The following is a 56,405-nucleotide window of genomic DNA, read 5'->3' on the forward strand; positions in this document are numbered from 1 at the left end:
TCCCCCCCTCCCCCCCCCCCCCCCCCCCGCCTCCCCCCCCCCCCCCCCCCCCCCCCCCCCCCCCCCCCCCCCCCCCCCCCCCCCCCCCCCCCCCCCCCCCCCCCCCCCCCCCCCCCCCCCGGGTCGGTCAGTCGCTCAGGCCGTCAGGTTCGTGATGATCCGCCGCGCCTGGGGGACCACCCACTCCGGAGCCATGCCCTCGGGCAGGGTCTCGACCTCCTCCAGCAGCGCCGACATCCTGGCGGCGCCCGCCTCCGGGCGGCCCAGCTCGTGATCGGTCCACGCGGCGTTGTTCAGGCACTGGAAGCGGTCCTGGAGCGACTCCAGCCCGAGCCTCGCGTACAGCTCGGCCGCGCGCTCCCACAAATCGATCTCCTCCAGCCGCAGGGCCCGGGCGGCGTCCGGGCTCAGGACGCCCCCGACCGGGGACTCCCCTTCCCCGTCCTGGCCGGGGCCCCGGGAGCTCACCAGCCGGTCCAGCACCTGCGCCAGCTGGTGCCAGGTCTGCGCCAGTTCGGAGAGCAGTTCCGTGACCTCGGCGCCGCCGGCCGCCAGGGCCGCCTCCAGGACTTCGGCAGCCTCGTCCATCAGGGCCCGGGCGGCTGCCACGGTCTCCTCGGTGACCTCCTCGCGCATCCCCAGCCAGGCCAGCGAGCGCAGGATCCGGACCTCGGAGACCACCGCGTCACCGGTCAGCCGGCGCAGTTCCAGAGCCCGCCGGTACGCGGCGACGGCCTCATCGGCCAGACCGGCGTCGGAGAGGCTGTCGGCGGCCGCCTGGGCGAAGCCCGCATGCGGCCGGGGGTCCTCCCAGTCCTTGACCAGTTCGGCGGCGAGCAGGAACTGCTCCGCGGCGGCCCGGGACTCGCGCAGCTCACGCAGCAGGTTCCCCAGGAGGTCCCGCGCCGAGACGGCCTGTCCCTCGCCGTGCTCCAGGAGGTCCGGCAGCGCCGACTGCAGCACCTCCGCCGCGTCGGCGGTCCGGCCGTCCCGGGCGTAGGCCTGGGCCAGCATCCGCCGGGCCTGGGCCCCGCCGTCGGCGGCCAGCCCCGCCTGGTCGAACCAGTGCGCCGCCGCGAGGGCGTGCTCGGCGGCCTCCGCAGCCGTGCCCTGCCCGCGCAGCAGGACGTCCGCGAGGGTGAGGCGTACGAGGCCCTGCTCCTCGGGGTCGGTCACCTCGGCGGAGTGCTCCAGGCCGGACCGCGCGGCCGCCTCGGCCTCCTCGGGACGTCCCAGCGAGAGCAGCACCCCGGCCCGCAGTACGAGAGGGTCCGCCGCCTGCCAGGGCCGGCCCGCCTCGACGGCCCGGTCCGCGGAGGAGGCCAGCAGCTCCAGGGCCCGTTCGGTGTCGCCCTGGGAGAGGGCCAGTCGGCCGAGCATCTCCTCAGCCTCGGAGGCCAGGTCCGGGAGGGCCTGCTCGTAGGAGGAGACGAAGGAGGCGAGTCCGGCCATCAGCAGCCCGTGGTCGTGCTCGTGGCCGTCCCCGTGCTCGCGGGCGTGTTCCTGCGCGGCCTCAGCCGAGCGCAGGTACGGCTCCAGCCGGAGCGCCGACAGCTCCGCGACCGCGATGCGGCGGGCCCGCAGCGGCTCCGTCGCGTCCAGTGCCTCGGCGGCGCGCAGGCCCGCTGCCAGCAGCGCGCGGACCTCTCCCGGCGCGGCCCCGGCCTGCGCGGCCGCGCTCGCCAGCCGCAGTTCGGCCAGGGCGGCGCGCTCGGCCTGCCCCAGCGTCCGGTAGCCGTCGCGTACGGCCGCCAGCAGCTCCGCCGCGTCCGGTGCTCCGGCCCGCGCGGCCGTCAGGGCCCGATGGTCGGCGACCTCGGCGCGCAGCAGCGGGTGCACGTCCGGCTCCGGCAGCGCGGAGACCCGTACGGTGACCTCCGCCCAGAGCCGGTCCGAGTCCGGGTGCCCCGTGTCGCGGGCGCCACGGGCCTGCTCCACGAGCACGCTGAACTCGACGGCGCTGACGGGCACGGGCACGGGCGCCGGCGCCGGCGCGGGCGCGGGGGCCGGCGCCGGGGCCGCCCCGGCCGGCTGCGGCAGCGCGGCGCTGCGCACGCCCAGGGGCAGCGCGTCGGCCAGCGGGGCCCGGGAGATCCGTTCCGTGAGCCGCTCGGATACCCGGGTGGTGCCGTTGCGCACGTCGAACCGCCCGGCGATGCCCAAGGCCTCCGCGCGCAGGATGCCGTGCAGTTCCTCGACGGTGTGCGCGGAGCCCTCGTACGGCACGGCCGGGTCGGCGCCGTGGCCGAGTTCGACGAGCCGCCGGAGCAGGACGATCACCCCGGCGTAGAAGTCCAGCTGCGTCTTGACGTCCACGAGCGGCCGCAGGTGCGCCGCGTGTTCGGCGAGGATCTCCACGCCGCGGGCCTCGTTGCCGGTGAGCGCGCAGAACTCGATGTGCTGGCCGATCGCGCGCAGCAGGCTCTCCTTGCCCCGGGCCATCCGGTAGCCGCGCAGGTGGTGCGAGCGGGCCTCGTCGGTGCGGCCGAGGCGCAACAGGGGGAGCAGCGACCGGGCGAGCACCCGGTGCGGTTCCTCCATGCAGGTCTGCTCGCCCGTCAGCACGGGCTCCCAGACCTCGATGGCCTTGGCGTGCTCGTCCTTGGCCGCCCAGAACACACCCTGGGAGTTGGTCTCGCAGGCGTGGCAGTCGCTCATCGCGTCGCGGTCGGCCACGCGCCACTGCGCCATCGCCCGCTCGGCGCGCTCGTCGTCGCCGATGGCGTCGGCGAGGAAGTACTCGGACTGGCGTACCGCCCGCTCGCTGTAGCCGGCGATCCGGTAGCGCTTCTCCATGTCGTCGAGGTAGCCGGTGACGGAGGAGATCGGCACGTCGGGGGAGCTGATGATCTGGCCGGAGACCCACTTGAAGCGCCAGAAGAGGGAATGGGCGTCGCCGGAGTCGAAGGCCGACGGGTCGCGGTCGTACTCCTGGAGCAGGCGGGCGAAGGGGACCACCATGCGGCTCCGCTCGGCGCTGTACTTGTACGCGTCGATCTGGTTGAGCAGCGCCATTCGGAACACCCCGGTGTCACCGCAGACCTCGGCGGCGGCGGCAAGCGCCTCGGCCTGGGTGTTGCGCGCGGCACCGTGGGGCAGGCCGCGGTTCTCGTGGAGGGCGCGCCGGATCTCGTCGGCCGTCAGGGTGCTCACTTCTCGTCCTCCTCGAACGTGGCGGTCGGGGTGTCGACGGGATGGGTCGCCCATTCCAGGAGCCCGAGGAAGGCCCGGTTGAGCAGGGCCGAATCGGCGGGGCGGAGCGGCCGCTGGGACATCAGCAGCGCCTGCCCGTACAGCGATTCGACGGCGGTGCCGGCGAGCGTCGGGTCGGGAAGACCCGCGATCCGCCGGATCAGCGGGTTGTTGTGGTTGAGGACGAGGCGGGCGCGCGGGCCCGAGCCGCGCAGTGAGCCGAGGATGCCGCTCCACAGCGAGTCGGCTGATTCGAGCGCGGCGGTCCGGTCCCGCTCCTGGCGGGCCTGGCGGTCGTCGAGGTAGAGCGCGGGGACGGCCACGGGCTGGAAGGCGCGCAGCACGACGTCGCAGCTCTGGGGCTCCAGCCGGGTGCGGGCGGTGGAGAGGAACGCGGCGAGGGAGAGTTCGACGGCGGTGGGGACCGGGTCGAGGCGGTCGGTGACCGCTCCCGCGTCCAGCTCGGTGACCTTCAGGTCGGGGCGTACGGAGGGCAGCAGGGCCAGCAGGTCGGCGTCGTAGGTGTAGCCGGCGTTGACGACGCCGAGGCCGTGGGCCGCCGCGATCGGGGCGATCTGCCGGAATTCCTCGACGGTGCGCGTGAAGTGGATCTCGGAGTGGGCCGCCGTGAACTCCTCCAGGTTCATCGAGCCGTCGCTGGTCTCGAACGGCAGCCACGGCAGCATCAGGCCGAGCAGCTCGGCGTCGTGCCGGGCGAGGGACTTCACTCCGAGGTGGTGGACGCTCAGGAAGGCGGCCAGACGGTCCGGTTCGCTCGCGGCGAGCTCGGCCAGCCAGGACCGGATGCGGGCGCCGAGGGCTTCGCGTACGGCGGCGAGCGTCTCGTCGTCGTAGAGGTTCTCGCGGGAGGCCGTGGGCCGCAGGGTGTCGGTGTCGAGGACGGCGCGGACGAAGAAGGCCCAGTCGGGCAGCAGGTTGTCGGCCTGGTCGGTCAGCAGCATGCCCTTGAGATGGACGCGGTGGCCGGCCCGGTGGGCGGGGCTGGTCGGTTCGGGCAGTACGTACGCGACTCCGCGCACCCCGGCCACCGGCAGGTCGAGCTCGATGCTGTCCAGCGGGGTGAAGCCGAAGAGCTGCGCGCAGTGCCCGGCGAGCGCGACGCGCCGGGCTGCCGGGGTGGGGAAGGCGCGGTCCCACACGGCGGGCCGGTCGGTGACGGGACGGGGGGCGCCGCCGAGGCCGTCGTCGAAGGTGATCGGGTAGGGGAGCAGGGAGCCGTAGTCGTGCGCGAGGCGTTCGACCCGGGCGGGCTCGGTCCACTCCTCGGCGCCCGGGCGGGCTTCCAGGTGGACGGTGGTGCCGGGGTCGGGGCGGGCGTCGTGGGGCAGTTCGCGCACGGTGTACGAGCCGTCGTCCGTGGCGAGCCACTCGACGGGCGCGGCCTGGGGGTCGCGGGCGGACCGGGTGACGACCCGGATCTGCCGGGCGACGACGAAGCAGGCGAGCAGGCCGATGCCGAACTGGCCCAGGAACTGCTGACGGGTGGTCTCCAGGCCCTGCAGTTCGGCTGCGGAGGCGCCTTCGCCGCGGCGCTTGGAGCTGCGGCCGATGGTGGCGAGGAGGGAGTGGGCCTCGGCGGCGGTCAGGCCGATGCCGGAGTCCTCGATGGTGATGCGGCCGGCTGCCGCGGACAGGCGGATGCGGACCTCGGCGCCGGGCTCGTGCGCATGACGGGCGGTCACGGCGTCCACGGCGTTCTGGAGGAGTTCGCGCACGTAGACGCGGGGGCTCGAATAGAGGTGGTGGGAGAGCAGGTCGACCAGGCCGCGCAGGTCGACCTGGAAGTTGTTGACGGCGCCCTCGGCCGGGGAATCGGCGGGGAATTCGGACGGGGACGGGGACACGGATGTCATCAGGCATCAGCTCGCTTGCTCGCGTGGTCGGTCGGCGATCGCGAGGTACCCCCCTCACTGATCCCGGAACGAGGAACAGAGTAGGTGGACGATCCGACAATCACTCCGTGAATTCCGCCCCGGCCGACAGCCCCCGGCGGGCTACTGGAAGCGGAGAAATTCCGGCGGTACGGCGTCCGCCAGCCACACCCCGTTGGCGCTGACCCGGAACACGTGCCCGGCGGCGCGCATCGCCCCGGCGTCAACGGCGAGGACCACCGGCCGGCCCCGGCGGGCGCCGACCCGGGTGGCCGTCTCGCGGTCGGGCGACAGGTGCACGTGGTGGCGGGCCATGGGGCGAAGGCCCTCGGCGCGGATCGCGTCCAGGGCGGCGGCCACGGTGCCGTGGTACAGGTACGCGGGCGGTTCGGCCTCCGGCAGGTCCAGGTCCACCGCGACGGTGTGCCCCTGGCTGGCCCGGATGCGGGTGCCGTCGACGGCGAACCGCTGCTTGTCGTTGGAGGCGACCACGTGGTCGAGCTCGGCCCTGCCGAACGGGAATCCGTGTTCCGCGGCGGCCCGCAGGAGATCGTCGATCTCCACCCAGCCCTGGGGGTCGAGCACCAGACCGATCCGTTCCGGCTGGTGCCGCAGGTGTTTCGAGACGTATTTGGACACCTTCACGGTGCGTCGGTCATCCATGTCCCCAGCTTGACGGCTCGCAGGGGCCTGGGGCAGTGATTTTCCGCCCCTCGGACGGGCGGGACACCCCTCTATCGCTTTTCCAAGATACGGAATACATTTTCCGCATCACGACTTGTCCAGTGGGAGAAACTATGACAAATAAGGCTTCACTGCTTCGGCGTGTGGCTGCCGAGCTCATCGGCACCGCAGGCCTGCTCGTGGTGGTGATCGGCTCGGGCATTCAGGCCGCGAACCTCAGCCGCGACACCGGTGTCGCCCTCGTCGCCAACTCGCTCGCCTCCGCGATCGGCCTCGGCCTGATCATCACCCTGTTCGGCCCCCTGTCCGGAGCCCACCTCAACCCGGTCGTCACCCTCACCGCCTGGTGGGCCCGGCGCACCGGCGGTGGGGGACTCGACGCGCGTGAGGCCTTCGCGTACGCCGCCGCCCAGACCGCCGGCGCCATCGGCGGCGCCGTACTGGCGGAGACGATGTTCGGCCGCACCCCGGGAACCTTCTCCACCCAGGTCCGCGACGGGGGCCACCTGCTGATCGGCGAGATCGTCGCCACCGCCGGACTGGTCCTGGTCATCCAGGGGCTCGGCCGCATCGGCCGGCCCAGGCTGATCCCGGCCGCGGTCGCCGCGTACATCGCCGCCGCGATCTGGTTCACCTCGTCGGGGTCCTTCGCCAATCCCGCCGGCACCATCGGGCGGGCCTTCAGTGACTCCTTCACCGGCATCGCCCCGCAGTCACTGCCCGGGTTCGTCGCGGCGCAGCTGCTCGGCGGCGTCCTCGGACTCGCCCTGGCCGCGCTCCTCTACGGCCGCGAGCGCCGTGACGGTGGCGCCGTGGCGCCGCGCTCCGGGCAGCCGGAGAGGGAGGCCGCAGTGGCCGATATCCCCCGTACGGGCTCGGCGTTCGAGGCCATCGTCTAAGCGATCACCCATGTTGCCCACAGGCGGACGGGAGTTGTCCACAGCCGTTTCGGCGGGTTTCGGCGACATCTGAGCGATTCGCCCCGGGGGTCCCTGTGGACTACCGATCGAGCATTACCGGCCGCCCCGGCTGGCCAGATCGTTCATCGTCCGGGCCTGGAGCTCCCGCTCCGTCGCGGCCCGGACGAACTCCGCCACGTGCTCCGGCCCCACCAGTTCCTGTACCGCCCGTACCGTCCCGGCGGGCAGGGCCACCGGGGCGGGGCCCGTCGGCTGCGCCGCACCGGGCGCACCCAGATGGCGCTGGAGGTGCCGGGTCGCGAACAGCCGCATCGCCCGCGCCAGCTCGGCGTCGACCGTCTGCTGGGCCAGGGGCCGCAGCCTGCGCACCATCGTCGCCGCCTCGGCCGCGTCCGCGTCGGTCGGCGGCACCTGTCCGAGGTAGCGGGCGAAGACGTGCTCCGTGGTGAACTCCAGGAAGCGCGAGGCGATGTGCTCCACCTGCCCGCGCAGCTCGCGCAGGTGCCCCGTGATCGCCCCGAGGGGCACACCCGCCGCGTACAGCTCGGCCGCGACGGTCAGCTCCTGCGGCGAGGGCACGAGGAACTCGTCCGGGCGGCCGGGGATCCGTTCCAGCACCCCCAGCTCGCAGGCCTCGTCCACCGCGTCGTCGTCGGGCAGGCCGCCGAACCGCGCGTTGAGGTCCTCCCGGCTGATCCGGTCGGCCTCCTCGTCGGTCCAGGGCCCGTGCACCTCGGCGACCAGGCCGAGCACGCCGCCCAGTCCGCGTCCCGCGTCCCAGGCCTCCAGCAGCTCCTTGATGGAGGCCAGGGTGTAGCCGCGGTCCAGCAGGTCCGCGATCTGGCGCAGCCGTGCCAGGTGCGTGTCCCGGTAGACGTTGGACCGGCCCCGCCGCTCCGGCTTCGGCAGCAGGCCGCGGTCCTGGTACGCACGGATCGTGCGCACCGTCGCCCCGCTGTGATGGGCCAGATCCTCGATCCTGTACTCGGCTACCGCCTGATCGGACAATCCCGGCTCCCTACGACATGGCGGCTCGGCCGACCGCGCCCGCCGCGGTCCGGGCGGCAGGAGACGCCGCCAGGTACTCGACCGCCGTGAGCAGCGAGCCCTCCTGCGAGGGATGGTACGACCGCGGGCAGGAGCGGGGTATGGCCGTGCCGCGCATGCCGTCGCACCGCTTCACAGCCGGGGCTCCAGCCGCGCGATCCGGCGCAGGGCGTTCGGCGTGAAGCGGGACATCCACAGGGCGGCCTTGGACTCGGGCGTCACCGGGACCACTGCCCGGTTCTTCACCACGGCCAGCAGGATCGCGTCCGCGACCTTCTCCGGGGGGAAGTTGCGCAGTCCGTACAGCCGCGAGGAGCGCTCCTGGCGGCGCTTCTCCTCGGCGGCGTCCACCCCGGCGAACCGGGAGGTGGCGGTGATGTTGGTGTTGACGATGCCCGGGCAGATCGCCGAGACCCCGATCGACCTGGACGCCAGCTCCGCGCGCAGGCACTCGCTCAGCATCAGGACCGCGGCCTTGGACGTGCTGTACGCGGGCAGTGTCCGGGAGGGCAGGTAGGCGGCCGCGGAGGCGGTGTTGACGATGTGGCCGCCCTGCCCGCGCTCGGCCATCTGCTTCCCGAAGATCCGGCAGCCGTGGACGACCCCCCACAGGTTGACGTCCAGGACCTTCTTCCAGTCCTCGGAGCCGGTCTCCAGGAAGGGGCCCGACAAGCCGATCCCCGCGTTGTTGACCAGTACGTCGACGATCCCGTACTCGGCGGCGACCTTCACCGCGAGCTTCTCCATCGCCTGCTCGTCACTGACGTCGACGCACTCGCCCCAGGCCTCCGGGGCGCCGACGAGCCGTGCCATCTCGGCCGTGCGGGCCGCACCCTCGCCGTCCCGGTCCACCGCCACGACCCGGGCCCCGGCCTCGGCGAACGCGAACGCGGTGGCCCGCCCGATCCCGCTGGCGGCGCCGGTGACCAGCACCAGCTGCCCCCCGAACCGGTCCGCGTACTTGCCCGGAGCCCGCTGCTCCGGGGCCCGCGCGGCAGGCTCCTCGCGTGCCGTGACGAAGTCGGCGATCCACGCCGCCACCTGGTCCGGCCGGGTCCTGGGGATCCAGTGCTTCGCGGGCAGGGTCCGCCGCACCAGCCCCGGCGCCCAGCGCTCCACGTCGTCGTAGAGCCGCTCGGACAGGAAGGCGTCCCCGGTCGGGACGATCAGCTGCACCGGTACGTGCGCGTACGCGTCGGAGCGGGGCCGGCTCATCCGGGCCCGCACGTTGTCCCGGTAGAGCCAGGCGCCGTGCGCCGCGTCGGAGGACAGCGAGGCCGTCGGATACCCGCCGGCCGGGATCCCCTCGCTGCGCTCGATGAGCTTCGGCCAGTGCTTGCCGAGCGGTCCGCGCCAGGCCAGCTCCGGCAGCACCGGAGTGTGCAGCATGCCCACGTACCAGGAACGGACGCCCTGGCCCAGGAGCTGGGCGGTCCGGCGCGGGGAGGGCCGCCTCATCCGCTGCTTGATCCAGTGTCCGAAGTGGTCGAGGGAGGGCCCCGACATGGAGGTGAAGGAGGCGATCCGCCCCTCGGTACGGGCGACCGTCGCGAACTCCCAGCCCTGCACGGAGCCCCAGTCGTGGCCGACCAGGTGCACCGGACGGTCCGGACTGACCGCGTCCGCCACGGCCAGGAAGTCGTCGGTCAGCTTCTCCAGGGTGAAGCCCCCGCGCAGCGGCACCGGAGCCGAGGAGCGCCCGTGGCCGCGTACGTCGTAGAGCACCACGTGGAAGCGGTCCGCGAGCCGCTCGGCGACCTCCGACCAGACCTCCTTGCTGTCCGGGTACCCGTGCACCAGCAGCACGGTCGGCCGGTCCGTCTCACCGAGCTCGACGACGCACAGCTCGATCCCGCCGGTGCTCACCCAGCGCTCGCGCGCACCCTCCAGAGCCGTCCCGCTCATCCCGCTCATGCCGCCTTCTCCTCAGCCCAGCGCCGCACGTGCGGCAGGTCGTCGTCCAGCCAGAACGCGCTCTCCTCGGGGTCCCCGGAGTCGGTGACGACGAGGATCTCCTCGAACTTCGCGCCGGTGCCCCGGAAGCCCAGGTGCGGCTCCACCGCCCACAGGCCGGGCTGCGGCGGGTGGTCGGAGAAGTGGTACGGACTCCACAGCGGCGACCAGCCCTCCCGGTGCCCGTGCAGTGCGTCGGAGGCCAGCCCCTTGAGGGACTGGGTGCCGAAGCCGAACGCGGTCGGGGACCAGCGGCGCTCCTTGACCCGGTCTATCTTGTGCGCGATGACGCCGAAGGGGTAGGCCCGGTGCCGGTTGGCGTACCCCTGCCGGGTCATCAGCCGCTCGACGTTCTCGTAGATCTCCCGCAGCGGCCGGCGCTCGCGCACCTGCTCCAGGATCAGCTCCCGGTGCGGCCGCAGATCCGACATCAGCCGGTCCTGCACCGGATTGAGGCCGAGGCTGCCGGAGTAGCCGATGTCGGCCGCGTAGCCCCGGTACACCGGCGCCATGTCGAGGATGAACGGCATCCCCGGCTCCAGCCGCCGCGAGGTCGGGAAGAACTGGAGGGGGATCTTGAAGTTCGCGAAGGCGGTACGGTCCCCGAACCAGGCGAAGGGCAGGTGGAACCAGTCCCGCACCCCGCGCTCGCGCAGCCAGTCGCGCTGCATCCGCGCAGCCTCGCGCTCGGTCACTCCCGGGCGCAGCTGCGCCGCCACGGTCTCCGCGCACTCGTACGCGAGCCGCTGGACCTCCCTGAAGCCGCGCAGCCCGGCGGAAAGCTGCCCGGAGTCGTGCGCGGTGCGCTGCTTGGTGTCCCCAGTCATGCCGGCCGTCCGTCCCTGTCGCCCAACGCTCCCGAAACCTGCCACTGATGAATGTGACAATGGGCGGAGATCGCGTCAAGGCCCCTGCACGGACCTGTGGACAAACTTCGGCGGCATCAGCCTTCCGTCAGGGTCCGTAGTCCTCAAGGCGGATACGCGATCCCGCTCCAGGTCTGACGATCCGCGGCCCCCGCGCCACTAACGTCGAACCCGTGACTGTCATCGCGACCGAAAGCCTGAGCAAGCGGTACCCCCGAGTGACCGCCCTCGACCGGCTCTCCCTGGACATCGGGCCCGGCGTGACCGGCCTCGTGGGTGCCAACGGAGCCGGCAAGTCCACGCTGATCAAGATCTTGCTCGGACTGTCCCCCGCCACCGAGGGCCGCGCCGCCGTGCTCGGACTGGACGTCGCCACGCATGGCAGCGCCATCCGCGAACGGGTCGGCTACATGCCCGAACACGACGCCCTGCCGCCCGACGTCTCGGCCACCGAGTTCGTCGTCCACATGGCGCGGATGTCCGGCCTCCCGCCGACCGCCGCCCGTGAGCGCACCGCCGACACCCTGCGCCACGTCGGGCTGTACGAGGAGCGCTACCGCCCCATCGGCGGCTACTCGACCGGCATGAAGCAGCGGGTCAAGCTCGCCCAGGCGCTGGTCCACGACCCGCAGCTGGTCCTCCTCGACGAGCCGACCAACGGCCTCGACCCGGTCGGCCGCGACGAGATGCTCGGCCTGATCCGCCGCGTCTACACCGACTTCGGCATCTCGGTCCTGGTCACCTCCCACCTCCTCGGCGAGCTGGAGCGGACCTGCGACCACGTGGTCGTCGTCGACGGCGGCAAGCTGCTGCGCTCCAGCTCCACCAGCGACTTCACCCAGACGACGGCCACCCTCGCGGTCGAGGTCACCGACTCCGACGCGTACCCGGACGGCACCGCCGCCCTGCGCAAGGCACTCACCGCTGCGGGCGTCACCCTGCACGCGGGCGAGGAGCAGGGCCTGCCCGGCGCCGGCCACATCCTCCTCGTCGAGGCCACCGGCGAGGAGACGTACGACACCGTCCGCGACACCGTCGCCGACCTCGGTCTCGGCCTGGTCCGCATGGAGCAGCGCCGCCACCACATCGCCGAGGTCTTCCGCGACAGCGACCGGCCCTCGTCCCACGCCCACCCGAAGGGAGCCGGCCCCGATGGCGCCTGAGACCTCGACCCAGATCCACAACATCGGCTACCGGTCCTACGACGGACCCCGGCTCGGCCGCGGCTACGCCCGTACCTCGCTGTTCTCGCAGTCCCTGCGGGGCGCGTACGGGCTCGGCCGCTCCGCCAAGTCCAAGGTGCTGCCGATGATCCTCTTCGCGGTGATGTGCATCCCCGCACTGATCATCGTCGCGGTGGCCATCGCCGTCCCCGGCTCCAGCGACCTGCCGATCAAGTACACGACGTACGCCCTGACCACGCAGGTGGTCATCGGCCTCTACCTCGCCTCGCAGGCGCCCCAGTCGGTCTCGCGCGACCTGCGCTTCAAGACGGTGCCGCTGTACTTCTCGCGGCCCATCGAGCGGGTCGACTACGTGCTGGCCAAGTACGCCGCCATGGCCTCCGCCCTCTTCATCCTCACCGCCACCCCGCTGCTGATCATGTGGATCGGCTCGCTGCTGGCGAAGTTCGACTTCGGTCACCAGACCAAGGGATTCGGGCAGGGGCTGGTGTCGGTACTGCTGCTTTCGCTCCTCTTCGCCGGCCTCGGCCTCGTCATGGCCGCACTCACCCCGCGCCGCGGCTTCGGCGTGGCCGCCGTCATCGCCCTGCTGCTCATCCCCTACGGAGCCGTCTCCACCGTCCAGGCCGTCGCCTACTCCACCGGGAACACCGGGGCCATCGAGTGGATGGGCCTGTTCTCCCCGATCTCGCTGATCGACGGGGTGCAGACCGCCTTCCTCGGCGCCACCTCCGCCTTCCCGGGCGGCGAGGGCCCCTCCGCCGCCACCGGAGTGGTGTACCTGCTCGTCGTACTCGGCCTCATCGTCGGCTCCTACGCCGCCCTGATGGCCCGCTACCGGAAGGCCGGGCTGTGACCATCATCGACATCGACCACACCTCCCGCTGGTTCGGGAACGTCGTCGCCGTCAACGACGTGACCATGCGCATCGGTCCGGGCGTCACCGGACTCCTCGGCCCCAACGGCGCGGGCAAGTCCACCCTCATCAACATGATGGGCGGCTTCCTCGCCCCCTCCACGGGCACCGTCACCCTCGACGGAGCGCCGATCTGGCGCAACGAGCAGGTCTACAAGCAGATCGGGGTCGTGCCCGAGCGCGAGGCGATGTACGACTTCCTGACCGGCCGGGAGTTCGTCGTCGCGAACGCCGAGCTCCACGGGCTCGACGACGCCGCGGCCCAGCGGGCGCTCGCCACGGTCGAGATGGAGTACGCCCAGGACCGCAAGATCGCCACGTACTCCAAGGGCATGCGCCAGCGCGTGAAGATGGCCTCCGCCCTCGTCCACGAGCCGTCCGTGCTGCTCCTCGACGAGCCGTTCAACGGCATGGACCCGCGCCAGCGCATGCAGCTCATGGACCTGTTGCGGCGGATGGGCGACGAGGGCCGCACCGTCCTGTTCTCCTCCCACATCCTGGAGGAGGTCGAACAGCTCGCCTCCCACATCGAGGTGGTCGTCGCCGGCCGGCACGCCGCCTCCGGCGACTTCCGCAAGATCCGCCGCCTGATGACGGACCGCCCGCACCGCTACCTCGTCCGTTCCTCCGACGACCGGGCCCTCGCCGCGGCCCTGATCGCCGACCCGTCCACGGCCGGCATCGAGGTCGACCTCCAGGAAGGCGCGCTGCGCATCCAGGCCGTCGACTTCGGGCGCTTCACCGAGCTGCTGCCGCGCGTCGCCCGCGAACAGGGCATCCGGCTGCTGACGGTCTCGCCCTCCGACGAGTCCCTCGAGTCGGTCTTCTCCTACCTCGTCGCGGCCTGAAGGAGCTGGCACCCATGTACAACCCCACCGTCGCCCGGCTCACCTACCGGGCCCTGCTCGGCAGGCGCCGCGCGCTGATCCTCTTCGCGCTCCCCGCGCTGCTGATCGTCATCTCCCTCGCCGTCCGCTTCTTCACCGGTGTGGACGACAAGGTGGCGGCCGACCTCCTCGGCGGCTTCGCCCTCGCGACGATGGTCCCGCTGATCGGCGTCATCGCCGGCACCGGCGCCATCGGCCCCGAGATCGACGACGGCTCGATCGTCTACCTGCTCTCCAAGCCGGTGAAGCGGCCGACGATCATCATGACCAAGCTGATCGTCGCGATCGCGGTCACGATGGCCTTCTCCGCGATCCCCACCCTGATCGCGGGCTTCATCCTCAACGGCAACGGCCAGCAGATCGCCATCGCCTACACCGTGGCCGCCCTCGTCGCCTCGATCGCCTACAGCGCCCTGTTCCTGCTGCTGGGCACCGTCAGCAGGCACGCGGTCGTCTTCGGCCTGGTCTACGCCCTCATCTGGGAGTCCCTCTTCGGCAGCCTGGTCTCCGGAGCCAAGACGCTCAGCGTCCAGCAGTGGGCCCTGGCCCTGGCCGAGAAGGTCGCCGGACAGGGGTACGTCGACGCCAGCGTCGGCCTGCCCACCGCGGTGGTCCTGCTCCTCGCGGTCACCGTCGGCGCCACCCTGTACGCGGGCCAGAAGCTGCGCCGGCTCACCCTCGCCGGCGAGGAGTAGGAACCCGCCGGCAGCGTCCACGAACGTGCCCCGCCCGGCCCACCGGCCAGGCGGGGCACAGCTTCGCGGGGCATCATCGGGTGCATGATCCAGCATCCCGAGCCTGAGCCGTCCAGGCCCTTGCGGTCCTGGATACGCTCCTCGCCCGGTACGCACATATGGCTGCTGATCGTCGCCGTCACCAGCCTCGTCGTCGCGATCGCCCCGGACCGGCTCGACCACGTGCTGCTCCACCGCAGCAGCAGCAATATCCACCAGCTGGTCAAGTACCCCGTCCGGGCACTGCTCAGCAGCGCCTTCTGGATCGAGAACCCGGCCTCGCTCGCCCTCTACGCGGTGCTCTTCGAGTTCTTCCACGCCCCCGTGGAACGCTGGCTCGGCACCCTGCGCTGGCTCCTGATCGTCGCGACCGCGCATGTCGTCGCCACCCTCGTCAGTCAGAAGGTGCTCCTGATGGCCATCCAGGACCACCGTGCGCCGCACAGCATGACCCACGTCGTCGACATCGGCGTCAGCTACGGGCTGGCGGCCTCCATCGGCGTGCTGACCTACCGGCTCCCGAACCCCTGGAGATGGTTCTACCTCCTCGGCGTGGTCGCCTTCTTCGGACTGCCCCTGCTCACCGGGGGCACCATCACCGACCTCGGCCACGCCATCTCGCTGGCCGTCGGGCTCCTCGCCTGGCCGCTGACCCTGCACCGCGATCCGCACGGGCACGGGCCGACGGCCGATGTTTCACGTGAAACACGAGCCTGACCCCTTGTTTCACGTGAAACACGAGCCCGGCCCCTCGCCGGCACCTACTCGGGGCCGACCACTCCGTGCTCCCAGGCCCACGCGGCGATCCCCACCCGGTTCCGGGCCCCCAGCTTGGCCTGCACGTTCGCGATGTGCGTCTTCGCGGTACCGGCGCTGATGAACAGCTCCGCCCCGATCTCCGCGTTCGTACGCCCCCGTGCCACCAGCCGTACGATCTCCAGCTCGCGCCCCGTCAGTACCTGTTCGGCCCGCACGGGAGCCGCCGAGGTCCCGGGGGCCGACAGCCGGCTCAGCAGCCGTACGGTGATCTGAGGGCTGATCAGGGTGTCACCGGCCATCGCCGCCCGCACCCCCTCGATCAGCAGCGTCGGGCCGGACCGCTTCAGCAGGAAGCCGCAGGCCCCGTTGCGCAGCGCGGTGTGGACGTAGTCGTCCTGGTCGAAGGTGGTCACCACCACGACCCGGGTCTGCGGGGACAGCAGCCGGGTCACCTCCAGCCCGTCCAGGCGCGGCATGCGGATGTCTGCGAGCACCACGTCGGGGCGCAGGCGCCGGGCCAGCTCCACGGCGCTCTCCCCGTCGGCGGCCTCCCCCACCACGGTCATGTCCGGCTGGGAGTCGAGGACCAGCCGGAATCCGCTCCGGATGTCCTCTTGGTCGTCGGCTATCAGGATGCTCGTGGTCACGCTGCCATGATCACCCCTGAAGGGCGCCGGCCGGCGGGAAGACCGCCGAAACCCGCCATCCGCCGTCCTCGTCAGGCCCCGCTCCAAAGGTGCCGTCCGCCGCCTCCACCCGCTCCCGCAGGCCCGCGAGCCCCGTCCCGCCGCGTCGGCGGCCGAGGAGGGTCCGGGGTCCGCGTGGCGGCGCGGTGTTCGCCACGCTCAGCTCTATCCCCGCCGGGGCCCGGCGGACGCTCACCCGTACCGAGTCCGCTCCGGGCGCGTGGCGGCGTACGTTCGTCAGCGCCTCCACCGCGACCCGGTACGCCGTGGTGTCCGCCTCACGCGAGAGAGCGGCCAGGGTCTGCTCCTCGGCCTCCAGCACCCCGCCCTCGAACCGGGCCACCAGCTGCGGCAGTTCGGCGAGCCCGGGTGCCGGGGTGGCGGGGCCGCCGCCCGCCGCGCGCAGCGCGTGCACCGTCCGGTCCATCGAGGCCAGCGCGCTCAGACCGGCCGCCTCGATGCGCTCCAGGGCGAGGACCGCCTGGCGGGGGTCGTTCCCGGCGACGAACCGGGCCGCCTGGGCCTGCACCACGATGGCGCTCACGTCGTGCGCGACGAAGTCGTGCAGATCGCGGGCCAGTTCGAGCTGCTGGCCGCGCCGGGCGTCCCGTACGGCACGCCGCGTCCTGCCCTCCTGCCGGCGCAGGTGGCCGCCGAGGGCCAGCGCCGCGAGAGCGGGCGCCGACCAGAACGCCGCCGCCCCGCTGCACTCCAGCCACGACGCCCCGTCCGCCCACAGCAGCGGTACCGGCCAGAGCGAGACCGCCGCGACGCCCAGGCTGCCGGCCACGGCCCGGGGCCGCACCGGTGACCACCGGGCCACGAGCGCCAGCAGGGGCAGCAGCAGTGCCATCCCCGCCAGGGTCCACGCCCCGGGCGCCCGGGCGAAGGACCCGGCGAGGGACAGCCCGGAGGCGCAGGCCAGCGCCGGGGCGTACAGGGCACGCGGATTGACGGTCATGCCGCCGACCCTACGAGCCGGGGCGGGGGCGTTCCATCTGCCGTTCGGCAGAGGCGGGTCCGGGTCCCGGCGGTCCTGAACCTGCTGATCGGGCGATGGTTCCGCGGCCCCCGCCGGACGAGGCTTGGAGCACCACCAGCCGCCTCCGCAAAAGGACTTGAGCCATGACCCTCACCGCCCCCGCCCCCGCCCCCGCCGCCTCCGCGGTCTCCGTGGTCCCCGGTGTCTCCCGCCCGGTCCGCTGGGCCGCGAAGGCCGCGGCACTGACCCTGCTCCCGAGCGGGCTGTGGCGCGTACTGATCGCCGTCGGTATCCCCGTCGGCTGGAAGGCCGGCGACGCGCTGCACGCCGACAACTTCCCGGGCGTCGGATCGCTCTACCTCATCGCGCTCAGCACCCTCGCCGAATGCCTGGGCCTGCTCACCCTGGGCCTCGTGCAGCGGTGGGGCGAGGAGGTGCCGCGCTGGATCCCCTGGCTGGGCGGCCGCCGCGTTCCGCCGCTGGTCGCGGTGGTTCCCGCGGCCCTCGGCGCCGCCACCGTCACCGCGGTCACGGTGCTCTCCTCGTTCGGATGGAACACCAACTTCACCCAGAGCCCCACGGCGCCCAGCGGGGCCGCGTACTGGTTCATGACCCTCTGCTACGCCCCCCTGCTGCTGTGGGGGCCGCTCCTGGCGTTCGTGACGGCGGCCTACTGGCGGCGCCGCGGGCTGCACGGCTGACGGGCGGAAATTCGCTGGTACGGCCCGTGCGGCCGGGGCACAGTGAGTGGTGCGGGGAGTAACAAAAGGTCCGGGACGGCCACTTCGAGCGCGCCTTGCGGCGCGGGCCGTCCCGGACCTCTCGTACGTCCGGTCCCGGGTGCTGCGTCCCGGGTACGCCGCGTCCCGCTCTGCTACGCGGCGCCGAGCAGGCGCTCCAGCACCACCGCGATGCCGTCCTCCTGGTTGGAGGTCGTCACCTCGTCGGCCACCGCCTTCAGCTCCGCGTGGGCGTTGGCCATGGCGACGCCGTGCGCGGCCCAGCCGAACATGGGGATGTCGTTGGGCATGTCGCCGAAGGCGATCGTCTCCGCGGCCTTCACCTTCAGCCGGCGCGCGGCGAGGGACAGGCCGGTGGCCTTGCTCAGGCCCAGCGGAAGGATCTCCACTATGCCCGGGCCCGCCATGACGATGTCGACCAGGTTGCCGACGAGCTCCCGGGCCACCCTGACGAGCTCGTCCTCGCCCATCCCCGGGTGCTGGATGTAGAGCTTGTTCAGCGGGGCGGTCCAGACCTCGGCCGTGTCCTCCAGGTAGAGCGCCGGCAGGCCCTCCTGCACCTGGTAGCCGGGGCCGAAGAGGACCTCGCCCTCCACCCCGTCACGGCTGGCGGCCAGCGCCAGCGGACCCACCTCGGCCTCGATCTTCGACAGGGCCAGACCGGCGAGCTGCCGGTCCAGAGTCACCGAGGTCAGCAGCCGGTGCGCTCCCGCGTCGTAGACCTGGGCGCCCTGCCCGCACACCGCGATCCCCCGGTAGCCGAGGTCGTCCAGCACGTGCCGGGTCCAGGGCACGGCGCGGCCGGTGACGACGATGTGCGCCGCGCCCGCCGCGGTGGCCGCGGCGAGCGCTTCACGGGTGCGCTCCGAGACGGTGTCGTCGTCACGCAGCAGCGTGCCGTCGAGGTCCGTCGCGACGAGCTTGTACGGGAACGGAGCGGGGCTCACTTGGTGATCGGCTCCAGGACCTCGCGGCCGCCCAGGTAGGGGCGGAGCACCGGGGGAACCCGCACGGAGCCGTCGGCCTGCTGGTGGTTCTCCAGGATCGCGACGATGGTGCGCGGGACGGCGCACAGGGTGCCGTTCAGCGTGGAGAGCGGAGCGGTCTTCTTGCCGTCGCGGTAGCGGATCGCCAGGCGGCGGGCCTGGAAGCCGTCACAGTTCGAGGCGGAGGTCAGCTCGCGGTACTTGCCCTGGGTCGGGATCCAGGCCTCGCAGTCGAACTTGCGGGAGGCGGAGGCGCCCAGGTCGCCGGTCGCGACGTCGATGACCTGGAACGGCAGCTCCAGGCTGGTCAGCCACTGCTTCTCCCACTCCAGGAGCCGCTTGTGCTCGGCCTCGGCGTCCTCCGGTGCGACGTACGAGAACATCTCGACCTTGTCGAACTGGTGGACGCGGAAGATGCCGCGGGTGTCCTTGCCGTACGTACCGGCCTCGCGGCGGAAGCACGGGGAGAAGCCGGCGTACCGCAGGGGCAGCTTCTCGGCGTCGATGATCTCGTCCATGTGGTACGCGGCGAGCGGGACCTCGGAGGTGCCGACCAGGTAGTAGTCGTCCTTCTCCAGGTGGTAGACGTTCTCCGCGGCCTGGCCGAGGAAGCCGGTGCCCTCCATGGCGCGCGGGCGGACCAGGGCGGGGGTCAGCATGGGGATGAAGCCGGCCTCGGTGGCCTGCGCGATCGCCGCGTTCACCAGGGCGAGCTCCAGCAGGGCGCCGACACCGGTGAGGTAGTAGAACCGCGAGCCCGACACCTTGGCGCCGCGCTCCATGTCGATGGCGCCCAGCGACTCGCCGAGCTCCAGGTGGTCCTTGGGCTCGAAGCCCTCGGCACCGAAGTCGCGGATCGTGCCGTGCGTCTCCAGGACGGTGAAGTCCTCTTCGCCGCCGACGGGGACGTCCTCGTGGACGATGTTGCCGAGCTTGAGCAGGAGCTGCTTGGCAGCCTCGTCCGCCTCGTTCTGCTCGGCCTCGGCGGCCTTGACGTCCTGCTTGAGCTGCTCGGCCTTGGTCAGCAGCTCGGCCCGCTCCTCCGGGGAGGCCTTGGGGATGAGCTTGCCGAGCGACTTCTGCTCATTGCGCAGTTCGTCGAAGCGCATGCCGGAGGACCTGCGGCGCTCGTCGGCGGAGAGCAGTGCGTCGACGAGTTCGACGTCCTCCCCACGGGCGCGCTGCGAGGCGCGGACACGGTCAGGGTCTTCACGGAGCAGCCGGAGGTCAATCACCCCTCCAGGCTACCGGGCTGGGCTTCCGGGACTCACACCGATATCACGCTGCGTGTCGCTATGTCCCAATTGGGGCGAATGGAAATGGCTCGACCCGGACTTGTCCCGCACTCGCCCGACGGCTGGATCCAGCCCCTCAGGACCGGACGATAAAATCGTCCCCTTTCACCGAAAAGGGGCACAACGGCGATCGGTGCGCGGGGCCTGAGCAGGGCCGGAGGGCCGGGAGGCGGCGGCCCTTGTCCACAGGAATTCCTCCCGGGCCACTCTTATCCACAGGCTGTGTGCCGCATCTGTGGACATCGAATTAGATCAATAGGCACCCCGGACCGGTCCGGGCCGATCAGGGTTCAAACCGCCCTCACACACTCATTCGGGTGGGAATGGCTCGCTCCAAAGAGTTGATCGGCGATACGGGGGTGACGCCGTTCACCTGGCGCTCCCCAGCGCGAAACCTGGGCCACCCGGCCGATATGTCGACCTTGTCGTGCCGCTCTGTCGACTTGTCCCCAGGTCGCCATCTCGGCCTGTGGATAACTCTGTGGACAGTGGACGGAGGACTACGCCCGGCCGTCGAGGCAGCGCGTCAGCCAGTCGGCGGCCTCGGTGAAGTCGCCATCGGAGGTTCCCGGCCGTGCGGCCCGCACCTCACTCAGCGCGACACCGGCACGCGGATAGGAGCCGAGGAAACGCACCTGGGGGCAGGTCCGCTTCAGGCCCATCAGGGCCTCGCTGACCCGGCGGTCGGAGATGTGCCCCTCGGCGTCGACGGCGAAGCAGTAGTTGCCGATGCCCTCGCCGGTCGGGCGGGACTGGATCAGCATCAGGTTCACCCCGCGGACGGCGAACTCCTGGAGAAGCTCCAGCAGCGCGCCGGGGTGGTCGTCGCCCAGCCACAGTACGACGGAGGTCTTGTCCGCGCCGGTGGGCGCGGCCGGCCGGGCGGGCCGCCCGACGAGCACGAAGCGGGTCTCGGCGTTCTGGGCGTCGTGGATCTCGGTGACCAGCGCCTCCAGCCCGTAGGTGGCGGCGGCGAACTCGCCCGCGAAGGCCGCGTCGAAGCGGCCCTCCTGCACCAGCCGGGCACCGTCGGCGTTGGAGGCCGCCGACTCCCACACCGCGTCGGGCAGGTGCGTCCGCAGCCAGTTGCGCACCTGCGGCTGGGCGACGGGATGACCGGTGACCGTCTTGATGTCCGACAGCGCGGTCCCGGGCCGCACCAGCAGCGCGAACGCGATGGGCAGCAGGACCTCGCGGTAGATCATCAGCGGCTCGCCGGAGGCCAGCTCGTCGAGCGTGGCGGTGACCCCGCCCTCCACCGAGTTCTCGATCGGCACCAGTGCCGCCGCGGCCTCACCGTTGCGCACGGCGTCCAGCGCGGCCGGGACCGACACCATCGGGACGAGCTCCCGGGTGGCTGCTTCCGGCAGCGTGCGCAGGGCGGCTTCGGTGAAAGTGCCCTCGGGACCGAGATACGTGAAGCGGGTGGCCGACATGCGGTCAGCCTAATGCCGGGCCACCCGCCGGTGCGGTGCTGTTCACCCTTCGAGCAGGCGCTGCCCGACGTACTCCCCGTCGCGCGGCCCGGGCGGGACGGCGTACAGCCCGCTGGACTCGTGGCGGATGAACTCCGACAGGGCGTCGCCGCGGTCGAGCTTGCGCTGGACCGGGACGAACCCGCGCAGCGGGTCGGCCTGCCAGCAGATGAAGAGCAGGCCGGCGTCGGGGGTGCCGTCGGGGCTGATGCCGTCGTGGTACGAGAAGGGCCGCCGGAGCATGGCGGCGCCGCCGTTCTGGGCCGGGGCGGAGATCCGCGCGTGGGCGTTGGACGGGATGACCGGCTTGCCGTCGGGGCCGAGCTTGTCCAGGGCCATCGCGGTCTTCTCGTCGCCGCCGGTCAGCGGCGCACCGGTGGCCTTGGTCCGGCCGATGACCTGCTCCTGCTGGGCGGGGGACTGCTTGTCCCAGTCGTCGAGCAGCATCCGGATCCGGCGGACGACGGCGTACGAGCCCCCGGCCATCCAGGAGTGTTCGGCGGGGCCCGGGCCGGCGCCCGGCACGAAGATCCGCTTGTCGAAGTCGGGGTCCTTGGGCCGGGGGTTCGCGGTGCCGTCCACCTGGCCCATCAGGTTCCGGGCGGTCATGGGCGAGGCCGTCGCGCCGGGGGACCGGTTGAAGCCGTTCATCTGCCAGCGCACGCGGGCTGCCTCCCCGGCGTCCTTCTGCACGGCGCGCAGGGCGTGGAAGGCGACCAGCGCGTCGTCGGCGCCGATCTGGACCCACAGGTCGCCGTTGCTGCGCTGGGGGTCGAGCCGGTCCGAGGAGAAGTCGGGGAGCGGGTCGAGGGCCACCGGACGCCGGGCGGTGAGGCCGGTGCGGTCGAAGAAGGAGTGGCCGAAGCCGAAGGTGAGGGTGAGGGAGGACGGTCCCGCGTCCAGGGCGATCCCGCTGTCGGCGGTCGGCGCCGTCTCGCCCGCCATGAGCCGCCTGGCCGTGTCGGACCAGCGGCGCAGCAGCGCGGCGGCCTCCTTGCGCCCGGCGCCCGGCGCCAGGTCGAAGGCGAGGACGTGGCCCTTGGCCTGGAGCGGGTCGGTGATTCCGGCCTGGTGGTCCCCGTGGAAGGCGAGGCGGGTGGCGCCGAGGGAGGCGAGGGACCCGGCGGCTCCGGGGGAGCCGGCCGGGGAGTCGGAGACCGCTGACTGCACGAGCGCGCCGCCCGTGGCGCCGAGTGCGAGCCCCGCGGCGCCCGCGGCGCCGACGGTGCCCAGCAGTCGGCGCCGGGAGATCTCGATGTCGGGGGTGCTACCGGTGCTGTCGGTCACGCTGTTCAGCCGATCTTCACGTTCTTCTGGACGGTCGTCTGGTCGATGTCGGAGGTGCGTACGGTCACGTCGATGCGCCATTCGCCCGCGAGCGGCAGCTGGACCCCGGACGCGGTCCAGTGTCCGGCAGCGGCCCGGTCAGGGGCGAGCGGCAGCGGGCCGATCTCCTTGGCCGGCAGGGTGAAGGAGATCTTGACCTCGGGGAGGTCGAGGGGCTTGCCGTCGGGGCCGTCCGCCCACAGGTGGAGGGTGTTGGCGCCGACCCGGCCGGGGTCGAGCTCCAGCCGCACGTTGCCCTTGCCGTTCTGGCCGCCGGTGTCGAAGGGCAGGGTGATCTTGACCGGGCGGTTGGGGACGGCGGGGGCGGACACCCCGCCCCGGCCGGCCTCCTGCTCCACGGCGCGCCCCGGTTCGGTGCTGGTCAGGACGGTGGTGACGGCCAGCAGTACGACGGCCACGCCGGCTTCGGCGAGTACGGAACGGCGCAGGCCGGCACGGCCCGGATCGGCATCGCGGACGCGGGTCTCGCGGGCCTTCTCACGGGCCGCGCGCTGCCGGGCGAGCTGGGCGGCCCGCTTCGGGTCGGCGTCGGCGTCGGCGGCTTCAGTGTCGGCTTCGGCCCCGGTGTTTTCGTCGGCCCCGGCGGAATCGCCCGAGGTGTTTCCGGCCGATGTTTCACGTGAAACATCGGCTCCCGCGAGCACCTTCGCCGGCTCCTCGGCCCGGACCTCCCCGAGCCGGGCGGTCCACCTCCGCGAGAGGTAGGCGATGCCGACGAGGACGGCGACGAGCGCGACCTTGATGAGCAGCAGCCTGCCGTAGCTGGTGCCGGTGAGGGCGGACCAGCTGCCGACCTGGCGCCAGGACTGGTAGACGCCGGTGACGGCGAGGACCAGGACACTGATGAAAGCGACCCGGGAGAAGCGCCGGACGGCTTCCCGCTCGATGTCCGGCACCTTGCGCAGGGCGACCAGCAGCGCGGTGAGCCCGCCGAGCCAGGTGGCCATGGCAAGCAGGTGCAGGATGTCGGCCGGCATCGCGATCGCGGGCTGGATGCCGGTGGAGGCGTGCTCTGAAAGGGCCCAGGTGGCGGCGATGCCGCCGGCCACGACCGTGCCGCCGATGCCGAGCCCGAAGGCGAGGTCGCTCGTCTCCTTCTTGTCCTCGGCCCGGTCCTCGGCGCCGTCGGCCCCCGTCGCGTCCACGGCGGCCTTCTGGTGGCGGGCGTAAGCGCCGAAGAGCACCGCGATGAACAGCGCGGCCGCACCGAGCAGCAGCAGCCGGGAGAGGAAGGAGGCACCGGTCTTGGTGTCCAGGACGGCCTTGAGCCCGTCGAGGTCGAAGGCGTCGGCGAACTCTCCCGACCCGGTGTACGGGGTGCGCAGCACCAGCATTGCCAGGGTGGCCGCGGTGAGGGTGACCCAGCCGCGCACCACCAGCTTCTGCAGCGGACGCTCCGCGGAGCCCCGGCGCCAGCACAGCAGGATGAAGGCGGCACCGCCGACGAGGACGGTGAACCCGGCGTAGGCGGCGTAGCGGGCGATGCCGTACGCGATGCCGACGGGGCCGCCGCCCACCTTCTGGTCGGGAAGGGCGACGCTGGTCGCCGAGGGGGCTCCGATGGAGAAGGTGAAGGCACCGGAGATCGGGTGGCTGTCGGCGGAGACTGCCTGCCAGGCGACGGTGTACGTGCCGTTGGGCAGGCCCGGGTGCAGGGCGGTGCCGTACCGGATGGTCGATCCGCTGCACATGTCCCTCAGCTCGCCGGTGTCGACGCGCTTGCCCTGCGGGTCCATGACGCGGATGGAGTCGTCGCCCATGGCGACCTGCTCCGAGAAGGAGAGGGCGACCTGGGCGGGCGCCGTGGCGACCACCGCCCCGTCCTGGGGGTCGCTCGCCGTGAGTGCCGCGTGTGCCGTGGCCGGGGCGGCCGCGGTGAACAGGGTGGCCAGCAGGGCTGCGAGAACCAGCGCGAGGCGCGGCAGGAGTGCCGAGGCGCGGACGCGGGCCGAAGGAGGAGCGGGGGCGGTGGCCGTCATGGCGTGTCAGTTCCTCGGTCCGTCAGTGGGCATTGGAGTTCTGTGCGTTGTACGTCCGTTCCTTGACGTCCAGCTCGACCTTGACCGGGTCGGCCTTCTCGAAACGCAGCTCGATGGTGATCTTGTCACCGACCTTGGGCGTGCTCTTGAGCCCCATGAACATGATGTGGTTGCCACCGCGCTCGAGCTTGAGCTCGCCGTTGGCGGGCACGTCCATCGACTGGACCTGCTGCATCTTCTGGTCCTTGGTCTCGTGGATCTGCAGATCGTCCGAGAGTGGGCTGGTGGCGGAGAGCAATTTGTCGGCGGTCTTCGAGTCGTTCTTGATGACCATGAAAGCGCCGGCCATCTTGTCGTTGACCGGCTGGGGCATGAAGGCCCCGCTGACCGTCATCTCCGGCTTGGCCGCTTCGTCGGAGGAGCAGCCGGATATGGCGAGCGCTGCCGTCAGGGAGAGGGCGGCGGCGATGGTGCGGGTGGTGCGGGCGTTCACGGGTTCTCTCCCTTGATGATCTTCGGCAGGTCCTTGGTGTAGTCGTCGACGGTCGTGCCCTCGCCGTAGAGGACGTAGCCCTCGTCGGTCTTGGGCGAGAACGCGATGACCTGGGCCCCGTGCATGGAGACGACGGTGCCGTCGGCCTCCTTCTTGGGGGCCTCGATACCGATGCCGAGAGATCGGGCGGCGGCCTGGATGGTGGCGAAGTCCCCGGTCAGTCCGGTGAAGGCCGGGTCCTGGGCCCTGAGCCACGCGCCGAGGGAGTCGGGGGTGTCCCGCTCCGGGTCCGTGGTGACGAAGACGACCTGGAGCTTGTCCTGGTCCCCCTTGGGGAGTGCCTTCTTGGCGACGGCGATGTTGCTCATCGTCAGGGGGCACACGTCGGGGCAGTTGGTGTAGCCGAAGTAGATGAGCGTCGGCCGTCCCTTGGTCTGCTCGCGCAGGTTCCACGGCTTGCCGGTGGTGTCCGTGAGGACGAGGTCCGGCTTGTCGAAGGGGCGGTCGAGTACGGTCGCGGATCCGGCCTTCTTCTGGCCCGTGATCTGGGTGACCGAACCGGTGTTCTTGGCCGTCTCACTGCCACAGGCGGTGAGGGCGAGCGCGGTCGCCACCGCGAGGGCGGCGACCGTCACACGTGTGGTGCGCATGAGGAAATGTCCCTGGGATCGGGGATGGTGCGGATGTCGTGCGTACGACGGTGGAGCGGCGGGCCGGGGCCCGTCGCGTCAGTTGGCGGCGCGGCGGCGCGAGGTGATGCCGAAGGCGACGCCGGCGAGACCGACGACGATGCCCACGATGCCGAGGGTGCGGGCGGTCGTGTCGGAGGCGCTCTTGGCGGCCTCGTCGTGCCCGCCCTTCTCCTCGCCCTTGTCGTTCTTGTCGCCGTTCTTGGCCCCGTCGGCGGCCGGCTTGGCGGCGGCGCCGTGGTCGTCCCCGCCCTTGGCGGCGGTCAGCTTCAGCACGGGCGCCGGGGTCTGCGGCTCCGGAGCGCCTTCCTTGGGCTCCTCGATCCAGCGGACGACCTCGTTGTTGTCGTACGTCTGGATCGCCTTGAAGACCATCTTGTCGGCGTTCTCGGGGAGCTTGCCGACGGAGACCGGGAACTGCTGGAACTTGCCGGGCTCGATCTTGCCGCCGGTCCAGGTCACCTTGGTGACGACCTCGTTGATCTGCTTGCCGTGCACGGTCAGCGGCTTGTCGAGCTTGGTCTTCTCGACGGTGGACGTCCAGCCGGGGAGTTCCTGCGGCATGACGGACGTGAGCGGCTGGTCGGCCGGGAAGTTGACCTCGAGCTGGGTGGTCGAGGCGTTGTCCCGCTCGTTGGGGACCTTGAAGTTGATCGTCGCGTAGCCGCCCTTGGCGGCCTCCCCGGCGGGCTGCACGCTGACGTGCGCGAAGGCGGTACCGGACAGGGCGAGGACGGTGCCGGCGGCGAGGGCGGCGGCGAGGGAGACGCGAGAGGTCTTCATGGCAGGAACACTCCACGGAAGCAGTGGTGACGTCGGCTCCGCACACGGGCGCGCGCGGAGGTCGCGGCACCGGTGCTCCCGCCGGGTGTTCCGGGGAGCGGGGTGCCGCGTCAGGCTGCGAGGACCAGCGGTGCCGTCGGAGGACCGCGCCGGACCACGGTGTGCTGCAGAGCGCCCCGGCCGGTCGAGGCGGCGGGCGGGGCAGCGCTCCGGCGGGCCCGGGGGCCGCGCGCGGGTGCGCCGGGGAGCCCGGCCGCGAGGGCGCGTACGAAGGCCAGCGCGGCGCGCAGCGGACGTACGGGGTCGGCTTCGGCGGAGAGCCGGGACAGTTCGACGAGCCGGAACAGCGCCGCGTCGCCCCGGGCCAGCAGCCAGCCGGCCGCCAGCGCGGCCAGCAGGTGGCCGATCAGCATGGCCGGGCTGAACAGGCCGGTCGCCGGTGCCGCGGTGCCCCCCGCCAGGTGGGCGTGGGCCATGTGGCCCTGAGCGGCGGCCTGGGCGGCCACGGCGGCCGGGTCCAGTCCGGCGGCCTCCAGGATCTGCCGGGCGTCGGCCGCGCTCATCGGTACGGAGTTGCCCCCGCAGACCAGTTGGGCGGCGAGTGCCGCCAGGGAGGCGTCCGTGCCGTCGGCAGGTGCCTGCGCGGCGGCGGCGCCGTGCTGGCCGAGGCCGAACAGCGTGTGCAGCCCGAGCTGGCCGACGGCCAGTCCGGCGGCGATGCCGGGCAGCGGGCGCCGGCGTCCCGCGAGGGGGGCCGCGACCGCGAAGACGGCTATGAAGGCCAGGGCCAGGGCCCACCACGGCACGGTCGCGCAGGAGGCCACGGCGTGGCCTGCTGCGGACAGCACGACGCAGACAGCGGTGAACACCGCGGCCCGGGTCATCCGGAGACCTGCTCCGGCGCGTGTCGTGTGGGTGGCAGTCATGGCCGGGCAATCATCGCACTGGGCCCGGGCCCTGCCTACGGCAGGTGCTGGAGGGACCCTTGGGTTCCGGTCGCCGGCCGGCGACCGGTCCGTACCGGGTCAGCCCGCCGTCAGCCACGCACCCCGTACCGACCGGGCCCTGACGGTGGGCTGACGGGGCCGTGAGGGGACCCCGGCGGGGGCGGAGCCCCGGGTCCCGCCGGGTCTGCCGACGGTCCCGCACCCCCGCACAAGACGGCCACGCGCCCCGCATACACCGCCGCCCGGGAAACGCACATCGGCCGAATGAGGGCTGTGCCGGCCGCCGGGGGCTTACGGCCCGGTGCGGGCGGCAATAGGTACCCGTATGAGCATCTGGTGGTCTCTCCACTTGAGGCGCGAAGCCGCGAGCGTGCCGCTCGCCCGGCGGCTGCTGCTGGGGACGATGGAGACCGCGGGGGTGGACCCGGACATCTGCCACGACCTGTCGGTCGCGCTGAGCGAGGCCTGCGCGAACGCGGTCGAGCACGGCGGCCGCACCGGCCGTTCCGGCGCGGACCCCGGCGGGAGCTCCGCCGGCGGCGCCGCGGACGGGACCGAGGCGTACCGCGTCACGGCCTATCTGGACGGGGACCGCTGCCGCATCGAGGTGGCCGACTCGGGTCCGGGATTCCCGCCCTCGACGGTGGCCCGCCCCAGATCCGCCGGCTCCTGCCTCGCCGAGAACGGCCGGGGCCTGCACCTGATCGAGCAGCTCTCCGACCACGTCCGCTTCCGCAACCGGCCGGGCCGCGGTGCCGTGGTGAGCTTCGACAAGATGCTGAAGTGGCGGGACGGCGCGCTGCTGAAGGCGTCGTAGCACGACGGCGGGCGGGAACCGCGTCCGGTTCCCGCCCGTCCGTACGCTCACGCGCCGGCGTCAGCCCTTCAGCCGCGCCATCCACGCCTCGACCTCGACCGAGGTCCGGGGCAGCCCGGCCGACAGGTTCCTGTTGCCGTCCTCGGTGACGAGGATGTCGTCCTCGATCCGGACGCCGATGCCGCGGTACTCCTCCGGCACGGTCAGGTCGTCGGCCTGGAAGTACAGACCGGGCTCGACGGTCAGGCACATGCCCGGCTCCAGCGTGCCGTCGACGTACGCCTCGGTGCGCGCGGCGGCGCAGTCGTGGACGTCCATGCCGAGCATGTGGCCGGTGCCGTGCAGGGTCCAGCGGCGCTGCAGCCCGAGCTCCAGGACCCGCTCGACCGGGCCCTCCAGCAGGCCCCACTCGACGAGCTTCTCCGCCAGGACGTGCTGCGAGGCGTCGTGGAAGTCGCGGAACTTGGCGCCCGGCTTGACGGCGGCGATGCCGGCTTCCTGGGACTCGTACACCGCGTCGTAGATCTTGCGCTGGATGTCGCTGTACGTGCCGTTGATCGGCAGCGTGCGCGTGACGTCGGCGGTGTAGAGGGAGTCGGTCTCCACGCCGGCGTCGAGCAGCAGCAGGTCGCCGGAGCGGACCGCGCCGTCGTTGCGGACCCAGTGCAGGGTGCAGGCGTGGGCGCCGGCGGCGGCGATGGTGCCGTAGCCGATGTCGTTGCCCTCGACGCGGGCGCGCAGGAAGAAGGTGCCCTCGATGTAGCGCTCGGAGGTGGCCTCGGCCTTGTCGAGGACCTTCACGACGTCCTCGAAGCCGCGGACGGTGGAGTCGACGGCCTTCTGCAGTTCGCCGACCTCGAAGGCGTCCTTCACCGCGCGGGCCTCGGAGAGGTAGACGCGCAGCTCCTCGTCGCGCTCCTTGGTCACCTTGTCGGTGAGGGCGGACTCGATGACGGAGTCGTGGGCGCGGACGACGCGCACCGGGCCGGTGGCCTCGGTGAGGGCCTCGGGGAGCTGGCGCACGTCCTTGGCGGGGATGCCCAGGAGCTGCTCGGCCTCGGCGAGGGAGTGCCGGCGGCCGACCCAGAGCTCGCCCTGGCCGGACAGCCAGAACTCGCCGTTCTCGCGGTCGGAGCGGGGCAGCAGGTAGATGGTGGCCTGGTGGCCGCTCTCCCCGGTGGGCTCCAGGACCAGGACGCCGTTCTCGGTCTGGTCGCCGGTGAGGTACGCGTACTCGGTCGAGGCGCGGAAGGGGTATTCGGTGTCGTTCGAGCGGGTCTTCAGACGGCCCGCCGGGACGACCAGGCGCTCGCCGGGGAAACGCGCGGACAGCGCGGCGCGGCGGTCGGCGGTGTGGCCGGCCTGGGCGATGGGCTCCAGGCCGTGCAGCTCGGTGTCGGCCCAGCCGGTGCGCATGTTCTCCGCGAGTTCGTCGCTGACGCCCGGGTACAGCCCGTTCTTGCGCTGCTTGTGCTTCTTCTGGGGCTGCTCTTCTTCCGGGGTCTCCGGGGTGAGCTCGTCAGCCACGTCTTCTCCTCAGCTCTACGACATGCAAGGACCGGGTGCGGACCCCGTCCATCGTATGTGCGAAGGGAAGGCCCCCGGCTCGACCTGTGACATATCAGTCAAACCGGGCGCATGCTTCCGTGGCGGCCCAGGGGAGCGGGCCTCAGTCGAACCGGGCCGCGAGCAGTACGACGTCCTCGGACTCCTCGCCCGCGCCGGGGCCCTCCGGCGGGAGCACCGTCTTCAGGATGTGCTCGCAGATGGCCGCCGGGTCCTCCCGCGCGGCGCGCGGAACCCCCGCGGCGGCCGCGTGCAGCCGGGCGTAGGCCCGGTCCATGGGGTCGCCGGTGCGGCGCAGCAGCCCGTCGGTGTAGAGAAGCACCGTTTCTCCGGGCGCGGGCTCGATCTCCACGCTCGGAGCCTCCCAGCACGCCAGCATCCCCAGCGGAGCGGAGAGGGAGGTCTCCACGTACTCGGTCCGGCGCTCGCCGATGAGCAGCGGCGGCGTGTGTCCCGCGCCGGCCAGGATGATCTTGCGGGCGGCGGGCTCGCAGTACGCGAAGAGCGCGGTCGCCGAGCGCGCGGGCTCGGTCAGGCGCAGCAGCAGCTCCAGGTCGGACAGGACCGCGACGGGGTCCTCCCCCTCCATCACGGCGTACGCGCGCAGCGAGGCCCGCAGCCGCCCCATCGCGGCGACGGCGCTCGGGCCGGAGCCGGTGACCGATCCGACGGCCAGCCCCATGGCGCCCTCGGGCAGCGGCAGCGCGTCGTACCAGTCGCCGCCGCCGCGCGGCCCCGTGCGGTGCCGGGCGGCGAGCTGGACCCCGGGGATCCGGGGCAGCCGGCTGGGCAGCAGTTCCTCGGCGATGGTGGCCAGCCGGTCGCGCGAGCGCGTGACCTCCACCATCCGGGCCAGGTGCTCGGCGGCGTGCCGGACGTACAGCCCGACCAGGTCGCGCTGGCGGTCGCTCGGCTCGGCCTGCTCGTCGTACAGCCAGACGGCGGCCCCGAGCCGGCCGGTGGCGTCGGCGGTCACCGGGAGCGCGTAGCTGGCGGCGTAACCGAGCCGCGCCGCGACCTCCCGGTGGCGCGGGTCGACGGGGGGCTCGTGGCCGCCGGAGCCGGCGACCGCCGCCGCGCCCGGCTCGGGCAGCACCTCGGAGCCGCCGTGGGCGTCGGGGAGCCCGTCGAGGATGCGGCCGTAAGAGGTGGCGCTGCGCGGCACCGTCTCGATGTGCCCGAGGTCCGCGCGGCCGAGCCCCAGGCCGATGGTGGTGGCGGGGCCGAGGCCGTCGGAGGGCTCCAGGACCACCAGTCCGCGGCGTGCGCCGACGAGCGCGGCTCCGGCGCGCAGGAACTCCTGGAGGGAAGAGTCGAGGTCGCCGGTCCGCGCGAGGCGCTCGGTGAGCTCGTGGAGGGTGGTGAGGTCGGAGACCATGCCCGCCAGCCGGTCCTGGATGACGCTGCTCGCCGCGGGTGACGCGCCCTGGGCGGGGGCGGTCCGGGTGGAGCCGGCAGAAGGTCCCGGCGCGGCCGTGGACGTGGACGTCGCGGAAGTGGAGCCGTGCGCGGGCGCCGCAGTGTGCGCTGACGCTGTAACCACTGGATCGATTCCAGCCACTTTCGGCAGATGCGGGGCGCTCATGGCGTCCGCCTTTCCACCTGGTGCGATTCGCCATATAGCATCGCAAACCCCCAGATCGTGCTGCGCCGCCATCAATGGATCCACATCTACACGCACACGAGGAGCGATGTCCAGCATTGCCCAGGCGGGAATACTGGTGTCCGTGGGACGGCAACTCACTGTCCAGCCGGGGCTAAAACTTGGCCGGAAAAAGTGCCATGCAGACGGTTTTTGCGATCGACTGGACAGGCGCTCCAGGGGCTCCGGGTACGTAATCGATGGTGCCCGGGGTCAGTTGACGCCCTCCCGCGCACCGCCGGGGAACCACCCGGCGCGGGTGGCCGTCCTTAGCGGCGGCAGCCGGTTTCGAGACCGGCGCGGGTCGCCCGGACCGCTCGCTCCGGGTCCCCGCCGGACGTTTGACGGACCCGTAAGAAAACTGCACGAACCGTGTGAACCTGCTTCTGGCGGACAGTGACGCGAAACGTGTACGTGTGGTGAAACACCGGATACATGGTGTGATGTGGCCCTTCGACGTTCAACGGAAAGGAACGAGCGCTCATGCGCGAGATCCTCGGAAGGCGTCTCCAGCGGCTCCGCGATCGCTTGAAATTCCCGCGGGCCGCCTCCCGCCCGGCCGTGGCGGGTGCGGACGGCGCGGCGGCCGCTTCCCTTCTCGACGGGGCGCTGACCTGCGCCGGCGTCTGGAACTGGCCCGTACTCCCGGGCGTCGGCCGGGCCGGCGCCGACAGTGCGCGGTGTGCCTGCCCCGACCCCGACTGCGTGGTGCCCGGCGCGCATCCCTTCGACCCCGGGCTGCTCGCCGCCACGACCGACGCCCGGATGGTGGCCTGGTGGTGGGCACGGCGGCCCGCCGCCCCGGTGCTGCTGGCCACCGGCGGGAAGGCGCCGTGCGCGGTGAGCCTGCCGGCCGGTGCTGCCGCGCGTGCCGTCGGGCGCCTGGACGCGCAGGGCATGCGGCTCGGCCCGGTCGTCGCCACCCCCACCCGGTGGTCCCTGCTGGTGGCTCCGTACTCGCTGGAGCGGCTCGGCGAACTCCTCTACGCGAAGGACCACGTGCCCTCCTCGCTGCGCTTCCACGGCGAGGGCGGCTACCTGCTGCTGCCGCCGTCCACGGCCAGCGGTGGCGGGCAGGTCCGCTGGGAGCGGGAGCCCGCGGCCGGGCCCGGGCCCGACGGGCTGTGGCTGCCGGAGGTCGAGACGGTCGTGGACGCGCTCGTCGAGGCGAGCAGTGGTGCGCCGGGCGGCGGCAGCCGGCTCGCGTACTGAACGTCAGGCGGCGGCAGAGGGCCGCCGCATCACTCGTACGGGTGCCAGCGCGACGGGTTTCCAAGGGAATTGGGCGCGGGGATCTCCGCGCCCCTTTCCCGCGTCGCTATCTTCGGCGAATGAATCTCCGCCTGATCGGTATCGGCGCCGGTGTGCTGATCATCTTGTCGCTTCCCCTGGCCGGAGCGATCGCCGGGCCGGATTTCGCCGGTCAGGGTGACGGAAAAGGCGGGGGGCTGCTCTCCTCGCTGGGCCTTTCCCACGCTTCCGGTGCGCCCGGCGGGGCGCGGTCCGCCGCGGCGCCCGCGGGGCCGGGACCGGCCGAACAGCCGCGTACCGACTCCCGGTGCGGACCCGAACTCTCCGCCCCGCAAGGGCTGGAGGCGCAGACGTGCGTCCTGGAGAGCGCGGGGCAGACCTGGGGCCGCAGCTACTACCGCAACACCAGCGGGCGCGCGCTGGACGCCGTACTGACCGTGATGGGGCCGGCCGGCCGGACGGTGCAGATCCGCTGTGCGGTGGGCGCGGGGGACGAGCCGGGGCTCTGCGAGACGCCCCGGGGTGATTCGGCGGGGGCGCCGCAGGACTACTCGGCCGTAGCGGAGTTTGCAGTTCCGGATGAGGAAGGGCGACTGCTCCTGCGGTCCGGGAGCAACTCACCGGGCCCGGGCGAAGGTTGAGCGCCACCGGAAAGACAAGGGCCCGGTCGCTGGCGACGGGGGATGCACCAGCGACCGGGCTACAAGAACGGTAACAAGAGATCGCCTGTTCGCAAATTCGATCTCTGATATTCAGACATCGATTTGCAGGCGATTAGCGGGAGTTGTGACCCCAGTCACCGGACCCGTGCGTGTCCGTCCGTCAGCTGAGCGTGATCTGGCGGTTGGTGAGGCCACCGCGCGCCCGGCGCTCCTCGGCGGTCAGCGGGGCCTCGGCGGACAGGGCCGCGGCCAGCCGCTCCGCGAACTCGGCGGCGGGCTTCTCCACGTCCTCCGCGGAGACCCCGGTCGGCAGGTCCCAGACCGGGACCACGAGGCCGTGGGCGCGGAAGGAACCGACGAGCTTGGTGCCCTCACCGAGGGAGGACGTGCCCGCCGCGTGCAGCCGCGCGAGGGCGTCGAGCAGCTTCTCCTCGGGGTGCGGCATGACCCAGCGCAGGTGGTTCTTGTCCGGGGTCTCGCACCAGTAGGCCGCGTCCACGCCCGTCAGCTTGACGGTCGGGATGGCGGCGGCGTTGGCGCGTTCCAGCGAGGCGGCGATCTCCGGGGAGGCGTTCTGGGCGTTTTCCGCCTCCGGAATCCAGAATTCGAAGCCCGTGTGCACAACCGGCTCGAAAACGCCGTCCAGGTCGAGGAGATCCTGAAGTCGGGGACCCTCGGCCGGCACCCGGCGGGCCGGGACCGGAGTGCCGGGCTCGGCGACGAGCGCGCGCTCCAGGGTGTCGGCCATGTCGCGGGCCAGGTCGCCGGTGGTCGAGTCGTTCTGGAGGGCGAGCAGGACCGAGCCGTCCTCGCGCCGCAGGGCCGGCCAGGCCATGGGCAGTACGGTCACCAGCGTGACGGACGGGACGCCCTCGGGCAGGGCGCCCTTGAGGGTCAGCGGGATGGTGGCCGCGGGGACGAGCTCGCGCAGCGCCACCCAGTCGCACTCACCCGGCAGTCCCTCGAACGGGCGCCGCACGTGCTCGGTCGCGGCGTGCGAGGCGGCCGCGCCGTGGCAGGCCTTGTAGCGGCGCCCGGAACCGCAGGGGCAGGGCTCGCGCGCGCCGACGACCGGGATCTCCCCGTTCTCGAGCTGGGGCTTCGCGGTCTTCGCGGCGGGGCGCTTCTTGGCCATCGTGGGTGTCTCCCGGTTGCGGCGGTACGGCGGTGTCTCTGGGCGCGAGCCTAGCCGTTCGTACCGCCGGAACCGGTGGGGTGCGGCCGGGAGCACGGTCGGCGTGCGCTCCCGGACGGCCGCCTGTGCGGATGGCCGGTGCTACTGGTCGTGCGGTCGGACCCGCTTCACGGATCCAGGTCGTCGAAGGCCGATGCGAAGTCCATCGCCGGGGCGGTGACGCGCGTAGCGAAATCCTCGTGCCGGGGCCCCCGGGCGACGATCACCCAGACGGTGACCTCACCCGCCGCTCCGTCCCGGACACCCCAGTCCTGGGCCAGGGCGCTGATGATGTTCAGCCCCCGCCCGCCGTGCGCGGTGACCGAGGGCGTGGCCGGGATCGGGCGGGTGGGGCCGCCGCCGTCCGTGACCTCGACCGTCAGTCGCCCCGCGGTGTCGACGCGCCACGCGGCGCGTATCTCCCCGTCTCCGATCTCATGCCGGCCCAGCGGCCGGCCGTGGCGGCAGGCATTGCTGAGCAGTTCGGAAAGGATCAGTACGGCATCGTCCACGACCGATTCGGACAGGCCGCTCATGCGCAGCTGTTCGCGCATCCGGCGCCTTGCCTCGCCCACGCCCGCAGGACCATGGCGTATGTCCATGCAAGACGACGTGGGCACTTCCTGTGCCATCACCAACGCCACCCCCGGAACCTCCTTAGCCCCACGCCATGGTCTGGATGCCCCAATGGCCTGGACCGGAAACCGCCATGACGAGGCCCTCTGACACCGTCCTGACGCATTCGTGACCGGCGGATGCGGAGCGGATGCGCCGGTGCACTCCCTGTCACGCACGGGGCGTGCGTGACGGGTGGGCAAAAGGGGACGTCAGCGTCCGAGTTGTGACAGAACCTGACGTGGCCTGTTCGTGATGATCGCTTCTACACCCAGATCAGCGCATAGCTGAACATCTTCGGGAGCGTTCACCGTCCATACGTGTACGGAGTGCCCGGCGGCCTGGAGCTTGCGGATGAAGCCGGGGTGGTTGCGCACGATCCGCATGGCGGGCCCGGCGATCCGGACCCCCGCGGGCAGCCGCCCGTCGCGCATCCGGGGGGAGATGAACTGCATCAGGTACACGGTCGGGACCGTCGGCGCGGCCGCCCGGACCCGGTGCAGGGAGCGGGCGGAGAAGCTCATGACCCGGACCGGATGCGGGCCCCGGGCGGGCGGGGCGTCCAGTCCGAAGCGCTTGAGGAGGAAGAGGAGGCGCTCCTCCACCTGTCCGGCCCAGCGGGTGGGGTGCTTCGTCTCGATCGCGAGCTGGACGGGCCGGCCGGCGTCGGACACCAGTTCCAGCAGCCGTTCCAGGGTGAGTACGGAGGTGCGCTCGGGGTCCGCGTCCCAGTCGGGGGACTCCTCGCGGTCCTTCCAGGAGCCGAAGTCGAGGGCGGCGAGATCGGCGAGCTCCAGGGCGGAGACCGCGCCGCGGCCGTTCGAGGTGCGGTTCACGCGGCGGTCGTGGACCAGGACCAGGTGTCCGTCGGCGGTCAGCCGGATGTCGCATTCGAGGGCGTCGGCGCCGTCCTCGATGGCTTTCCGGTACGCGGCCAGGGTGTGCTCGGGGGCGTCCTCCGAGGCGCCGCGGTGGGCGACGACCTGGATGGGGCTCGGCGATGCGTGGGTCACCCGGTCATGGTGCCACCGAGGAGGCCTGGCGCGTCGGGGTGAGTCCTGTGGGTGCGTCTGATATGTCGGATATAAAGGATGGGGGGAGATGCACAGGTCCGGCTTACAGTGCCCTGACGGGTCATGGGAAAGGCTTCGCCCTGGAACTTGTACGGCACCTCGAACGTTCAGTCGGACCGATGCCAGGTGGGTGTCGGGCCGGTTTCGCCCGATATGCCCAGTACCTGAGACGCCCAGAGCCTGTGCAGCCGTGTAAGCCTGTAAGCCGTGTGTGACGAGGAGAGAGCGCTGTGAGCACCGAGAACGAGGGCACCGCGGCCCCGACGCCCCCCGCGGCCCCGTCCGTACCCCCCGCGCCGGCCGCCTCCACCCCCGACCTGGCGAAGGCGCCGGCCGCTCCGGCTGGGCCCGTCGCGCCCGCCGCTTCCGCTGGGCCCGCCGCGGCGCCGGCGGATCAGGGGTACGCGCCCGGCGAGCCCGGGGCACCGGCCGCGCCGGCCCCGGCCCCGGCGTCCGCCCCGGCCGCCGAGCAGACCCAGCAGCTGCCCCCCGCCCCGGCGGCGCCGCCCGCCGCGCCCCCGGCCTACGGCTACGGCCAGACGCAGGCCCACGCCCAGAACCCGGCTCAGCCCCCGGCCCCCGCCGCGCAGACGGCGTACGGCGCCGAGGCGTGGCCCCCGCCTCCTCCCGCGGTTCCCGCGTACGGCGGCCAGGGCGGCCACGGCGGTGGCGCTTGGGGCGCCCCCCTCACCACCGACGGCACCCCGCCGCCCAAGCCGAAGGGCAGGGGCGGCATGATCGCGGCCGTCCTGGTGGCGGCCCTGCTCGCGGGCGGCGTCGGCGGCGGCGTCGGCTACTGGGCGGCCGAGCGCAACAGCAGCGGCGGCTTCGGCTCCACCACCATCACCGCGGGCAACACCCCTAAGGACCTCAAGCGCGACGCCGGCTCCGTCGCGGGCCTCGCCGCGAACGCCCTGCCCAGCGTCGTCACCATCGAGGCCTCGGCCGGGGACGGCGAGGGCGGCACCGGCACCGGCTTCGTCTACGACCAAGAGGGCCACATCCTCACCAACAACCACGTGGTGGCCTCCGCCGCGAACGGCGGCAAGCTCTCCGCGACCTTCTCCGACGGCAAGAAGTACGAGGCCGAGGTGATGGGCCGGGCCCAGGGCTACGACGTCGCCGTGATCAAGCTGAAGAACCCGCCCGCGGGCCTCAAGCCGCTGCCGCTGGGCGACTCCGACAAGGTCGCGGTCGGCGACCCGACCATCGCGATCGGCGCCCCCTTCGGCCTGTCCAACACGGTCACCACCGGCATCGTCAGCGCCAAGAACCGCCCGGTGGCCTCCGGCGACGGCTCCGGCGGCAAGAACTCGTACATGAGCGCCCTGCAGACGGACGCCTCCATCAACCCGGGCAACTCCGGCGGCCCGCTGCTCGACGGCCGCGGCGCTGTCATCGGCATCAACTCGGCCATCCAGTCCGCGGGCGGAGGCGGCGGCTTCGGCGGCGGTCAGGCCGGCTCCATCGGCCTCGGCTTCGCCATCCCGATCAACCAGGCCAAGAACGTGGCGGAGTCCCTGATCAAGACGGGCAAGCCGGTCTACCCGGTGATCTCCGTCTCCGTTGACCTCCAGGCCAAGACGAACGGCGCCAAGATCTCCGAGCAGGGAGCCCCCGCCAACGAGCTGGTCGACCCCAACGGCCCGGCCGGCAAGGCGGGCCTCAAGCCCGGCGACATCATCACCGAGTTCGGCGGCAAGCAGGTCGACAGCGGCCCGACCCTGATCAGCCTGATCTGGACGTACAAGCCGGGCGACACGGTGAAGATGACCTACCTGCGCGCGGGCAAGCCGACCACGGTCGACATCACGCTCGGCTCGCGCGTCGGCGACAAGTAGCGGCGGGCCGGGCCGCGGGCGCAGTGGTGAACAGGCGCTCGACAGTGGCTTGATGGAAGGGGCCGTGGGCGGGATTCCGCCTACGGCCCCTCCCAATATCTGCTTATGCTTCGCTCGTGTTCGATTCACGGCACATACGGACATTCCATGAAGTGGTCGCAGCGGGTTCGTACTCGGCGGCCGCACGCGTCCTGGGCTACACCCAGCCCGCGATCACCCAGCAGATGAAGGCGCTCGAACGCGCCGTCGGCACACCGCTGTTCACCCGCGTCGGCCGCCGTATGAAGCTCACCGAGGCCGGTGAGTCCCTGGCCAGGCACGCCGAGTCCATCCTCGGGAGCCTCTCCGCCGCCGAGGCCCAGCTGAAGGCGTACACGCGGCTGCGCACCGGGCGCGTACGGGTCTGCGGATTCCCCAGCGCCAATGTCACGCTCGTCCCGGAAGCCCTCAGCGGTCTGGCCAAGGACCATCCCGGAGTCCAGGTCGAGCTGCTGGAGGGCGAGCCGCCGGAGTCCCTGCGCAGGCTCCAGCGCGGCGAGTGCGACATCACCCTCGCCTTCACCTACCCGGGCCTGCACGAGGAGATCCCGGAGGAAGTCGCCGAGGTCAGGCTGCTGGAGGACCAGCTCACGGTGCTGCTGCCGACCGGCCATCCGCTGGCCCGGCGCCGCGCCGTGCACCTCGCCGACCTCGCCGAGGAGCGGTGGATCGCGGGTTGTCCGCGTTGCCGGGCGAACCTGCTGCACGAGTGCGCGGAACTGGGCTTCGTACCCGACATCCGCTTCGCGACCGACGACAACCTGGTGGTGCAGAGCCTGGTCGCGCAGGGGCTGGGCGTGGCGATGATGCCCGCTCTGGTGCTGCCCTCGCTCTCCCTCAGCCGGGTCTGCGGGCGGGCGCTGGAGCCCGCCGCCCGCCGCCACATCGCCGCCTACGTCTACCGGGACCACCTGCGGATCCCGGCGACGGCGGTGGTGCTGGACGAGCTGAAGAAGGTCGCGTCGAACCGTGTGGGCTGCTGATCCGGCAGCTCTTCGCGGTCCTCGATCCATAAGCGCTGCTTGGGATTTCAGGTCATAACTGTCGTTGGACGTGATGGATGCGCCGACGGACGCTGCTTGTATGACCACCACCACGCCGGCCCGTACGACCACGAGGATGGCCGCCCTCGTCACCGAGATCCGCAGCGTCGTGGACCGGGGCCTGGCCCCCGACCTGACCTCCTACCTGGTCGGGGAGCGGCTCGCCCCGCACCTGGGCGCGGCCGACCTGCTGACCGCGGAGCAGCAGGAGGGCGACCCGGAGCACTACCGGCAGCACATCCTGCACGCGGAGCCCGACGGGAGCTTCTCCATCGTGGCCCTGGTCTGGATGCCCGGCCAGGAGACCTGCATCCACGACCACGTTTCGTGGTGCGTGGCCGGTGTGCACCAGGGCGAGGAGAGCGAGCGCCGCTACCGGCTCGCTCCCGGCGCGGACGCCGCCCGCCTCGTGGCCACCGAGGACGTGGTGAACGCCCAGGGCGAGGTCTGCGGTTTCGCGCCGCCCGGGGACATCCACAAGGTCCGCAACTCCTGTACCGGCAAGGCGATATCGGTCCACGTCTACGGGGCCGACGTCTCCCGCCTGGGCAGCAGCATCCGCCGCGTCTACACGCTCCCCGTCGACTGATGGCCCTCCTCCACCGCCCCCAGAGCGAGGCGGTCCGCCATGTTTCACGTGAAACACCCACCCCTTGGCCCGGGTTGGGGATGGCTGCCGCCGGCGCGCTGGTGGCATGGGGCGTGCACCGGCTCGTGCCCGGCGTGCCGATGCTGACCGCCTCGGTGGTGCTCGGGATCGCCGTGGCCCACCTTCCCGGCGTACGGACCGTCGTACGCGGGCCGGCCCGCCCGGGCCTGTCGCTGGCCGGGCGGCGGCTGATGCGGATCGGCATCGTCCTGCTGGGCCTCGGCCTCGGGCTGGACCAGGTGCTCCGGCTGGGCTGGGCGACGGTGGCGATGGTGTGCGCCGTGGTCGCGGCCACCTTCTTCGGCACGGTCTGGCTGGGCCGCCGCCTCGGGCTCCCGGGGGACCAGCCCCTGCTCATCGCCACCGGGTACTCGATCTGCGGGGCCTCGGCCATCGGCGCGGTGAGCGAGGTTTCCGGCAGTGACGAGGAGGACGTGGCCGCCTCGGTGGCGCTGGTCACCCTGTGCGGGACGCTGGCCATCGCGGTACTCCCGCTCCTCCAGGGCCCGTTGGCGCTCTCGGACCCGGCCTTCGGGCGGTGGGTGGGGGCGAGTGTCCACGACGTGGGCCAGGTGGTGGCGACCGCCCAGACCGCGGGCCCCGGAGCCCTCGGTGAGGCGGTGCTGGTCAAGCTGATGCGGGTGGCCCTGCTGGCCCCCCTGGTGGCGGCGGTGGCCCTCTCGATGCGGGCCCGGCGGCGCGGCGTACGCACCTCCTCGGGGCGGCGTCCGGCTCCGGTGCCGCTCTTCGTCGCAGGGTTCCTGGCGGCGGCCGCCCTGCGCGCCACCGGCCTGCTGCCCGGCGTGGCGCTGGACTGGGCGCACACGGCGCAGGAGGCCCTGCTGGCGGCGGCCCTGTTCGGGCTGGGCAGCGCGGTCCACCTGCCGACCCTGGCCCGCACCGGCGGCCGCGCCGCACTGCTCGGGCTCGGAGCCTGGGTGGTGGTGGCGGGGGTCTCCTACGCGGGTGTGCTCGTGACCACATGACGGTTAGACACAAGGCGAGTTGGCCATTTCCTGGCCGGAACCGACCGAACGTCCGGACTGCCCCCTGACATCTCCGGGCCCCCGTGCGACTCTGCCCCCGCAAGCCGAACAGCCGATCCGCACCGACAGCTCTTCACCCCCACCCCTGCCCGGGTCACTCCGGCACGGGCACGGCAGAAGGAGTCCTGCGTGAATCGTCATCGCACGGCGGTGTCCGTCCTCCTGGCCGCGGGCGCCCTGCTCGCGGGGGCCCTGACGGCGGCCTCCCCCTCGGCGGCGGCCGAGTCGCCCTCCTCGTTCCGGCCCCGGCAGACCCCCGGCTTCTGGACCGCGGAGCGGATGCGCCAGGCCACCCCGCTCGACCTGGAGGCGACCCCGGGGGGCGCGCGCACGGCGCCCGCGAAGGCGGCCCTCCCCACCCGGGTGCCCCCGACCTCCCCCACTTCCGTCATGGCGTTCCCGCAGGCGGGCGGCGCCTGGACGGGCGGCGGGGCCGTGGTGAAGACCTCGGGCCGGGTGTTCTTCACCTTCCAGGGCCGCACCGCCTCCTGCTCGGGCGACTCGGTCACCAGCCAGAACGGCAGCACCGTCATCACGGCCGGCCACTGCGTGAAGTACCAGGGCACCTGGCACACCAACTGGATCTTCGTGCCCGCGTACGACAACGGCAACGCCCCGTACGGCCAGTGGCCGGCGGTCAAGACCTTCGCCACCGACCAGTGGGCGGCGAGCGAGGACATGAACACGGACGTGGGGCTCGCCGTCGTCGCCCCGCTGAACGGCCAGAAGCTCAGCCAGGTCGTCGGTGCCCAGGGCCTGCTGTTCAACGGCGGCTACAACAAGCGGATGTACTCCTTCGGCTTCCCCGCGGCGGCTCCGTACGACGGCACCAAGCTCGTCTACTGCAGCGCCAGCACGGGCAAGGACTTCCTGCTGACCAAGGACCACAGCATGGCCTGCAACATGACGGGCGGCTCCAGCGGCGGCCCCTGGTTCCAGGACTTCAACGAGTCCACGGGCCTCGGTACCCAGGTCTCGGTGAACAGCTTCGGCTACAACTTCCTGCCCAACACCATGTTCGGCCCCTACTTCGGCAACGAGGCCAAGGCGGCCTACGACAAGGCCCAGACCTCCTGACCCGGCCGACGGAAACTCCAACCCCACCCACCCCCACATCCCGGTACTCTGTACCGGCCAGGTGGGTTGCCCGAGCGGCCTAAGGGAACGGTCTTGAAAACCGTCGTGGCAGCGATGTCACCGTGGGTTCAAATCCCACACCCACCGCACCAGGTCAGACAACGTGCTGATCAGAAGGGGTGTCCCGACCAGGGGCACCCCTTCGTCATGGGGTCCTGTCTCACCCCGATCCGCCCGTGTGTCGCTTTGGATCACGGTGTGTGGACCAGGCGTGGACCATGGTCCGCAGCGGGCGGAGTAGGCAGACGTCCTGCTGGCAGGGCTGTTGTGCGTACAGGGGATCGTTTCTGCGATTCCTGTTCGGGCGTGCCGGGAGAAGTTGCGCAGGGGTGTGTGGAAGCGTCCCAGCCGTTCCCGGGCCGAGGTGGCATTGCCCCGCTGCCCTGCCCCACTCTCCAAAAGGACGACAAGTCATGCGCAAGCGCAGGTTCTCGCTGCTCGCCGCCGTGTGTGCGGCGGTCCCAATCGTGTTGGCCGGCGCCTCACCGGCGTCGGCGGATTCGCTCATCAACCAGGACCTGGTGAACAAGATGCACGGCAGCCGCCTGGCGCTGGGCGGGGACAGTACCGCGGAAGGGGCGGAGGTGATCGCGCTCCGCGGTACCCGCTGGGACAGCTACATCACGGAGGCATGGGACTGGGAAGGCACCTACGACAGCACCAACCAGCTGTGGACGGCGACCTTGCGCAACCGTGCCGCGAACCGGTGCATGGAACCCGAGTCGACCAACCCGGCCCGCGGGAACCGCATCGTGGTACGGGCCTGCGATGGCTCGGACCAGCAGAAGTGGAGCCTGCGCCTGGAGACCAAGGGCGGCAACCCGGAGCGCTGGTGGGTCTGGCGCCCACTGAAGAACGTGAACGTCGCCATGGCCCTTCAGAACACCAACGGCGACCAGTGGGACACCGTCCGCCTGGACTACTCCTACCCGAGCGACGACCGCCTGTGGCAGACCGGGCCCAACAACCAGTCCTGGTGGTAGGCGGCAGCCGAGACAGGGTCGATCCCCGAACCGTGTGCTCCACGGGGCATATGGTTCTTGACCTGCACGAATGAAGGCACGCCAAAGGGGCGTCCCGTGATGGGACGCCCCTTGAACTGATCGGTGATCTACTGGTCGTCGGCCTGTTCGAGGGCCTGTTCGATCTGCTGGTTCGCGTGGTGCTGGTTGCGGCGGACGGCCTTCGCGTAGAAGCGGAACAGCGCGGCGATGCTGTGACCGGCGCGGCGGGCGACTTCAGCCGGGGAGACCCCGGAGTCCAGCCAGAGGGAGACGCCAGCGGCGCGGAGGCTGTACGGGACCTCAGCAAGAGGGGTCTTGATCTCGTGTGGGATGAGGACCGCGAGGCGCGCGTCCTTCCAGAGGTCGCCGTACTCCTTGCTCGGCCGGCCGCCGCCACGTGCGGCGCGGAAGAGGCGGCCGTCCTCGGCGGCACCGCCGACACCGTGGCGGAGGCCCGGGCGAACGGACTGCCGGTCGAGGTCGTCTGGCCTGACGGCGCCGCTCGGAAGGGCGGAGACGCGGAAGGCGGTCCGAGGCTGCTGCCCACTGCCCGTGGACCAGGTGTGGACCGCCGCGGGCGGCGAGGAGCCGGGCAATCGGGAAACGAGCAGGTCAGTGACGGCAGAGACGCTTCCCACAGCACTCTCTTGAAAACCGTCGTGGCGCGAGTCGCCGTGGGTTCAAATCCCACACCCACCGCCACACCTCAGCGCACTCGCTGACCCGAAGGGGCGTCCCGATTCCGGGGCGCCCCTTCCGCGTGCCCTGGCGCCCGGCGCCCGGGCGAGGGCCCCGGTGCGGGCGGCGTTCAGGGGCCCTGGGCCTTCCGGGTGGTGTTTGTCGGAAGATCGGCGCGCGTGGCGGGGGTCGTGCGGTTGCGGCCACATCATGACGAATGTATGCAGATCCGCCCGTCGGAACATCGCGAAATGAGGGGCCCGTCATGACCCACCGCAGCATCACCTCGATCTGGACCACCCTCCTCGCCGCGCTCGTGGCGCTCCTGGCCGCCCTCGGCCTCGGTGGGAAGGCGGCCCCGGTGGCCGCGGGTGAGGCGGTCGCCGCCCCGGTGGCTCCCGCGGTGCGTCGCCGGCCGGCCGTGGTGGCGCGGCGGACCTGGCGGGCGATGATGCGGGGCGGGTCGCTCCCGCCGACGATCAAGCAGCGGATCCGGGCCGAGGCGCACGGCAAGGCCCCGTCCGTCCGGCGCTCGACCACCGCCGCGGCCCTCGCCCCCGATACGGCACTCGCCACTGCGGCCCTCGCCCCCGATGCGGCCCTCGCAACTGCGTCCCTCACCCCCGGTGCGGATCAGGACCGGCTCGCCCTCGCCGCGTAACGGGAGCGCGAGCAGCACCGGCACCAGCAGCAGGAACGGCAGGATGCGGCGCAGGCGCGCCGCGCAGTGCCCCCGGGGATGGGGCACAGGGGGTCGCACCGGCGTTCGTCCGGGGCGTGCGGGGGGCGTGAAGCTTGGTACCGCAGGGTCGCAGGGCCGGGAGACGGTGGGGTTCCCGGACGGTGCGGCCCTTTTCGGCATGTCCGGGTCGGGCGGGTTTGGCGGAACGATTCGCCTCTTGCGTGCGCAGGACTTCGCGCGATGCGGGTGCGCCGCGTGGGGCGGCCGGGGCGTGAACGGGGTTTATCCGCAGTTGGTCATGCTTGCGGGGGAATGGCAGGCTGCGGGGTGGTTCGCCGGGGATTCGGTGGGCAACTCTGGTCTCGCGACGTCGTCAGCAGCACGAACGACCGAGGCGGTCGGCCAACTGCCTTGGAGTACACCCGACTTCGGTTTCCTGGAGGAAAATCAGACATGGCAAGCATCCGTACCGCCCGCGTCATCGCCGCCGTCGCCTCGCTCCCCCTCGCCGTCGCCGTCTTCAGCGGGGTGGCCGCGGCCGACAACGGCTCCTTCGCGAACGACGGATCGAATGCGAGCGTCGCGAGCATCGTCGGCAGCGGTGTGAACGGCGGCAACAGCGGCAATTCCTCCACCTCGCAGCAGGTGGCCACCGGCTCCGGAGCGTCGAACCAGAACAACACCGCGCAGGTCAACGGCTCCGCGTACACGGCGATCCACCAGGCCAACTCCAACGTCGCGGTGAACTTCTTCCCCTGGTGGTAGGCGGCGCCCCCGGGGCCGCTTGACCGTTGAGGGCGCCCGTACGACCGGACCGGCTGGGGTCCGGTCGTACGGGCGCCCTTCCGCATGTCCGGTCCCCCGCTCGCCCGACCTTGACATCCACAGTGAATCTGACGGACAGTCAGTTTCACTCGTCCGATGCGATGCCGGGAGGCCAGCGCCGTGCACCTCGCCCCGTCCGAAGGCCAGGCGCGACTGCGCGCCGAACTGCGCGAGTACTTCCGCAACCTGCTCCCCGACGGGGTCCCCGAGGACCCGGCCGCACAGCGCGCACTGCTGCGCCGGATCGGCGCCGACGGCCTGCTCGGACTCGGCTGGCCCGTCGAGTACGGAGGCCAGGGCCGGGGCCCCGACGAGCAGTTCGTCTTCTTCGACGAGGCCTACCGGGCCGGCGCCCCCGTCTCCATGGTCACCCTCAACACCGTCGGCCCCACCCTCATGAAGTACGGCACCCAGCGCCAGAAGGACTACTTCCTGCCCCGGATCCTCCGCGGCGAGACCGTCTTCGCCATCGGCTACTCGGAGCCCGAGGCCGGCACCGACCTGGCCTCGCTGCGCACCAGGGCCGTCCGCGACGGCGGGGACTGGGTGGTCGACGGACAGAAGGTCTTCACCTCGAACGCCCAGAACGCAGACTGGATCTGGCTGGCCTGCCGCACCGACCCGCAGGCCCCCAAGCACAAGGGCATCTCGATCATCCTGGTGCCCACCGACAGCCCCGGCTTCGCCTGGACCCCGATCGACACCGTCGGCGGCCTCACCACCACCGCGACGTACTACGACGCCATCCGGGTCCCCGAGGGCAACCTCGTCGGCCCCGAACACGGCGGCTGGGGCCTGATCACCAACCAGCTCAACCACGAACGCGTCGCCCTGGCGGCCATCGGCATGCAGGCCGAGGACTTCTACGAGCGGGCCCTGAGCCACGCCCGCACCCCCGACCCCGCCACCGGCGAGCGCCCGGCCGACCACCCCTGGGTGCGGTCCCGGCTCGCCGAGGCCCACGCCCGGCTGGCCGCCGTACGCCTCCTCAACTGGCGCCTCGTCCAGGACGTGGGAGCGGGCACCCTGGCCCCCGGCGACGCCAGCGGAGTGAAGTTCCTCGGCACCGAGTCCACCGTCGAGGTCTACCGGATCTGCCAGGAGGCGGTGGGCGAGGAGGCCCTCGTGCGCGGTCCGGAGGCCTTCGCCGGCGGCGAGCTGGAGCGGATGAACCGGGCCGCCCAGATCAACACCTTCGGCGGCGGGGTCAGCGAGGTCCAACGGGAGATCGTCGCCATGATGCGGCTCGGGATGAAGGGGAGGAAGCGATGACCGCCGGGGAGAGCGACCCGTTCCACGAGAGGCTCAAGGCCTTCGAGGGGCGGCCCGCAGCCACCGCGGGCCGGGCCAAGGACGCGGTCAACGAGCCGATGATCCGCCACTGGTGCGAGGCGATGGGCGACACCAACCCCGCCTACACCGGACCGGACGCCATCGCCCCGCCCACCATGCTCCAGGCCTGGACGATGGGCGGCCTCTCCGGCCACACCGACCGTTCCTCCGCCTACGACGAGCTGTTCGCGCTCCTCGACGGCGCGGGCTGCACCTCCGTGGTCGCCACCGACTGCGAGCAGGAGTACCTGCGCCCGCTGCGCCCGGGCGACCGGGTGAGCTTCGACGCCGTGATCGAGTCGGTCTCGCCGCGCAAGACGACCAAGCTGGGCACCGGGCACTTCGTCACGACCCGCATGGACGTCCGGGCGAACGGCGAACCCGCCGGCACCCACCGCTTCCGCATCCTGAAGTACGCCCCCGCCGCCCGGCCGGATCCGGCCCCGCAGGCCCCGCCCCGGCCCCGCCCGGTGATCAACCGCGACAACCAGGGGTTCTGGGACGGGGTCCGCGAGCACAGGCTGCTGATCCAGCGCTGCACGGCCTGCGCGACCCTGCGCTTCCCCTGGCTGCCCGGCTGCAACGCCTGCTCCTCCCCCGACTGGGACACCGTCGAGGCGAGCGGCGCCGGCACGGTCTTCTCGTACGTCGTCATGCACCACCCGCCCTTCCCCGCCTTCGACCCTCCGTACGCGGTGGCCCTGGTAGAGCTGGCCGAGGGCGTCCGGATGATCAGCGACATCACCGGAGTCCCCTACGACAAGGTCCGCATCGGCATGCCCGTCCGGCTGGAGTTCCTGCGCGTCGACGACACCCTCGAACTCCCCGTCTTCCGAGGGGAGGCGGGCTGACATGGACTTCCACCCCACCGAGGAACAGGCCGCCGCGGCCGGTCTCGCCGCGAGGATCTTCCGTGACCTGGCGACCCACGAACGCCTCGTCGCCGCCGGCACCGGCAGCGACGCCGAGCACTGGAAGGCCCTCACCTCCGCCGGGCTGACCGCCGCCGTCGAGGACGTCGGCCTGCTCGGCCTGGTCCTGCTGCTGGAGGAGCAGGGCCGCACCACCGCGCAGGTCCCGTACGCCGCCACCTGCGCGTACGGCGTCCTGCCGGTGGCCGCGCACGGCAGCCCCGAGCAGCGCGCCCGGCTGCTGCCCGCCCTCGGCTCCGGCGTAGCCGTGGCCACCGGCGCCTTCCCCGAGCGCGGCCGGTTCACCGCCACCCCCGACGGCCGCCTCACCGGCACCGCCCCCGCCGTGCCCTGGCTGCGCGACGCCACGCACGTCCTGGTCCCCGACACCGGCCGGGCCCTGTGGCTCGTACGGACGGACGCGCCGGGAGCCACCGTCCGGCCGGTGGAGACCACCGCGCCCTGGGCGTCGGGGAGCCTCACCCTGGGCGGGGCGCGCGCGGAGCGGCTCGGCGGCCCGGAGGCGTACGACCAGGTGCTCGGCGCCGCCCGCACCGCCTTCGCCGGACTCCAGGCGGGGGTCTGCGCGGGATCGCTGGCCCGGGCCGTGGAGTACACCTCCACCCGCGAGCAGTTCGGCCGGCCGCTGTCCACGAACCAGGGCGTCATGCTCCGCGCGGCCGACGCGTACATGGACACGGAGGCGATCCGGGTCACCGCGTACGAGGCGGCCTGGCGCGTCGACGAGGGCCTCCCGGCCCGCGACCACGCGCTCACGGCGGCCTGGTGGGCCTCCGAGGCGGGCAAGCGGGTCGTCCACGCGGGCCAGCACCTGCACGGCGGGATGGGCGCCGACCTGGACCACCCCGTCCACCGCCACTTCCTGTGGGGCCGCCAACTGGACGCCTACCTGGGCTGCGGCAGCGAGCTGCTGGCCGAACTGGGCGCCCTCATATCCGAGGGGGAAGAAGAGGGGGAACACGCATGAACGTCGGCGACGAGCTGCCGCCGCTGGAGATCCCGGTCACCCGCACCCTGATCGTGGCGGGGGCGATCGCCTCCCGCGACTACCAGGACGTGCACCACGACGCGGAGCTCGCCCGCGCGAAGGGCTCCCCGGACGTCTTCATGAACATCCTGACCACCAACGGCCTGGTCGGCCGCTACATCACCGACCACCTGGGCCCGCGCGCGCTCCTGCGCAAGGTCGCGATCCGCCTCGGCGCCCCCAATTACCCGGGCGACACGATGACCCTCACGGGCACGGTCACCGCCGTCGACGGGGACACCGCCGAGATCAGGGTCGTCGGAGCCAACCGCATCGGCCACCACGTCACGGGCACCGTGACCGTCACCCTGGGGGCCGCGGCATGAGCGTCCGCACCCGCGACGGCCTCGGCGGCCGGGCAGCCATCGCCGGCATCGGCGCGACCGAATTCTCCAAGGACTCCGGCCGCAGCGAGCTGAAGCTCGCCGTCGAGGCGGTGCACGCCGCCCTCGACGACGCGGGGCTCACCCCCGCCGACGTCGACGGCATGGTCACCTTCACCATGGACACCAGCCCCGAGATCACCGTGGCCCAGGCGGCCGGCATCGGGGAGCTGTCCTTCTTCTCCCGCATCCACTACGGCGGTGGCGCGGCCTGCGCCACCGTCCAGCAGGCCGCTCTCGCCGTCGCCACCGGGGTGGCCGAGGTCGTGGTCTGCTACCGCGCCTTCAACGAACGCTCCGGCCGCCGCTTCGGCTCCGGTGTCCAGCAGCGCGAACCCTCCGCGGAGGGCGCGGCCCTCGGCTGGTCCCTGCCCTGGGGCCTGCTCACCCCCGCGTCCTGGGTGGCCATGGCCGCCCAGCGCTACCTGCACGCCTACAACCTGACCCCCGAGGCCTTCGGCCACGTCGCCGTCACCGGCCGCAGGCACGCCGCGAACAACCCCGCCGCCCACTTCCACGGCAAGCCCATCACACTCGCCGACCACGCGGCCTCGCGCTGGATCGTCGAGCCGCTGCGGCTGCTGGACTGCTGCCAGGAGACCGACGGCGGTCAGGCACTCGTCGTCACCACGGCCGAGCGGGCCCGGGACCTGCGGCAGAAGCCCACCGTGATCACCGCCGCCGCGCAGGGCGCCGGCCGCCGCCAGGAGGCGATGACCTCCTTCTACCGGGACGACCTCACCGGCCTCCCGGAGATGGACGTGGTCGCCCGCCAGCTGTGGCGCAGCAGCGGACTGCGGCCCTCGGACATCGACGTGGGCATCCTCTACGACCACTTCACCCCCTTCGTCCTCATGCAGCTGGAGGCGTTCGGCTTCTGCGGTCCGGGGGAGGCCGCGGACTTCACGGCGGCCGGGGCGCTCCCCCTCAACACCCACGGGGGCCAGCTCGGGGAGGCCTACCTGCACGGCATGAACGGCATCGCCGAGGCCGTCCGCCAGGTGCGCGGCACCTCCGTCAACCAGCTCCCGGGCGCGGAGCACGTCCTGGTCACCGCCGGTACGGGAGTGCCGACCTCCGGCCTGATCCTGGGGGCCGGGCCCTGACCCCGGTCCCAGGGGCCGGCCGCGCCCTCCACCTTCAGTAGGTGGGGCGCGGCCCGGCCGTACAACCTGAGAGGGATCCGGCTCCGGCACCTGGGGCCGATCCCAGAAGGGCGCGCCGCTTCTAGCGTGGAGCCATGACCACGCCTGTGTGCACGCTCGCCTCGAATCCGACGCAGTACCCGTCGTTCTCGGCGTACGTCCGGACCCGTGGCACCGTCCTCCTGCGCACCGCGCGCTCCCTGACCGCCAATCCCTGCGACGCCGAGGACCTGCTCCAGACGGCCCTGGCGAAGACCTACGTCGCCTGGGACCGGATCGAGGACCACCGTGCCCTCGACGGCTACGTACGGCGGGCCCTGGTCAACACCCGCACCTCCCAGTGGCGCAAGCGCAAGGTCGACGAGTTCGTCTGCGACGAGATCCCGGAGAACGAGACCCCGGCGGGAACCGACCCCGCCGAGGCGCAGGCGCTGCGCGACGCGATGTGGCGCGCGGTCACCCGGCTGCCCGACCGGCAGCGGGCCATGGTCGTCCTGCGCTATTACGAGGACATGAGCGAGGCGCAGACCGCAGAGCTGCTGGGAGTCTCGGTCGGTACGGTCAAGAGCGCCGTCTCCCGGGCGCTGGTCAAGCTGCGCGAGGACCCCGAGCTCACCCCGGTGCGCTGAGGGCGGCCGGTGCTCCCGTGGCGGCGGCTGGCGTGTTTCACGTGAAACATCGGCCACGGAACGGCTCCGGACAGTGATTGGCCAGCCTGTTTGTACTCCCGGGTAGTGACATGCCGACCGGTACGTGCGCAGAATCGGCAGCATCCGACAGCCGCCGCAGCGCCGCAGCGCTCACCGGGAGGACGCTTTGCTGAGCACCATGCAGGATGTACCGCTGCTGATCTCGCGGATCCTGGCCCACGGGTCGACGATTCACGGAAGGTCCCAGGTCACGACCTGGACCGGCGAGGCCGAGCCGCATCGGCGCACCTTCGCCGAGATCGGCGTCCGCAGCGCTCAGCTCGCGCACGCGCTGCGCGACGAGCTCGGGGTCCAGCAGGACGAACGTGTCGCGACCCTCATGTGGAACAACTCCGAGCACGTCGAGGCGTACTTCGCGATCCCGTCGATGGGCGCGGTCCTGCACACGCTCAACCTGCGGCTGCCCCCCGAGCAGCTGGTCTTCATCGTCAACCACGCCGCGGACCGGATCGTGCTGGTGAACGGCACCCTGCTGCCGCTGCTGGCGCCGCTGCTGCCGCACCTGCCGACGGTCGAGCACGTCGTGGTCGTGGGCATCGGCGACCGCTCCGTCCTCGACGGCCTGGGCGTCCGGGTCCACGAGTACGAGGAGCTCCTCGAAGGCCGCCCCGAGCGCTACGACTGGCCCGAGCTGGACGAGCGCCAGGCCGCGGCCATGTGCTACACCTCCGGCACCACCGGGGACCCCAAGGGCGTCGTCTACTCCCACCGCTCGATCTACCTGCACTCCATGCAGGTCAACATGACCGAGTCGATGGGCCTCACCGACCACGACACCAGCCTGGTCGTGGTGCCCCAGTTCCACGTGAACGCCTGGGGCCTGCCGCACGCCACCTTCATGACCGGCATCAACATGCTGATGCCGGACCGGTTCCTCCAGCCGGCCCCGCTCGCCGAGATGATCGAGCGGGAGAAGCCCACGCACGCCGCGGCCGTCCCCACCATCTGGCAGGGGCTGCTCGCCGAGGTCACCGCGAAGCCGCGCGACCTGACGTCGATGAAGCAGGTCACCATCGGCGGCGCGGCCTGTCCGCCCTCCCTGATGGAGGCCTACGACAAGCTCGGCGTCCGCCTCTGCCACGCCTGGGGCATGACGGAGACCTCCCCGCTGGGCACCATGGCGCACCCGCCGGCCGGGCTGACCGCCCAGGAGGAGTGGCCGTACCGGGTCACCCAGGGCCGCTTCCCGGCAGGCGTCGAGGCCCGCCTCATCGGCCCCGCCGGCGACGTCCTGCCATGGGACGGGGAATCGGCGGGCGAGCTGGAGGTCCGCGGCAACTGGATCGCCGCCTCCTACTACAACGGCGTGTCCGGCGAAGCCCTGCGCCCCGAGGACAAGTTCAGCGCGGACGGCTGGCTCAAGACCGGGGACGTCGGCGTGATCAGCTCCGACGGCTTCCTCACCCTCACCGACCGGGCCAAGGACGTCATCAAGTCCGGCGGCGAGTGGATTTCGAGCGTCGACCTGGAGAACGCCCTGATGGCCCACCCCGATGTGGCCGAAGCGGCGGTCGTCGCCGTCCCGGACGAGAAGTGGGGCGAACGCCCCCTGGCCACGGTCGTCCTCAAGGAAGGCGCCACGGTGGACTACGAGGGCCTGCGCGCGTTCCTCGGCCAGTCCATCGCCAAGTGGCAGCTCCCGGAGCGCTGGACGGTCGTCGGGGCCGTGCCGAAGACCAGCGTCGGCAAGTTCGACAAGAAGGTGATCCGCAAGCAGTACGCGGACGGCGAGCTGGAGGTCACCACCCTCGCGTAGGACCCGCGGACGTCAGCCGCGCGTGAGCCATGGCCGCAGCAGCCTGCTGACGGCGGGCATGGCCACGTAGGTCATCAGGGTGCTGAAGACGACCGCGAAGGCGGCCGTCCGCACCACGAAGTGCAGGTCCACCAGGTACGGCCCGAGCAGCGCGTTGCCCGCGAGCGAGATCGGGAAGATGGCCAGCCCCGAGCTGATCGCCATCTTCCAGCGCGGCGGCGCGGGCCGGGTCGTACCCGGCTTGGCGAACCAGGTCTCCATCCCGTGCAGTTCACGCCGGGCTATCTCGGTGTGGTGGTGGCCCAGGCAGTTCGAGAACCACTGGGCCCGCTCGGGGGAGTCCTGCCACCGCTGGAAGGCCGCCTGGTCACGGAAGCGGTGCACCAGGAACCACGGGCCGCCCTCGGTGGCGGGCCGGAACAGCCCGTACCCGAGGTGCCCGGGGAAAGCGGCGGCCGTCTCCAGGATGCCGTGGGCCCAGGCCTCGAACGTCTCCTCGTGGCCGGGCTCCACCTGCCGGGCGATGAGGAGGTTCACCTCCCCGTTGTCGGCGGGAACGGTGTGCTCGGACGCGTCGGTGAGGGCCATGGGGCCAGGATCGCTAGTTGGTCCCGATCTTGGCCAGCAAGTCCACGATGCGGCCCTGCACATCGGCCGTGGTGGCCCGCTCGGCGAGGAACAGCACGCTCTCGCCCGAGGCCAGCCGCGGCAGGTCGGCGGGACCGATCCCGGCGGTCGTGTAGACGACCAGCGGAGTACGGTTCAGCAGCCCGTTCGCACGCAGCCAGTCCACGATCCCGGCCCGCCGGCGACGGACCTGCATCAGGTCCATGACCACCAGGTTGGGCCGCATCCGGCTCGCCAGCTCCACGGCGTCGGTGTCCGCGCCCGCCCGGGCGACCTGGAGGCCGCGCCGTTCCAGCGCGGCGGTCAGCGCGGTGGCGATCTCGTCGTGCTCCTCGATCAGCAGGACCCGGGACGGGTGCTGCTCGCTGTCGCGGGCCGCGAGCGCCTTGAGCAGTACGGCGGGATCGGCACCGTACGCCGCCTCGCGCGTGGCGTGCCCCAGCCCGGCCGTCACCAGTACGGGCACCTCGGCGGCCACCGCGGCCTGGCGCAGGGACTGCAGGGCGGTCCGGGTGATGGGCCCGGTCAGCGGGTCGACGAACAGCGCGGCGGGGAACGCCGCGATCTGCGCGTCCACCTCCTCGCGCGAGTGCACGATCACCGGGCGGTAGCCGCGGTCGCTCAGCGCCTGCTGCGTCTGCGCGTCCGGCGCCGGCCACACCAGGAGCCGGCGCGGGTTGTCCAGCGGCTCCGGCGGCAGCTCGTCGTCCACGGGCTGCGGTACGGGCGGCCGGTTGACCACCTCGACCGCTCCCCCGGGGCCGTCCAGCGGCTCCGGGCCCTCGGCCGCGCCCGCCTCGGGGGCCCCTATGGCGAAGGCCCGCCCCTGGGGCGCGGGTTCGGCGAGCCGCCGGCGCCGGCCGGAACCGGAACCCTCCGCGCCCGCGGCGCCCGGGTCCACGGCGATGCCCTGGCCCAGGGTGCCCAGAGCGCGCACGCTGATCGGCTGCCCCGCACCGGCCGGGGCCTCGCCGGGCCGGCGGGCACCGGGGACGGAGGGCTGCACGGGGGTCTCGCCGTCCTCGGGGGCGGTGCGGGCGGCGGGAACCGGCCAAGCGGGGGTCGCGGGCAGCGCACGCCGCCGCCCGGTCGGGAGCGCGGGCTCCGCACCGTCCGCCGGGTGCGGCGGCTCGGGGTCCGCAGGTGCGCCGAGCACCCGCCGGCCACGGCGTCCGCCCGGGCCCTCGGTGTCGGACTCGGCGGAACCGGAACCCGTGGCGGGCCCGGCCGGCAGGGCGAAGCCGCCCTCGGGGGCGACGGGCCGCGGCGCGGCGGGCGCCGGGAGCCCGGCCGCCGGCACCGGGCCGGCGGGCTGCGCGGCCGCACCGGCCGGCCCCAGCGCCCTGCGGCGGCCCGCCGGGTGCTCGGTCACCGGAACCGGGGGCACCGACGGTACGGGCGGCAGCGCGGGCATGGCGGTGCCCTGCGGCGGTACGGGCCGGTCGTGCGGGGCGTCGTCACCGTCGCGGCCCCGTCGGCGCCCGGTACCGAGCCCCGCCGGGTTCACCGGTGACTGGGCCAGTTCAGCCGGACCGGACACGACGGCCTGCGCGGGAGCCTCGCCCTCCGCCCGGCGGCGCCCGGACGGCAGCGCCAGCGCGCCCCCGCCCTCGCGCGCCTCGGGGCCCTTCGCCCCGGCGGCCTCGTCCTCCAGGAAGGCGTCCACCCCGCGCCGGCCCCGCCGGCCGCCGGAGACCGTCGCGGGGGCGGCCTCGGGCTCCGGCGCGGGCTGATCCTCGGGCTCCGGCAGGGTCACCGTCCCGGCGCCCGAACCCAGCGGCAGCTCCAGCACGTACGCCCCGCCGGGCGCACCGGGTACCTCCACCGTCTGAAGGACCCCGCCGTGCGCGGCGACGATGCCCCGCACGATCGGCTCGTGCACCGGGTCCCCGCCCTCGTAGGGGCCGCGCACCTCGATGCGTACGACATCGCCCCGCTGGGCCGCGGCCACCACGATCGTGGAGTCGCCGTACCCGCTGCCCTGGGCGGTCTTGCCGGTGGCGTCCACCCCGGCGACGTCCGCGATCAGGTGCGCGAGGGCGGCCGCGATCCGTCCCTCGTCCACCTCGGCCTCGATCGTCGGGGCGTGGACGGCGAACTGCGCCCGCCCGGGGCCGATCAGTTCGACCGCGCCGTCGACACCCGCCGCGACGACCGTGTTGATCAGGGCGTTCTTCTTCTTGAGCTTGTCGCTGCCCGCGTCCAGGCGCTGGTACTCCAGCACGTTGTCCACGAGGGTGGTCATCCGCGAGTAGCCGGCGGCGAGATGGTGCAGCAGCTGGTTGGCCTCGGGCCACAGCTGGCCCCCGTCGTCGGCGGCCAGCGTGGCGAGCTCCCCGCGCAGTTCTTCCAGCGGGCCGCGCAGCGAGTCCCCGAGGACGGCCAGCAGCTGGGCGTGGCGCGCGGCGAGGGCGTCGTACTGGCGCCGGTCGGTGAAGGTCATCACCGCGCCGACGAGCAGCTCCCCGTCCCGTACGGGCGAGGTGGTCAGGTCGACGGCGACGGCCTGCCCGGCCTTGTTCCACAGCACCTGGCCTCGGACCCGGTGCTTGCGCCCGCTGCGCAGGGTGTCGGCGAGCGGGGACTCGTCGAAGGGGAAGGGCGAGCCGTCGGCGCGCGAGTGCTGGATCAGCCCGTGCAGCTCGCGGTTGCCGAGATCGGTGGCGCGGTAGCCGAGGATCTGCGCGGCGGCCGGATTGACGAGGACGACGCGGCCCTCGGTGTCCGTGCCCACGACGCCCTCGGCGGCGGCGCGCAGGATCATCTCGGTCTGCCGCTGGGAGCGGGCCAGCTCGGCCTCGGTGTCCACCGTCTCGGAGAGGTCCCGGACGACGAGCATCAGCAGTTCGTCGCCGGTGTACGGCTGGGGCTCGCGGTAGGCGTCACGGCCGTCGAGGTGGGCGCTGGTGACCTCGACGGGGAACTCGCTGCCGTCGGTGCGGCGCGCGGTCATCCGCTTCGGCCGGGAGCGGCCCTCCTCGCGGTCGCCGGGGCGGCGCATCGAGCCGGGGATCTGCTTGGAGTCGAACTCCGGCAGGAGGTCGAGCACCCCGCGGCCGACGAGCCCGGTACCGGGGCTCTCCATGACTTCGAGGGCGATCGAATTGGCGTTGACGACCGTGCCGTTGGCGTTGACGAGCAACAGCGCGTCCGGGAGCGCGTCGAGTATTGCTGCGAGGCGAGCAGCGCCTCGGGATGGCCTGCTGCTCACGACGAGCTTCCTCCCTGACCACGACTACCGGCATGTCACGGGAGGAGTCTAAGGGCACCGTCCTGCCGCGAGGTGGCGGATGTACGGGGGAAAACGCGCATC

Annotated in this window: 50 protein-coding genes, 1 tRNA gene and 1 pseudogene; 26 read left to right on the forward strand and 26 right to left on the reverse strand. The window is 72.5% G+C overall.

Annotated elements, in window-relative coordinates:
- Positions 1–135: 135 nt before the first annotated feature.
- The 3 genes from ACZ7IF_RS24210 to ACZ7IF_RS24220 all read right to left on the reverse strand — a co-directional run bounded on the left by ACZ7IF_RS24210 (position 136) and on the right by ACZ7IF_RS24220 (position 5,747).
- Complete coding sequence (locus tag ACZ7IF_RS24210; RefSeq protein ID WP_470974787.1) at positions 136–3,153, reverse strand: tetratricopeptide repeat protein; 3,018 nt, start codon at positions 3,151–3,153, stop codon at positions 136–138.
- Entirely contained in the window at positions 3,150–5,066 is a 1,917-nt protein-coding gene (locus ACZ7IF_RS24215) for an HSP90 family protein (RefSeq protein WP_470974790.1), read from the reverse strand. Before ACZ7IF_RS24215 ends, ACZ7IF_RS24210 begins: the two co-directional genes overlap by 4 nt.
- 141 nt (positions 5,067–5,207) lie before the next feature.
- Complete coding sequence (locus ACZ7IF_RS24220; protein WP_470974793.1) at positions 5,208–5,747, reverse strand: RNA 2'-phosphotransferase; 540 nt, start codon at positions 5,745–5,747, stop codon at positions 5,208–5,210.
- Between the two features lie 134 nt (positions 5,748–5,881).
- On the opposite strand from ACZ7IF_RS24220, the gene ACZ7IF_RS24225 reads away from it, so the two are divergent.
- Positions 5,882–6,667 carry an aquaporin gene (locus ACZ7IF_RS24225; protein WP_470974796.1) on the forward strand — a complete coding sequence of 262 codons (786 nt, stop codon included), beginning with the start codon at positions 5,882–5,884 and terminating at the stop codon, positions 6,665–6,667.
- A 114-nt stretch (positions 6,668–6,781) separates the two neighbouring features.
- Here the strand turns inward: ACZ7IF_RS24225 and ACZ7IF_RS24230 are convergent, their stop codons facing one another.
- The 4 genes and pseudogenes from ACZ7IF_RS24230 to ACZ7IF_RS24245 all read right to left on the reverse strand — a co-directional run bounded on the left by ACZ7IF_RS24230 (position 6,782) and on the right by ACZ7IF_RS24245 (position 10,515).
- On the reverse strand, positions 6,782–7,696 hold the full coding sequence (locus ACZ7IF_RS24230) for a MerR family transcriptional regulator (RefSeq protein WP_470974798.1): 915 nt from the start codon (positions 7,694–7,696) through the stop codon (positions 6,782–6,784).
- A gap of 10 nt (positions 7,697–7,706) precedes the next feature.
- Positions 7,707–7,847 (reverse strand): annotated as a pseudogene (locus tag ACZ7IF_RS24235) (metal-dependent hydrolase); the annotation flags it as partial.
- A gap of 20 nt (positions 7,848–7,867) precedes the next feature.
- Positions 7,868–9,640 (reverse strand): SDR family oxidoreductase, encoded by a 1,773-nt coding sequence (locus ACZ7IF_RS24240; protein WP_470975043.1) that lies wholly within the window; start codon positions 9,638–9,640, stop codon positions 7,868–7,870.
- Positions 9,641–9,645: 5 nt separating this feature from the next.
- A complete protein-coding gene (locus tag ACZ7IF_RS24245; RefSeq protein ID WP_470974801.1) occupies positions 9,646–10,515 on the reverse strand; it encodes a M24 family metallopeptidase in 870 nt (289 codons plus the stop codon).
- Between the two features lie 212 nt (positions 10,516–10,727).
- On the opposite strand from ACZ7IF_RS24245, the gene ACZ7IF_RS24250 reads away from it, so the two are divergent.
- From ACZ7IF_RS24250 to ACZ7IF_RS24270, 5 genes are all read left to right on the forward strand, one after another.
- Complete coding sequence (locus ACZ7IF_RS24250; protein ID WP_470974804.1) at positions 10,728–11,717, forward strand: ABC transporter ATP-binding protein; 990 nt, start codon at positions 10,728–10,730, stop codon at positions 11,715–11,717.
- Positions 11,707–12,594 (forward strand): ABC transporter permease, encoded by an 888-nt coding sequence (locus tag ACZ7IF_RS24255; RefSeq protein ID WP_469113932.1) that lies wholly within the window; start codon positions 11,707–11,709, stop codon positions 12,592–12,594. Before ACZ7IF_RS24250 ends, ACZ7IF_RS24255 begins: the two co-directional genes overlap by 11 nt.
- Positions 12,591–13,502 carry an ABC transporter ATP-binding protein gene (locus ACZ7IF_RS24260; protein WP_470974808.1) on the forward strand — a complete coding sequence of 304 codons (912 nt, stop codon included), beginning with the start codon at positions 12,591–12,593 and terminating at the stop codon, positions 13,500–13,502. The genes ACZ7IF_RS24255 and ACZ7IF_RS24260 overlap by 4 nt, the downstream gene beginning before the upstream one ends.
- Positions 13,503–13,516: 14 nt before the next feature.
- On the forward strand, positions 13,517–14,236 hold the full coding sequence (locus tag ACZ7IF_RS24265) for an ABC transporter permease (RefSeq protein ID WP_470974811.1): 720 nt from the start codon (positions 13,517–13,519) through the stop codon (positions 14,234–14,236).
- 84 nt (positions 14,237–14,320) lie between these two features.
- Positions 14,321–14,992, forward strand: coding sequence for a rhomboid-like protein (locus ACZ7IF_RS24270; protein ID WP_470974814.1), 672 nt, complete (start codon positions 14,321–14,323; stop codon positions 14,990–14,992).
- A gap of 44 nt (positions 14,993–15,036) precedes the next feature.
- Here the strand turns inward: ACZ7IF_RS24270 and ACZ7IF_RS24275 are convergent, their stop codons facing one another.
- Positions 15,037–15,681, reverse strand: coding sequence for a response regulator (locus ACZ7IF_RS24275; protein WP_470974817.1), 645 nt, complete (start codon positions 15,679–15,681; stop codon positions 15,037–15,039).
- A gap of 10 nt (positions 15,682–15,691) precedes the next feature.
- A complete protein-coding gene (locus tag ACZ7IF_RS24280) occupies positions 15,692–16,681 on the reverse strand; it encodes a sensor histidine kinase (RefSeq protein ID WP_470974820.1) in 990 nt (329 codons plus the stop codon).
- Positions 16,682–16,845: 164 nt separating this feature from the next.
- Between ACZ7IF_RS24280 and ACZ7IF_RS24285 the strand changes: the two genes are divergently transcribed.
- Positions 16,846–17,403: a hypothetical protein gene (locus ACZ7IF_RS24285; protein WP_470974823.1), complete on the forward strand. Its 558-nt coding sequence runs from the start codon at positions 16,846–16,848 to the stop codon at positions 17,401–17,403.
- Positions 17,404–17,576: 173 nt separating this feature from the next.
- On the opposite strand, the gene ACZ7IF_RS24290 is transcribed toward ACZ7IF_RS24285, so the two are convergent.
- The 9 genes from ACZ7IF_RS24290 to ACZ7IF_RS24330 all read right to left on the reverse strand — a co-directional run bounded on the left by ACZ7IF_RS24290 (position 17,577) and on the right by ACZ7IF_RS24330 (position 27,415).
- On the reverse strand, positions 17,577–18,389 hold the full coding sequence (locus ACZ7IF_RS24290) for an HAD family hydrolase (RefSeq protein ID WP_470974826.1): 813 nt from the start codon (positions 18,387–18,389) through the stop codon (positions 17,577–17,579).
- The gene (gene serS, locus ACZ7IF_RS24295; protein ID WP_470974829.1) at positions 18,386–19,663 is read right to left on the reverse strand and encodes a serine--tRNA ligase; all 1,278 of its coding nucleotides are present in this window, start codon (positions 19,661–19,663) and stop codon (positions 18,386–18,388) included. The genes ACZ7IF_RS24290 and serS overlap by 4 nt, the downstream gene beginning before the upstream one ends.
- A 560-nt stretch (positions 19,664–20,223) precedes the next feature.
- Positions 20,224–21,159, reverse strand: a complete 936-nt coding sequence (pheA, locus tag ACZ7IF_RS24300; protein ID WP_470974831.1) for a prephenate dehydratase — start codon at positions 21,157–21,159, stop codon at positions 20,224–20,226.
- A gap of 42 nt (positions 21,160–21,201) precedes the next feature.
- Entirely contained in the window at positions 21,202–22,485 is a 1,284-nt protein-coding gene (efeB, locus tag ACZ7IF_RS24305; RefSeq protein WP_470974834.1) for an iron uptake transporter deferrochelatase/peroxidase subunit, read from the reverse strand.
- Positions 22,486–22,490: 5 nt separating this feature from the next.
- Positions 22,491–24,524 (reverse strand): copper resistance CopC/CopD family protein, encoded by a 2,034-nt coding sequence (locus ACZ7IF_RS24310; protein WP_470974836.1) that lies wholly within the window; start codon positions 24,522–24,524, stop codon positions 22,491–22,493.
- A 22-nt stretch (positions 24,525–24,546) separates the two neighbouring features.
- Positions 24,547–25,017 carry a copper chaperone PCu(A)C gene (locus tag ACZ7IF_RS24315; RefSeq protein ID WP_470974839.1) on the reverse strand — a complete coding sequence of 157 codons (471 nt, stop codon included), beginning with the start codon at positions 25,015–25,017 and terminating at the stop codon, positions 24,547–24,549.
- Positions 25,014–25,667 (reverse strand): SCO family protein, encoded by a 654-nt coding sequence (locus ACZ7IF_RS24320; protein ID WP_470974841.1) that lies wholly within the window; start codon positions 25,665–25,667, stop codon positions 25,014–25,016. The genes ACZ7IF_RS24315 and ACZ7IF_RS24320 overlap by 4 nt, the downstream gene beginning before the upstream one ends.
- Before the next feature lie 78 nt (positions 25,668–25,745).
- Positions 25,746–26,489 carry a YcnI family copper-binding membrane protein gene (locus tag ACZ7IF_RS24325; protein ID WP_470974844.1) on the reverse strand — a complete coding sequence of 248 codons (744 nt, stop codon included), beginning with the start codon at positions 26,487–26,489 and terminating at the stop codon, positions 25,746–25,748.
- A 110-nt stretch (positions 26,490–26,599) separates the two neighbouring features.
- Positions 26,600–27,415, reverse strand: coding sequence for a hypothetical protein (locus ACZ7IF_RS24330; RefSeq protein WP_470974847.1), 816 nt, complete (start codon positions 27,413–27,415; stop codon positions 26,600–26,602).
- A 346-nt stretch (positions 27,416–27,761) separates the two neighbouring features.
- On the opposite strand from ACZ7IF_RS24330, the gene ACZ7IF_RS24335 reads away from it, so the two are divergent.
- Complete coding sequence (locus tag ACZ7IF_RS24335; protein ID WP_470974850.1) at positions 27,762–28,253, forward strand: ATP-binding protein; 492 nt, start codon at positions 27,762–27,764, stop codon at positions 28,251–28,253.
- Between the two features lie 60 nt (positions 28,254–28,313).
- On the opposite strand, the gene ACZ7IF_RS24340 is transcribed toward ACZ7IF_RS24335, so the two are convergent.
- Together ACZ7IF_RS24340 and ACZ7IF_RS24345 are read right to left on the reverse strand one after the other, a co-directional pair.
- On the reverse strand, positions 28,314–29,780 hold the full coding sequence (locus ACZ7IF_RS24340) for an aminopeptidase P family protein (RefSeq protein ID WP_470974853.1): 1,467 nt from the start codon (positions 29,778–29,780) through the stop codon (positions 28,314–28,316).
- 142 nt (positions 29,781–29,922) lie between these two features.
- The gene (locus ACZ7IF_RS24345) at positions 29,923–31,521 is read right to left on the reverse strand and encodes a PP2C family protein-serine/threonine phosphatase (protein ID WP_470974855.1); all 1,599 of its coding nucleotides are present in this window, start codon (positions 31,519–31,521) and stop codon (positions 29,923–29,925) included.
- A 423-nt stretch (positions 31,522–31,944) separates the two neighbouring features.
- Here ACZ7IF_RS24345 and ACZ7IF_RS24350 point away from each other — a divergent pair, with 423 nt between their 5' ends.
- Positions 31,945–32,673, forward strand: coding sequence for a bifunctional DNA primase/polymerase (locus ACZ7IF_RS24350; protein WP_470974858.1), 729 nt, complete (start codon positions 31,945–31,947; stop codon positions 32,671–32,673).
- A 119-nt stretch (positions 32,674–32,792) separates the two neighbouring features.
- The gene (locus ACZ7IF_RS24355) at positions 32,793–33,353 is read left to right on the forward strand and encodes a hypothetical protein (protein WP_470974861.1); all 561 of its coding nucleotides are present in this window, start codon (positions 32,793–32,795) and stop codon (positions 33,351–33,353) included.
- 181 nt (positions 33,354–33,534) lie between these two features.
- Here ACZ7IF_RS24355 and ACZ7IF_RS24360 read toward each other — a convergent pair whose 3' ends face one another.
- From ACZ7IF_RS24360 to ACZ7IF_RS24370, 3 genes are all read right to left on the reverse strand, one after another.
- Positions 33,535–34,509 carry a DUF5926 family protein gene (locus ACZ7IF_RS24360; RefSeq protein WP_470974863.1) on the reverse strand — a complete coding sequence of 325 codons (975 nt, stop codon included), beginning with the start codon at positions 34,507–34,509 and terminating at the stop codon, positions 33,535–33,537.
- Between the two features lie 167 nt (positions 34,510–34,676).
- Positions 34,677–35,237, reverse strand: coding sequence for an ATP-binding protein (locus ACZ7IF_RS24365; RefSeq protein WP_470975046.1), 561 nt, complete (start codon positions 35,235–35,237; stop codon positions 34,677–34,679).
- Positions 35,238–35,375: 138 nt separating this feature from the next.
- Positions 35,376–36,176 (reverse strand): glycerophosphodiester phosphodiesterase, encoded by an 801-nt coding sequence (locus ACZ7IF_RS24370; RefSeq protein WP_470974866.1) that lies wholly within the window; start codon positions 36,174–36,176, stop codon positions 35,376–35,378.
- Between the two features lie 290 nt (positions 36,177–36,466).
- Here ACZ7IF_RS24370 and ACZ7IF_RS24375 point away from each other — a divergent pair, with 290 nt between their 5' ends.
- The 7 genes from ACZ7IF_RS24375 to ACZ7IF_RS24405 all read left to right on the forward strand — a co-directional run bounded on the left by ACZ7IF_RS24375 (position 36,467) and on the right by ACZ7IF_RS24405 (position 42,974).
- Positions 36,467–38,077: a S1C family serine protease gene (locus ACZ7IF_RS24375; protein ID WP_470974869.1), complete on the forward strand. Its 1,611-nt coding sequence runs from the start codon at positions 36,467–36,469 to the stop codon at positions 38,075–38,077.
- Between the two features lie 116 nt (positions 38,078–38,193).
- The gene (locus ACZ7IF_RS24380; protein WP_470974872.1) at positions 38,194–39,099 is read left to right on the forward strand and encodes a LysR family transcriptional regulator; all 906 of its coding nucleotides are present in this window, start codon (positions 38,194–38,196) and stop codon (positions 39,097–39,099) included.
- A 100-nt stretch (positions 39,100–39,199) separates the two neighbouring features.
- Positions 39,200–39,748, forward strand: coding sequence for a cysteine dioxygenase family protein (locus tag ACZ7IF_RS24385; protein WP_470974875.1), 549 nt, complete (start codon positions 39,200–39,202; stop codon positions 39,746–39,748).
- Positions 39,748–40,794 (forward strand): YeiH family protein, encoded by a 1,047-nt coding sequence (locus tag ACZ7IF_RS24390; protein WP_470974878.1) that lies wholly within the window; start codon positions 39,748–39,750, stop codon positions 40,792–40,794. Before ACZ7IF_RS24385 ends, ACZ7IF_RS24390 begins: the two co-directional genes overlap by 1 nt.
- A 189-nt stretch (positions 40,795–40,983) precedes the next feature.
- The gene (locus ACZ7IF_RS24395; RefSeq protein WP_470974881.1) at positions 40,984–41,931 is read left to right on the forward strand and encodes a trypsin-like serine peptidase; all 948 of its coding nucleotides are present in this window, start codon (positions 40,984–40,986) and stop codon (positions 41,929–41,931) included.
- Positions 41,932–41,991: 60 nt separating this feature from the next.
- A tRNA-Ser gene (locus tag ACZ7IF_RS24400) sits at positions 41,992–42,078 on the forward strand.
- A gap of 326 nt (positions 42,079–42,404) precedes the next feature.
- Positions 42,405–42,974: an RICIN domain-containing protein gene (locus ACZ7IF_RS24405; RefSeq protein WP_470974884.1), complete on the forward strand. Its 570-nt coding sequence runs from the start codon at positions 42,405–42,407 to the stop codon at positions 42,972–42,974.
- Positions 42,975–43,102: 128 nt separating this feature from the next.
- On the opposite strand, the gene ACZ7IF_RS24410 is transcribed toward ACZ7IF_RS24405, so the two are convergent.
- Positions 43,103–43,633 (reverse strand): hypothetical protein, encoded by a 531-nt coding sequence (locus ACZ7IF_RS24410; RefSeq protein ID WP_470974887.1) that lies wholly within the window; start codon positions 43,631–43,633, stop codon positions 43,103–43,105.
- A gap of 305 nt (positions 43,634–43,938) precedes the next feature.
- Between ACZ7IF_RS24410 and ACZ7IF_RS24415 the strand changes: the two genes are divergently transcribed.
- From ACZ7IF_RS24415 to ACZ7IF_RS24455, 9 genes are all read left to right on the forward strand, one after another.
- Positions 43,939–44,334 (forward strand): DUF6344 domain-containing protein, encoded by a 396-nt coding sequence (locus ACZ7IF_RS24415; RefSeq protein ID WP_470974890.1) that lies wholly within the window; start codon positions 43,939–43,941, stop codon positions 44,332–44,334.
- A gap of 474 nt (positions 44,335–44,808) precedes the next feature.
- On the forward strand, positions 44,809–45,120 hold the full coding sequence (locus tag ACZ7IF_RS24420; RefSeq protein ID WP_470974893.1) for a hypothetical protein: 312 nt from the start codon (positions 44,809–44,811) through the stop codon (positions 45,118–45,120).
- 180 nt (positions 45,121–45,300) lie between these two features.
- A complete protein-coding gene (locus tag ACZ7IF_RS24425) occupies positions 45,301–46,452 on the forward strand; it encodes an acyl-CoA dehydrogenase family protein (protein WP_470975049.1) in 1,152 nt (383 codons plus the stop codon).
- On the forward strand, positions 46,449–47,363 hold the full coding sequence (locus ACZ7IF_RS24430; protein ID WP_470974896.1) for a bifunctional MaoC family dehydratase N-terminal/OB-fold nucleic acid binding domain-containing protein: 915 nt from the start codon (positions 46,449–46,451) through the stop codon (positions 47,361–47,363). The genes ACZ7IF_RS24425 and ACZ7IF_RS24430 overlap by 4 nt, the downstream gene beginning before the upstream one ends.
- Position 47,364: 1 nt before the next feature.
- The gene (locus ACZ7IF_RS24435) at positions 47,365–48,411 is read left to right on the forward strand and encodes an acyl-CoA dehydrogenase family protein (protein ID WP_470974899.1); all 1,047 of its coding nucleotides are present in this window, start codon (positions 47,365–47,367) and stop codon (positions 48,409–48,411) included.
- On the forward strand, positions 48,408–48,797 hold the full coding sequence (locus ACZ7IF_RS24440; protein WP_470974902.1) for a MaoC family dehydratase: 390 nt from the start codon (positions 48,408–48,410) through the stop codon (positions 48,795–48,797). Before ACZ7IF_RS24435 ends, ACZ7IF_RS24440 begins: the two co-directional genes overlap by 4 nt.
- Positions 48,794–49,960 carry a lipid-transfer protein gene (locus ACZ7IF_RS24445; protein ID WP_470974904.1) on the forward strand — a complete coding sequence of 389 codons (1,167 nt, stop codon included), beginning with the start codon at positions 48,794–48,796 and terminating at the stop codon, positions 49,958–49,960. Before ACZ7IF_RS24440 ends, ACZ7IF_RS24445 begins: the two co-directional genes overlap by 4 nt.
- 134 nt (positions 49,961–50,094) lie before the next feature.
- Positions 50,095–50,628: a SigE family RNA polymerase sigma factor gene (locus tag ACZ7IF_RS24450; protein ID WP_470974907.1), complete on the forward strand. Its 534-nt coding sequence runs from the start codon at positions 50,095–50,097 to the stop codon at positions 50,626–50,628.
- Between the two features lie 187 nt (positions 50,629–50,815).
- Complete coding sequence (locus ACZ7IF_RS24455) at positions 50,816–52,465, forward strand: long-chain fatty acid--CoA ligase (RefSeq protein WP_470974910.1); 1,650 nt, start codon at positions 50,816–50,818, stop codon at positions 52,463–52,465.
- Positions 52,466–52,477: 12 nt separating this feature from the next.
- Here ACZ7IF_RS24455 and ACZ7IF_RS24460 read toward each other — a convergent pair whose 3' ends face one another.
- Positions 52,478–53,053 (reverse strand): antibiotic biosynthesis monooxygenase, encoded by a 576-nt coding sequence (locus ACZ7IF_RS24460; RefSeq protein ID WP_470974914.1) that lies wholly within the window; start codon positions 53,051–53,053, stop codon positions 52,478–52,480.
- 13 nt (positions 53,054–53,066) lie between these two features.
- Positions 53,067–56,303, reverse strand: a complete 3,237-nt coding sequence (locus ACZ7IF_RS24465; RefSeq protein ID WP_470974917.1) for a PAS domain-containing protein — start codon at positions 56,301–56,303, stop codon at positions 53,067–53,069.
- Between the last annotated feature and the right edge of the window lie 102 nt (positions 56,304–56,405).

The organism is Streptomyces sp. NPDC037421 (assembly GCF_055602105.1).

Bases quoted from the DNA above. Each gene is read 5' to 3' on its own strand.
- ACZ7IF_RS24215 (WP_470974790.1), bottom strand. From the start codon at position 5,066: ATGACATCCGTGTCCCCGTCCCCGTCCGAATTCCCCGCCGATTCCCCG.
- ACZ7IF_RS24220 (WP_470974793.1), bottom strand. From the start codon at position 5,747: ATGGATGACCGACGCACCGTGAAGGTGTCCAAATACGTCTCGAAACAC.
- ACZ7IF_RS24225 (WP_470974796.1), top strand. From the start codon at position 5,882: ATGACAAATAAGGCTTCACTGCTTCGGCGTGTGGCTGCCGAGCTCATC.
- ACZ7IF_RS24240 (WP_470975043.1), bottom strand. From the start codon at position 9,640: ATGAGCGGGACGGCTCTGGAGGGTGCGCGCGAGCGCTGGGTGAGCACC.
- ACZ7IF_RS24245 (WP_470974801.1), bottom strand. From the start codon at position 10,515: ATGACTGGGGACACCAAGCAGCGCACCGCGCACGACTCCGGGCAGCTT.
- ACZ7IF_RS24255 (WP_469113932.1), top strand. From the start codon at position 11,707: ATGGCGCCTGAGACCTCGACCCAGATCCACAACATCGGCTACCGGTCC.
- ACZ7IF_RS24265 (WP_470974811.1), top strand. From the start codon at position 13,517: ATGTACAACCCCACCGTCGCCCGGCTCACCTACCGGGCCCTGCTCGGC.
- ACZ7IF_RS24270 (WP_470974814.1), top strand. From the start codon at position 14,321: ATGATCCAGCATCCCGAGCCTGAGCCGTCCAGGCCCTTGCGGTCCTGG.
- ACZ7IF_RS24280 (WP_470974820.1), bottom strand. From the start codon at position 16,681: ATGACCGTCAATCCGCGTGCCCTGTACGCCCCGGCGCTGGCCTGCGCC.
- ACZ7IF_RS24285 (WP_470974823.1), top strand. From the start codon at position 16,846: ATGACCCTCACCGCCCCCGCCCCCGCCCCCGCCGCCTCCGCGGTCTCC.
- pheA (WP_470974831.1), bottom strand. From the start codon at position 21,159: ATGTCGGCCACCCGCTTCACGTATCTCGGTCCCGAGGGCACTTTCACC.
- ACZ7IF_RS24310 (WP_470974836.1), bottom strand. From the start codon at position 24,524: ATGACGGCCACCGCCCCCGCTCCTCCTTCGGCCCGCGTCCGCGCCTCG.
- ACZ7IF_RS24320 (WP_470974841.1), bottom strand. From the start codon at position 25,667: ATGCGCACCACACGTGTGACGGTCGCCGCCCTCGCGGTGGCGACCGCG.
- ACZ7IF_RS24325 (WP_470974844.1), bottom strand. From the start codon at position 26,489: ATGAAGACCTCTCGCGTCTCCCTCGCCGCCGCCCTCGCCGCCGGCACC.
- ACZ7IF_RS24330 (WP_470974847.1), bottom strand. From the start codon at position 27,415: ATGACTGCCACCCACACGACACGCGCCGGAGCAGGTCTCCGGATGACC.
- ACZ7IF_RS24335 (WP_470974850.1), top strand. From the start codon at position 27,762: ATGAGCATCTGGTGGTCTCTCCACTTGAGGCGCGAAGCCGCGAGCGTG.
- ACZ7IF_RS24345 (WP_470974855.1), bottom strand. From the start codon at position 31,521: ATGCTGGACATCGCTCCTCGTGTGCGTGTAGATGTGGATCCATTGATG.
- ACZ7IF_RS24350 (WP_470974858.1), top strand. From the start codon at position 31,945: ATGCGCGAGATCCTCGGAAGGCGTCTCCAGCGGCTCCGCGATCGCTTG.
- ACZ7IF_RS24355 (WP_470974861.1), top strand. From the start codon at position 32,793: ATGAATCTCCGCCTGATCGGTATCGGCGCCGGTGTGCTGATCATCTTG.
- ACZ7IF_RS24360 (WP_470974863.1), bottom strand. From the start codon at position 34,509: ATGGCCAAGAAGCGCCCCGCCGCGAAGACCGCGAAGCCCCAGCTCGAG.
- ACZ7IF_RS24385 (WP_470974875.1), top strand. From the start codon at position 39,200: ATGACCACCACCACGCCGGCCCGTACGACCACGAGGATGGCCGCCCTC.
- ACZ7IF_RS24390 (WP_470974878.1), top strand. From the start codon at position 39,748: ATGGCCCTCCTCCACCGCCCCCAGAGCGAGGCGGTCCGCCATGTTTCA.
- ACZ7IF_RS24405 (WP_470974884.1), top strand. From the start codon at position 42,405: ATGCGCAAGCGCAGGTTCTCGCTGCTCGCCGCCGTGTGTGCGGCGGTC.
- ACZ7IF_RS24415 (WP_470974890.1), top strand. From the start codon at position 43,939: ATGACCCACCGCAGCATCACCTCGATCTGGACCACCCTCCTCGCCGCG.
- ACZ7IF_RS24420 (WP_470974893.1), top strand. From the start codon at position 44,809: ATGGCAAGCATCCGTACCGCCCGCGTCATCGCCGCCGTCGCCTCGCTC.
- ACZ7IF_RS24430 (WP_470974896.1), top strand. From the start codon at position 46,449: ATGACCGCCGGGGAGAGCGACCCGTTCCACGAGAGGCTCAAGGCCTTC.
- ACZ7IF_RS24435 (WP_470974899.1), top strand. From the start codon at position 47,365: ATGGACTTCCACCCCACCGAGGAACAGGCCGCCGCGGCCGGTCTCGCC.
- ACZ7IF_RS24440 (WP_470974902.1), top strand. From the start codon at position 48,408: ATGAACGTCGGCGACGAGCTGCCGCCGCTGGAGATCCCGGTCACCCGC.
- ACZ7IF_RS24445 (WP_470974904.1), top strand. From the start codon at position 48,794: ATGAGCGTCCGCACCCGCGACGGCCTCGGCGGCCGGGCAGCCATCGCC.
- ACZ7IF_RS24450 (WP_470974907.1), top strand. From the start codon at position 50,095: ATGACCACGCCTGTGTGCACGCTCGCCTCGAATCCGACGCAGTACCCG.
- ACZ7IF_RS24460 (WP_470974914.1), bottom strand. From the start codon at position 53,053: ATGGCCCTCACCGACGCGTCCGAGCACACCGTTCCCGCCGACAACGGG.